General features: G+C 67.0%; 58 protein-coding genes and 2 pseudogenes (2 of these 60 running past the window's edge). 36 read left to right on the plus strand and 24 right to left on the minus strand.

What is annotated here, in order from left to right:
- The 4 genes and pseudogenes from ASE48_RS22015 to ASE48_RS22020 all read right to left on the minus strand — a co-directional run.
- A protein-coding gene (locus ASE48_RS22015) for a toprim domain-containing protein (protein WP_057169258.1) crosses the window boundary here: on the minus strand, window positions 1-43 show its start. The gene continues 1,991 nt to the left of window position 1, outside the view; the window shows 43 of its 2,034 coding nt (coding positions 1-43); the start codon lies at window positions 41-43; its stop codon lies beyond the left edge, outside the window.
- 201 nt (window positions 44-244) lie between these two features.
- Window positions 245-400: a hypothetical protein gene (locus ASE48_RS33180; protein ID WP_200962225.1), complete on the minus strand. Its 156-nt coding sequence runs from the start codon at window positions 398-400 to the stop codon at window positions 245-247.
- 1 nt (window position 401) lies between these two features.
- The gene (locus tag ASE48_RS33185; protein WP_200962226.1) at window positions 402-557 is read right to left on the minus strand and encodes a hypothetical protein; all 156 of its coding nucleotides are present in this window, start codon (window positions 555-557) and stop codon (window positions 402-404) included.
- Between the two features lie 54 nt (window positions 558-611).
- Window positions 612-1,301, minus strand: a pseudogene (locus tag ASE48_RS22020) (GAF and ANTAR domain-containing protein).
- Between the two features lie 164 nt (window positions 1,302-1,465).
- On the opposite strand from ASE48_RS22020, the gene ASE48_RS22025 reads away from it, so the two are divergent.
- Entirely contained in the window at window positions 1,466-2,902 is a 1,437-nt protein-coding gene (locus ASE48_RS22025) for a short-chain fatty acid transporter (protein ID WP_057169259.1), read from the plus strand.
- Here the strand turns inward: ASE48_RS22025 and ASE48_RS22030 are convergent.
- The gene (locus ASE48_RS22030) at window positions 2,892-3,533 is read right to left on the minus strand and encodes a TetR/AcrR family transcriptional regulator (RefSeq protein ID WP_057169260.1); all 642 of its coding nucleotides are present in this window, start codon (window positions 3,531-3,533) and stop codon (window positions 2,892-2,894) included. The genes ASE48_RS22025 and ASE48_RS22030 overlap by 11 nt on opposite strands.
- Before the next feature lie 167 nt (window positions 3,534-3,700).
- Between ASE48_RS22030 and ASE48_RS22035 the strand changes: the two genes are divergently transcribed.
- Window positions 3,701-4,630 carry a helix-turn-helix domain-containing protein gene (locus ASE48_RS22035; protein WP_057169261.1) on the plus strand — a complete coding sequence of 310 codons (930 nt, stop codon included), beginning with the start codon at window positions 3,701-3,703 and terminating at the stop codon, window positions 4,628-4,630.
- 27 nt (window positions 4,631-4,657) lie between these two features.
- On the opposite strand, the gene ASE48_RS22040 is transcribed toward ASE48_RS22035, so the two are convergent.
- Window positions 4,658-5,536: an alpha/beta fold hydrolase gene (locus tag ASE48_RS22040; RefSeq protein ID WP_057169262.1), complete on the minus strand. Its 879-nt coding sequence runs from the start codon at window positions 5,534-5,536 to the stop codon at window positions 4,658-4,660.
- A gap of 142 nt (window positions 5,537-5,678) precedes the next feature.
- Between ASE48_RS22040 and ASE48_RS22045 the strand changes: the two genes are divergently transcribed.
- The 3 genes from ASE48_RS22045 to ASE48_RS22050 all read left to right on the plus strand — a co-directional run bounded on the left by ASE48_RS22045 (window position 5,679) and on the right by ASE48_RS22050 (window position 7,710).
- Entirely contained in the window at window positions 5,679-6,311 is a 633-nt protein-coding gene (locus tag ASE48_RS22045) for a pyridoxamine 5'-phosphate oxidase family protein (protein ID WP_057169263.1), read from the plus strand.
- A 37-nt stretch (window positions 6,312-6,348) separates the two neighbouring features.
- On the plus strand, window positions 6,349-6,498 hold the full coding sequence (locus ASE48_RS32835; RefSeq protein WP_156409323.1) for a hypothetical protein: 150 nt from the start codon (window positions 6,349-6,351) through the stop codon (window positions 6,496-6,498).
- A gap of 108 nt (window positions 6,499-6,606) precedes the next feature.
- The gene (locus ASE48_RS22050) at window positions 6,607-7,710 is read left to right on the plus strand and encodes a glutamate--cysteine ligase 2 (protein ID WP_057169264.1); all 1,104 of its coding nucleotides are present in this window, start codon (window positions 6,607-6,609) and stop codon (window positions 7,708-7,710) included.
- On the opposite strand, the gene ASE48_RS22055 is transcribed toward ASE48_RS22050, so the two are convergent.
- Window positions 7,629-10,070, minus strand: coding sequence for a PEP/pyruvate-binding domain-containing protein (locus ASE48_RS22055; RefSeq protein WP_082614346.1), 2,442 nt, complete (start codon window positions 10,068-10,070; stop codon window positions 7,629-7,631). The genes ASE48_RS22050 and ASE48_RS22055 overlap by 82 nt on opposite strands.
- Before the next feature lie 27 nt (window positions 10,071-10,097).
- Between ASE48_RS22055 and ASE48_RS22060 the strand changes: the two genes are divergently transcribed.
- From ASE48_RS22060 to ASE48_RS22070, 3 genes are all read left to right on the plus strand, one after another.
- On the plus strand, window positions 10,098-10,688 hold the full coding sequence (locus ASE48_RS22060) for a TetR/AcrR family transcriptional regulator (RefSeq protein WP_057169265.1): 591 nt from the start codon (window positions 10,098-10,100) through the stop codon (window positions 10,686-10,688).
- Between the two features lie 10 nt (window positions 10,689-10,698).
- Complete coding sequence (locus tag ASE48_RS22065; protein ID WP_057169266.1) at window positions 10,699-11,127, plus strand: thiol-disulfide oxidoreductase DCC family protein; 429 nt, start codon at window positions 10,699-10,701, stop codon at window positions 11,125-11,127.
- A gap of 89 nt (window positions 11,128-11,216) precedes the next feature.
- Window positions 11,217-11,438: a hypothetical protein gene (locus tag ASE48_RS22070; protein ID WP_057169267.1), complete on the plus strand. Its 222-nt coding sequence runs from the start codon at window positions 11,217-11,219 to the stop codon at window positions 11,436-11,438.
- Window positions 11,439-11,515: 77 nt separating this feature from the next.
- On the opposite strand, the gene ASE48_RS22075 is transcribed toward ASE48_RS22070, so the two are convergent.
- Complete coding sequence (locus ASE48_RS22075) at window positions 11,516-11,785, minus strand: hypothetical protein (RefSeq protein WP_082614347.1); 270 nt, start codon at window positions 11,783-11,785, stop codon at window positions 11,516-11,518.
- 37 nt (window positions 11,786-11,822) lie between these two features.
- The gene (locus tag ASE48_RS22080) at window positions 11,823-12,194 is read right to left on the minus strand and encodes a heme-binding protein (RefSeq protein ID WP_057169268.1); all 372 of its coding nucleotides are present in this window, start codon (window positions 12,192-12,194) and stop codon (window positions 11,823-11,825) included.
- 440 nt (window positions 12,195-12,634) lie between these two features.
- Between ASE48_RS22080 and ASE48_RS22085 the strand changes: the two genes are divergently transcribed.
- Window positions 12,635-15,376, plus strand: a complete 2,742-nt coding sequence (locus ASE48_RS22085) for a hypothetical protein (RefSeq protein ID WP_057169269.1) — start codon at window positions 12,635-12,637, stop codon at window positions 15,374-15,376.
- Between the two features lie 9 nt (window positions 15,377-15,385).
- Here the strand turns inward: ASE48_RS22085 and ASE48_RS22090 are convergent, their stop codons facing one another.
- From ASE48_RS22090 to ASE48_RS22100, 3 genes are read right to left on the minus strand one after another with little or no spacing between them, the layout of a single operon-like run.
- Window positions 15,386-16,411 (minus strand): fused (3R)-hydroxyacyl-ACP dehydratase subunits HadA/HadB, encoded by a 1,026-nt coding sequence (locus ASE48_RS22090; RefSeq protein WP_057169270.1) that lies wholly within the window; start codon window positions 16,409-16,411, stop codon window positions 15,386-15,388.
- 51 nt (window positions 16,412-16,462) lie between these two features.
- Window positions 16,463-16,894 (minus strand): hypothetical protein, encoded by a 432-nt coding sequence (locus ASE48_RS22095; RefSeq protein WP_057169271.1) that lies wholly within the window; start codon window positions 16,892-16,894, stop codon window positions 16,463-16,465.
- 56 nt (window positions 16,895-16,950) lie between these two features.
- Entirely contained in the window at window positions 16,951-17,775 is an 825-nt protein-coding gene (locus ASE48_RS22100; RefSeq protein WP_057169272.1) for an alpha/beta fold hydrolase, read from the minus strand.
- A 75-nt stretch (window positions 17,776-17,850) separates the two neighbouring features.
- On the opposite strand from ASE48_RS22100, the gene ASE48_RS22105 reads away from it, so the two are divergent.
- The 3 genes from ASE48_RS22105 to ASE48_RS22115 all read left to right on the plus strand — a co-directional run bounded on the left by ASE48_RS22105 (window position 17,851) and on the right by ASE48_RS22115 (window position 20,418).
- Entirely contained in the window at window positions 17,851-18,426 is a 576-nt protein-coding gene (locus ASE48_RS22105) for a TetR/AcrR family transcriptional regulator (protein WP_057169398.1), read from the plus strand.
- Window positions 18,427-18,508: 82 nt separating this feature from the next.
- Entirely contained in the window at window positions 18,509-19,777 is a 1,269-nt protein-coding gene (locus tag ASE48_RS22110; RefSeq protein WP_235571422.1) for a sensor histidine kinase, read from the plus strand.
- Complete coding sequence (locus ASE48_RS22115) at window positions 19,774-20,418, plus strand: response regulator transcription factor (RefSeq protein WP_057169274.1); 645 nt, start codon at window positions 19,774-19,776, stop codon at window positions 20,416-20,418. The genes ASE48_RS22110 and ASE48_RS22115 overlap by 4 nt, the downstream gene beginning before the upstream one ends.
- A gap of 6 nt (window positions 20,419-20,424) precedes the next feature.
- Here ASE48_RS22115 and ASE48_RS22120 read toward each other — a convergent pair whose 3' ends face one another.
- A complete protein-coding gene (locus tag ASE48_RS22120) occupies window positions 20,425-21,021 on the minus strand; it encodes a TetR family transcriptional regulator (RefSeq protein WP_057169275.1) in 597 nt (198 codons plus the stop codon).
- A gap of 117 nt (window positions 21,022-21,138) precedes the next feature.
- Between ASE48_RS22120 and ASE48_RS22125 the strand changes: the two genes are divergently transcribed.
- The 3 genes from ASE48_RS22125 (at window position 21,139) to ASE48_RS22135 (ending at window position 23,587) form a co-directional block, all read left to right on the plus strand.
- On the plus strand, window positions 21,139-22,581 hold the full coding sequence (locus ASE48_RS22125) for an MFS transporter (RefSeq protein ID WP_057169276.1): 1,443 nt from the start codon (window positions 21,139-21,141) through the stop codon (window positions 22,579-22,581).
- Window positions 22,572-23,225 carry a lysophospholipid acyltransferase family protein gene (locus tag ASE48_RS22130; protein ID WP_082614349.1) on the plus strand — a complete coding sequence of 218 codons (654 nt, stop codon included), beginning with the start codon at window positions 22,572-22,574 and terminating at the stop codon, window positions 23,223-23,225. Before ASE48_RS22125 ends, ASE48_RS22130 begins: the two co-directional genes overlap by 10 nt.
- A gap of 158 nt (window positions 23,226-23,383) precedes the next feature.
- The gene (locus ASE48_RS22135) at window positions 23,384-23,587 is read left to right on the plus strand and encodes a zinc-ribbon domain-containing protein (RefSeq protein ID WP_057169278.1); all 204 of its coding nucleotides are present in this window, start codon (window positions 23,384-23,386) and stop codon (window positions 23,585-23,587) included.
- Window position 23,588: 1 nt separating this feature from the next.
- Here ASE48_RS22135 and ASE48_RS22140 read toward each other — a convergent pair whose 3' ends face one another.
- Window positions 23,589-25,799, minus strand: coding sequence for a molybdopterin-containing oxidoreductase family protein (locus tag ASE48_RS22140; RefSeq protein WP_235571424.1), 2,211 nt, complete (start codon window positions 25,797-25,799; stop codon window positions 23,589-23,591).
- A gap of 47 nt (window positions 25,800-25,846) precedes the next feature.
- Here ASE48_RS22140 and ASE48_RS22145 point away from each other — a divergent pair, with 47 nt between their 5' ends.
- The 5 genes from ASE48_RS22145 to ASE48_RS22165 are packed head-to-tail and all read left to right on the plus strand — an operon-like array spanning window position 25,847 to window position 30,826.
- Window positions 25,847-26,506: a TetR/AcrR family transcriptional regulator C-terminal domain-containing protein gene (locus ASE48_RS22145; protein ID WP_057169280.1), complete on the plus strand. Its 660-nt coding sequence runs from the start codon at window positions 25,847-25,849 to the stop codon at window positions 26,504-26,506.
- Window positions 26,503-27,630: an LLM class flavin-dependent oxidoreductase gene (locus ASE48_RS22150; RefSeq protein WP_057169281.1), complete on the plus strand. Its 1,128-nt coding sequence runs from the start codon at window positions 26,503-26,505 to the stop codon at window positions 27,628-27,630. Before ASE48_RS22145 ends, ASE48_RS22150 begins: the two co-directional genes overlap by 4 nt.
- The gene (locus tag ASE48_RS22155) at window positions 27,623-28,789 is read left to right on the plus strand and encodes a sulfotransferase family protein (protein ID WP_057169282.1); all 1,167 of its coding nucleotides are present in this window, start codon (window positions 27,623-27,625) and stop codon (window positions 28,787-28,789) included. Before ASE48_RS22150 ends, ASE48_RS22155 begins: the two co-directional genes overlap by 8 nt.
- 2 nt (window positions 28,790-28,791) lie before the next feature.
- Complete coding sequence (locus ASE48_RS22160; protein WP_057169283.1) at window positions 28,792-29,589, plus strand: sugar phosphate isomerase/epimerase family protein; 798 nt, start codon at window positions 28,792-28,794, stop codon at window positions 29,587-29,589.
- A 1-nt stretch (window position 29,590) separates the two neighbouring features.
- Window positions 29,591-30,826, plus strand: a complete 1,236-nt coding sequence (locus ASE48_RS22165; RefSeq protein WP_057169284.1) for a hypothetical protein — start codon at window positions 29,591-29,593, stop codon at window positions 30,824-30,826.
- Here ASE48_RS22165 and ASE48_RS22170 read toward each other — a convergent pair.
- The gene (locus tag ASE48_RS22170) at window positions 30,814-31,893 is read right to left on the minus strand and encodes a cellulase family glycosylhydrolase (protein ID WP_057169285.1); all 1,080 of its coding nucleotides are present in this window, start codon (window positions 31,891-31,893) and stop codon (window positions 30,814-30,816) included. The two genes, ASE48_RS22165 and ASE48_RS22170, sit on opposite strands and share 13 nt — an antisense overlap.
- Before the next feature lie 409 nt (window positions 31,894-32,302).
- Entirely contained in the window at window positions 32,303-33,337 is a 1,035-nt protein-coding gene (locus tag ASE48_RS22175; protein ID WP_057169286.1) for an NAD(P)H-dependent amine dehydrogenase family protein, read from the minus strand.
- Window positions 33,338-33,413: 76 nt separating this feature from the next.
- Here ASE48_RS22175 and ASE48_RS22180 point away from each other — a divergent pair, with 76 nt between their 5' ends.
- Both ASE48_RS22180 and ASE48_RS22185 read left to right on the plus strand, forming a co-directional pair.
- Window positions 33,414-34,067 (plus strand): TetR/AcrR family transcriptional regulator C-terminal domain-containing protein, encoded by a 654-nt coding sequence (locus ASE48_RS22180; protein WP_057169287.1) that lies wholly within the window; start codon window positions 33,414-33,416, stop codon window positions 34,065-34,067.
- Window positions 34,068-34,169: 102 nt separating this feature from the next.
- Window positions 34,170-35,189: a glycoside hydrolase family 6 protein gene (locus ASE48_RS22185; RefSeq protein ID WP_327049663.1), complete on the plus strand. Its 1,020-nt coding sequence runs from the start codon at window positions 34,170-34,172 to the stop codon at window positions 35,187-35,189.
- Here the strand turns inward: ASE48_RS22185 and ASE48_RS22190 are convergent.
- Complete coding sequence (locus tag ASE48_RS22190) at window positions 35,173-35,619, minus strand: acyl-CoA-like ligand-binding transcription factor (RefSeq protein WP_442928747.1); 447 nt, start codon at window positions 35,617-35,619, stop codon at window positions 35,173-35,175. The two genes, ASE48_RS22185 and ASE48_RS22190, sit on opposite strands and share 17 nt — an antisense overlap.
- Before the next feature lie 15 nt (window positions 35,620-35,634).
- A pseudogene (locus tag ASE48_RS33880) lies at window positions 35,635-35,817 on the minus strand (helix-turn-helix domain-containing protein); the annotation flags it as partial.
- A gap of 82 nt (window positions 35,818-35,899) precedes the next feature.
- On the opposite strand from ASE48_RS33880, the gene ASE48_RS22195 reads away from it, so the two are divergent.
- From ASE48_RS22195 to ASE48_RS22210, 4 genes are read left to right on the plus strand one after another with little or no spacing between them, the layout of a single operon-like run.
- The gene (locus ASE48_RS22195; protein ID WP_057169290.1) at window positions 35,900-37,342 is read left to right on the plus strand and encodes a phospholipase D-like domain-containing protein; all 1,443 of its coding nucleotides are present in this window, start codon (window positions 35,900-35,902) and stop codon (window positions 37,340-37,342) included.
- A complete protein-coding gene (locus tag ASE48_RS22200; protein ID WP_057169291.1) occupies window positions 37,339-38,451 on the plus strand; it encodes an RES domain-containing protein in 1,113 nt (370 codons plus the stop codon). The genes ASE48_RS22195 and ASE48_RS22200 overlap by 4 nt, the downstream gene beginning before the upstream one ends.
- The gene (locus tag ASE48_RS22205) at window positions 38,448-39,746 is read left to right on the plus strand and encodes a ClC family H(+)/Cl(-) exchange transporter (RefSeq protein WP_057169292.1); all 1,299 of its coding nucleotides are present in this window, start codon (window positions 38,448-38,450) and stop codon (window positions 39,744-39,746) included. The genes ASE48_RS22200 and ASE48_RS22205 overlap by 4 nt, the downstream gene beginning before the upstream one ends.
- Complete coding sequence (locus ASE48_RS22210) at window positions 39,743-41,389, plus strand: ABC-F family ATP-binding cassette domain-containing protein (protein WP_057169293.1); 1,647 nt, start codon at window positions 39,743-39,745, stop codon at window positions 41,387-41,389. The genes ASE48_RS22205 and ASE48_RS22210 overlap by 4 nt, the downstream gene beginning before the upstream one ends.
- Here ASE48_RS22210 and ASE48_RS32305 read toward each other — a convergent pair.
- From ASE48_RS32305 to ASE48_RS22220, 3 genes are read right to left on the minus strand one after another with little or no spacing between them, the layout of a single operon-like run.
- Window positions 41,307-41,801: a hypothetical protein gene (locus tag ASE48_RS32305; protein ID WP_082614350.1), complete on the minus strand. Its 495-nt coding sequence runs from the start codon at window positions 41,799-41,801 to the stop codon at window positions 41,307-41,309. The two genes, ASE48_RS22210 and ASE48_RS32305, sit on opposite strands and share 83 nt — an antisense overlap.
- A 1-nt stretch (window position 41,802) precedes the next feature.
- Window positions 41,803-44,619, minus strand: coding sequence for an MMPL/RND family transporter (locus ASE48_RS22215; protein WP_057169294.1), 2,817 nt, complete (start codon window positions 44,617-44,619; stop codon window positions 41,803-41,805).
- Window positions 44,598-45,050, minus strand: a complete 453-nt coding sequence (locus tag ASE48_RS22220; protein ID WP_235571426.1) for an MmpS family transport accessory protein — start codon at window positions 45,048-45,050, stop codon at window positions 44,598-44,600. Before ASE48_RS22220 ends, ASE48_RS22215 begins: the two co-directional genes overlap by 22 nt.
- A 224-nt stretch (window positions 45,051-45,274) precedes the next feature.
- On the opposite strand from ASE48_RS22220, the gene ASE48_RS22225 reads away from it, so the two are divergent.
- Window positions 45,275-45,694 carry a MarR family winged helix-turn-helix transcriptional regulator gene (locus ASE48_RS22225; RefSeq protein ID WP_235571427.1) on the plus strand — a complete coding sequence of 140 codons (420 nt, stop codon included), beginning with the start codon at window positions 45,275-45,277 and terminating at the stop codon, window positions 45,692-45,694.
- Here ASE48_RS22225 and ASE48_RS22230 read toward each other — a convergent pair.
- The gene (locus ASE48_RS22230; RefSeq protein ID WP_057169296.1) at window positions 45,682-46,104 is read right to left on the minus strand and encodes a pyridoxamine 5'-phosphate oxidase family protein; all 423 of its coding nucleotides are present in this window, start codon (window positions 46,102-46,104) and stop codon (window positions 45,682-45,684) included. The two genes, ASE48_RS22225 and ASE48_RS22230, sit on opposite strands and share 13 nt — an antisense overlap.
- Window positions 46,092-46,928: an NAD(P)H-binding protein gene (locus tag ASE48_RS22235; RefSeq protein WP_057169400.1), complete on the minus strand. Its 837-nt coding sequence runs from the start codon at window positions 46,926-46,928 to the stop codon at window positions 46,092-46,094. Before ASE48_RS22235 ends, ASE48_RS22230 begins: the two co-directional genes overlap by 13 nt.
- Before the next feature lie 81 nt (window positions 46,929-47,009).
- Between ASE48_RS22235 and ASE48_RS22240 the strand changes: the two genes are divergently transcribed.
- The 9 genes from ASE48_RS22240 (at window position 47,010) to ASE48_RS22280 (ending at window position 53,983) form a co-directional block, all read left to right on the plus strand.
- The gene (locus ASE48_RS22240) at window positions 47,010-47,942 is read left to right on the plus strand and encodes an AraC family transcriptional regulator (RefSeq protein ID WP_057169297.1); all 933 of its coding nucleotides are present in this window, start codon (window positions 47,010-47,012) and stop codon (window positions 47,940-47,942) included.
- 74 nt (window positions 47,943-48,016) lie between these two features.
- Window positions 48,017-48,631: a hypothetical protein gene (locus ASE48_RS22245; protein WP_156409325.1), complete on the plus strand. Its 615-nt coding sequence runs from the start codon at window positions 48,017-48,019 to the stop codon at window positions 48,629-48,631.
- Window positions 48,632-48,682: 51 nt separating this feature from the next.
- Window positions 48,683-49,501 (plus strand): cutinase family protein, encoded by an 819-nt coding sequence (locus ASE48_RS22250; RefSeq protein WP_057169299.1) that lies wholly within the window; start codon window positions 48,683-48,685, stop codon window positions 49,499-49,501.
- 53 nt (window positions 49,502-49,554) lie between these two features.
- On the plus strand, window positions 49,555-50,790 hold the full coding sequence (locus tag ASE48_RS22255) for a DUF7373 family lipoprotein (protein ID WP_057169300.1): 1,236 nt from the start codon (window positions 49,555-49,557) through the stop codon (window positions 50,788-50,790).
- A 123-nt stretch (window positions 50,791-50,913) separates the two neighbouring features.
- Window positions 50,914-51,138: a hypothetical protein gene (locus tag ASE48_RS22260; protein ID WP_057169401.1), complete on the plus strand. Its 225-nt coding sequence runs from the start codon at window positions 50,914-50,916 to the stop codon at window positions 51,136-51,138.
- 307 nt (window positions 51,139-51,445) lie between these two features.
- Window positions 51,446-51,859: a cupin domain-containing protein gene (locus tag ASE48_RS22265; RefSeq protein ID WP_057169301.1), complete on the plus strand. Its 414-nt coding sequence runs from the start codon at window positions 51,446-51,448 to the stop codon at window positions 51,857-51,859.
- Window positions 51,856-52,614, plus strand: a complete 759-nt coding sequence (locus ASE48_RS22270) for an SDR family oxidoreductase (RefSeq protein WP_057169302.1) — start codon at window positions 51,856-51,858, stop codon at window positions 52,612-52,614. The genes ASE48_RS22265 and ASE48_RS22270 overlap by 4 nt, the downstream gene beginning before the upstream one ends.
- Window positions 52,611-53,339 (plus strand): SDR family oxidoreductase, encoded by a 729-nt coding sequence (locus tag ASE48_RS22275; protein ID WP_057169303.1) that lies wholly within the window; start codon window positions 52,611-52,613, stop codon window positions 53,337-53,339. Before ASE48_RS22270 ends, ASE48_RS22275 begins: the two co-directional genes overlap by 4 nt.
- The gene (locus tag ASE48_RS22280) at window positions 53,336-53,983 is read left to right on the plus strand and encodes a nitroreductase (RefSeq protein WP_057169304.1); all 648 of its coding nucleotides are present in this window, start codon (window positions 53,336-53,338) and stop codon (window positions 53,981-53,983) included. The genes ASE48_RS22275 and ASE48_RS22280 overlap by 4 nt, the downstream gene beginning before the upstream one ends.
- Here ASE48_RS22280 and ASE48_RS22285 read toward each other — a convergent pair.
- Window positions 53,973-54,871, minus strand: the end of a protein-coding gene (locus ASE48_RS22285) for a helix-turn-helix transcriptional regulator (RefSeq protein ID WP_082614352.1). The gene runs 1,867 nt beyond the window's last position; 899 of the gene's 2,766 nt are visible here — the last part of the coding sequence; the start codon falls outside the window, past its right edge — the gene reads right to left on this strand; its stop codon occupies window positions 53,973-53,975. The two genes, ASE48_RS22280 and ASE48_RS22285, sit on opposite strands and share 11 nt — an antisense overlap.

Raw genomic sequence — 54,871 nt, forward strand, 5'->3', positions numbered from 1 at the left:
GGACATCGTCGAGCTCGGTGATGTCTGCGGCGTTGTAACTCACTGCTCGTTCTCTCCGTCTGGGCCGGGACCTGAACGCGCAGGTCCTGTCTGCATACCAGTGTGCCCCGGTGCCTGCGATCTGCTCGGCAAGCACGCGTGTGCCGGAGGAATGGTAGTCGGACGGCCCGACAACGCAGCGCACCGTCGCCGCGCTGTGACGGCACGCACAGCGCGGTCGGGACCCGCCGGCGGCCGCCCGGCGTTACGTCTCGTCGGCGATCTGGTGGCGGTCCTGGTGCAGCCCAGGGCCCTCCGGATCGTGGTGCTGGTCGTCGAGTTGCTCCTGCATCTCGGCCTGTTCCGCGGTGACCTCGGTGGCATCCTCGGGCGTGGGTGAGGGACTGCGGTGCTTCGCCATGTCAGTGCTCCGACTCTGCTCGATGCTTCTCCACCACGTCCGGGGCGACCTCGCGGGTGGCCATCCCTCCGGTGCGGCCCTGGTCGGTGGGGCCGGGAGGCTTTGGTGCCTCGTCGCTCTGCTCGTGCGGTACGGAAGCTGCTGCGTTCTCATTCATCGGCTAGGGATGCCCCGCCGCGCTGGTTTCCACGCCTGGCCTCCGCGCGCTCGCCTACTCGGCCGGCCCGCGCGTGTTGACGACCTGGTCCGCGATGTCGACGAGCCGGGTGTTGCTGTCCTGGGAAAGCCGGCGCAGCAGCGCGAACGCCTGCACGGCGTCGACATTGAAGCGCTCCATGACGATGCCCTTGGCCTGACCGATGCGATCACGCGTGGACAGTGCGGAGTGCAGCTCTTCGGTCTGGCGGCTGGCCAGAATCGCGGCAGCGGCGTGCGCGGCCAGCGCCGAGCCGACGGTCTCGGCGTCGGAGCTCCAGACATTGGGGTGAAAGCTGAACAGGTTGAGCGCCCCCGCGGTGCGATCGGCGGTGTAGAGCTTGAAGGACAGACCGCTGAGCACACCGAGCTCCAGGGCTGCCGGCGACTATTGCGGCCAGCGCGGCTCGTTCCGGAAGTCGTCGGTGCGCACGACCACGTCCTGCAGCGCGGCCTGCCGACACGGCCCCTCGTCGTACTCCATCTGGAGCTCGTCCAGTTTGTGCGGCAGATCGCTGGTGGCGGCCAACGACTCGAAACTCGAGTTCTTGCTGACCAGGAGAATGCCTGCGGTATCGGCTTCGGGGATCAACTCGAGCGCCGCGGATGTCACATCGGCCAGAACGCCGTCGACGCTCTGCAACGCGACGTTGCGCGCGAGTTCGGCCATGCGCAGGATCAGCTCATGGCTCTGCGAATCGGTCATGAGACCACCCTACGAAGCCCGCTCCGCATATGTGAAGGGTCGCAGACCGCACACCCCGCCCAGTGTGAGGTCGGCGCCGGACTGAGCCGAGTTCGCGCCGTTCTGCATTGTCGATCTCCCGGGTGGGTCGATACTGGCCGGGCGAGGAGAGGGGAAACGGCCAAATGACAACTGCCACCGCAGGATCTCGTTCCGAAAAAGGGCTGGCCCGGGTCGCCCAGTCGTTGGCGGGCTGGACCGAGAAGTGGTTCCCGGACGCCTACGTCGTCGCACTGGCCGGTGTCGTTGTCGTCACCGTCGCCGCGTTGGCCAACGGATCCTCACCGCAAACGGTGGTCGACGCTTTCGGCAACGGCTTCTGGGACCTCACCGCCTTCACCCTGCAGATGGCCATGGTGGTGTTGACCGGATACGTCGTGGCCACCAGCCCGCCGGTGGCCAGGCTGATCGACCGGCTCGCCACAGTGCCCCAATCAGCAAGGAGCGCAGTCAGTTTCGTTGCGTTCCTGTCCATGTCGGTCTCCTTCCTGAACTGGGGCCTCAGCCTGGTGTTCGGCGGTCTGCTGGCCCGCGCGATCGCGCGGCGGACCGATCTGCGGGTGGATTACCGTGCGCTCGGCGCCGCGGCGTTCATGGGCCTGGGCGCGGTGTGGGCACTGGGGATGTCTTCGTCGGCCGCGCAGCTGCAGGCGACCGCCGCATCGCTGCCCGATGAGCTTCTGAAGATCACCGGGGTGCTCGACTTCGGCACCACGATCTTCACCTGGCAGTCGCTCGCGACGTGCGCCATTCTCATCGCGCTGACGGTGGCCATCGCGCACTTCTCCGCGCCCAGAGGGGCGGCGATCAAGACCGCCGAGGACCTGGCGGTGGACCTCGACGACCAGACCGAGGAGGTGCCGCCACGCTCCCGCCCGGGTGAGTGGCTCGAATACAGCCGGGTACTGCCCATCCTGGCGGGTGTGATGACGCTGGGATGGCTGATCTCCCAGCTGTTCACCAAGCCGGTCCTATCGGTCGTCAGCAGCCTCAACGGGTACCTGCTGGTGTTCCTCATCCTGGGACTGGTGCTGCACGGCACACCCCGAAAATTTCTGCAGGCCGTCGCCAGGGCGGTGCCCGCGACGGGCGGCATCCTCGTCCAGTTCCCGCTGTACGCCGCCATGGCCGCGATCCTCACCAAGGCCGAGGGGCGCGGCGGACACACCGTCTCCGATCAGCTCGCGCAGTTGTTCACCAGCGTCGGTGGCGGGGCGTTCGCCGTCGTCATTGCCCTCTATACCGTCGTACTCGGAATCTTCATCCCCTCCGGCGGTGGCAAGTGGCTGGTCGAGGCGCCGTATGTCATGCAATCGGCCACCGATGTGCAGATGAACCTGGGCTGGACGGTGCAGATCTACAACGTCGCCGAGGCGTTACCGAACCTGATCAACCCGTTCTTCATGCTGCCGCTGCTGGCGGTGCTCGGCCTGCGGGCGCGGGATCTGGTCGGATTCACGTTCCTGCAGTTCATCTTTCACCTACCGGTGGTCCTGGCGCTGGTGTGGCTGTTCGGCATGACGTTCGACTTCGTTCCGCCGGTCATACCTGCTACCCCGTAGGGGCGGCCAGTTCGAACAGTGAGTGTGCGAACTGGGCGCTGAGAAAGGCGTGGGCGCGCTCCTCGGTCCAGCCCAAAACGCTGACGGTGAAGTGGAAGCCGTTCTGCGGGCCGTAGTGGTAGAGGGTGATATCGGCGAAGTCCTCGTCGGTGAACGAGCCCGTCAACCCACCCAACTGCCGGAACCTGCGCGCGATCTCGTGCAGTGCGGTCCGGTGGCGAATGATGGCCTGGGTCAACGCCTCTGTCGCTTCGGCGTCGTGCGCGGCGGTCGCGGCCACCAGTTGGACGATATCGTCGAACTGCCGCCAGAATTCCAGATAGGAGTCCGCGAGGACGGCCAGGGCCTCGTCCAGAGTGCCGGCGGCGTTGACGGCGTCGAGTGTCTCCTGGACCAGGGGTGCGGTGGTCCATGAGTCCATCAGCGTGCGGAGCAGCCCCTGTTTGCCGCCGCATTGCTGATACACGGTTCCGGCCGACACCCGGGCGGCCGCGGCGATATCGCTGACCGTGGTGGCGAAGTAGCCGCGTTGAGCGAACAGGGCGCGGGCGGCATCGACGACGTCGCGCCGGGTCTGTTCGGCGTATTCGTCGCGGCGGGAGCGCCGCGGGCCGGTCTCTTTCGATGTCATCGGAGAGTGGCCTGGCAAGTCATAGCGGTGGGAGATTATCAGAGGCCTGAACAACCACTCAAGCGATTTCACTCACTAATCACTTGTTGAACACGCCGTCATTGACTACAGTCACGCTACAGCGAGTGCCGGTCAGATCCGAGGAGACTTGATGGAGCGTGCCGGCCATGTCCGCCGCTAGTGCCATCGAATACCAGGTCACGTCGGCCGACCTAATCACCGAACTGGCCGCCCAGGCGAAAACCGAAGGTGTCAACGCCGGTGCGTGGCCGGGAGTGACGTTCTACCGCTTCACCCAGCCGACGGAACCACAGTGGGATGACACCAGGACCATCTCGATCGGCATCGTGGCGCAGACCTGCAACGACACCTTCGACTGCGTGGTGATCGGCAAGTGGCCCCACGGTGGGTGCCAGGCCTTCGACGCTTCTCCCGAGCGACCGTGCCTGTGCGTTCGATTGGATGTGGATCCACAGCTCGTCAGGCAGGTGGCCGCCGGCATGGCGCTGTGCGACAGCACGTTCGAGGCCGACGATCACGGTGAGGACTGCGTGGTGTCCGGGATCGACGGCGTGTTGATGAGCAGCGTCGTACGCTTTCTGCGCTCGTTGTCAGTGGACTCCGACCGTCGGGTGCTGGCCCCGCTCTACCTGCAGGAGTTGGTATATCGCGTGCTGCAGCGCGATCAGACGGCGAGCCTGATGCGCATCGCCGCCCGCCAGAGCGCCATGAACTGCGTCGCCGCGGCGACCGACTACATCGCCGCCCACCTCGCGGAGCCGTTGACGGTCAGTGAACTCGCCAAACAGGTGAGTCTGAGCCCGTCCGCGTTCTCCCGCCTGTTCCGTGAGATGACCGGCCGCTCGCCCTACCAGTTCGTCAAGGAACAGCGGTTGATGCGTGCCCGAGACCTCCTCGGGCAGGGACGACTCGGCGTGACCGATGTGGCCCGAAGCGTCGGATACCCGAGTCTGTCGCACTTCATCAAGGAGTTCCGTGCCCGCTTCGGTTCTAGCCCAGGCGAATTCGTTGAGGCGCGCGGGCTGAGCCGGCGCGTGAGAACACCACGGACAGGAACGTCGACCCCCGTGGCGTAGCGGTGACCGATCCCGCCCATCGCCGAATCAGCCGTGGCCATCGAGTCGGAGCAGGAAATCGCGGATGTATCCGCTGATTTCATCGCCGTGCGTCTCCAGTGCGAAATGCCCCGTGTCGAGAAGGTGATATTCCCCGTTGGGGAGGTCCCGGCGGAATGCCTCCGCGCCGGCGGCGCCGAAGATCTCGTCATTCTTGCCCCACGTCACGAGCAGGGGCGGCTGATGTGTGCGGAAGTACTCCTGGAAGCCCGGGTACCCGTCGAGGTTGAACTGGTAGTCCCAGAACAGCTGCAGCTGGATCTCGTTGTTACCGTCGCGGTCCAGACCGGCCTGGTCGAGGACCCAGGCCTCCGGGGCGATGCGGTCGAGTCGGTCGGCGGGTACCCCGTGCGTGTACTGCCAGTGCGTGGTTGCGGCGGTGAAGTATTCGCGGACGCCCGCCTCATTGGCGGCACGGTCCTTGGCGTGCGCGAACAGGATGTCCCAGAACGGGGTGAAGCCTTCCAGATAGGCGTTGCCGCTCTGGGAGATGATCGCGGACACCCGCTCAGGAGTTCGGCTGGCGATGCGCAGCCCGATGGGAGCGCCGTAGTCGTGGATATAGAGGGCGAATCGCTGCAGTCCCAACTGAGAGATCAACCCTTCGGTGATCTCGGTCAGACGGTCGAAGCTATAGGTGAACTCGTCCACCGATGGTGTTGCGGAGCGCCCAAACCCGATGTGGTCGGGAGCCACCAGGTGGAACCGGTCGCTCAGCGAACTGATCAGGTTCCGGAACATGTGTGAGCTGGAGGGGAATCCGTGCAACAGGAGAATCGTCGGGTTGGCGGGATCACCGGCCTCGCGGTAGAAGACGTCCAGGCCGTCGACGGTGGCAGTGTGATAGCGCGTGGCGAAAGCGTTCATCGATTCCTCGTATCGTGGGGAGTTCCGACTCTATGAGGTTGATGCACAACCGAAATAGCGTATTCGTGCCCGGTGGGTGTCCATTCCGCCCCAACACCACACGCGGGGGCCGGCGTCCGGGCAGGCGTGCTTACATGGGGCGGTGAGCAAGCACTACGGAGCGATCGCGTTCACCGACGCGGTCCGTGAGGTCCAGCACCGGTACGGCAGCGACGGCTTCTACGACCGTAAACGTGTTCAGGGAACCGCCGCGCCCGGTGCGGACGTCCTGACCGAGGACGAGAAGGACTATCTCGCCGAGCGGGACAGCTTCTATCTGGCCTCGGTCGGCGAGACGGGGTGGCCCTACGTCCAGTTCCGCGGTGGCCCCGCCGGTTTCCTGCGCGCCGTCGACGACAGCACCATCGGGTGGGCGGACTTCCGCGGCAATCTGCAGTACATCAGCACCGGCAATGTCACCGGCAACGACCGGGTGGCGCTGATCGCCGTGGACTACGTGCACCGGCGCCGGCTCAAGATTTTCGGCCGCGCACGGGTGGTCACCGTCGAGGACGATCCCGCCCTGATCGAGACCTTCGCCGATCCGGGGTACGACGCCGTGGTCGAACGTGCCGTACTCGTCACCGTCGAGGCCTACGACTGGAACTGCCCCCAGCACATCACGGTGCGGTTCAGTGCCGCGGACCTCGAACCCCACCTCGCCCCTCTGCACGAAGAACTCGAGGCGTTGCGACGCGAGAATGCCGAGCTCAGGGAAAAGCTCGGCCACGGATGAGGTGGTAAGACGCGCTCATCTGGGTATGCAGAGCCACGTGAGCACACCAGAGCATGTGGAGAACACCGGTGACAACCTTCGTGCTGCGGCGGAAGTGCAGCAGCGGGAGCGTGACGGCGAGACGGGCTCCGAGCGCTCGATCGACCAACCCGCCGTCGACGTGCCGTTGCCCGATTTCAACAGTTAGGTCCGCCCGCCCCAAGCTAACTCGGTGTTTGAGTGTGCGGCGAAATGGGCATCCTGGCTAGCGCGCAGGGTCCCCTGAGCCGCCACCGGTCAACCGTTCGGGGAGATCATGTCCAGCTATCCCACCATCGGCGTGGAAGAAGAATTCCTACTCGTCGACCCGGAGTCGGGTGAACCGGTCCCGCTCAACACCCGGGTTGCCGAACGTGCGAAGGCCGCCGGCGTGGATTTGCAACTGGAATTGACCAGCTGTCAGGTCGAGACCGCCACCGAGGTCTCCGACACCGTCGCCGATGTGCGGACCCAGCTACAACGGTTGCGGCGGGTCGCCGGCGAGGCCGCCGACAGCGCCGGGGCACGGTTGCTGGCCGTCGGCCTGCCGCCCACGCTTCCGCAGCATTTCCCGATCACCGATTCCGACCGTTACGGGCGAATCGCGGACCGGTTCGGCATGATCGCGCACGAGCAGGGGATCTGCGGATGTCATGTGCACGTGGCGGTACCGGACCGCGAAGCCGCGATCCGGGTGAGCAACCGGCTGCGGCCGTGGCTGCCGCTGCTGCTGGCCTTGACCGCCAATTCCGCCATCTACCGCAATGCGGACAGCGGTTACGCCAGCTGGCGCCAGGTGCTGTGGGCGCGGTGGCCCAGCGCGGGCCCGCCGCCGTATTTCGATTCGGCAGCCGACTACGACGACGCCGTGCAGCGGATGCAGGACATCGGCGCGATGCTCGATGACGGCATGGTCTATTGGGACGTCCGCCCGTCCGAGAAGTTCCCGACCGTGGAGGTGCGGGTCGCGGACGTACCGGCCACCGTCGCCGAGACGGTGCTGCACGCCGCGCTCACTCGCGCCGCGGTCATGACGGCCCTCGACGACGAGCGCAACGAAGTGCCTGTCCCGGACATCCGCGCGCACGAATTGGCGGCGGCTTACTGGAATTCCGCACGCTACGGACTCGACGGCCGCGCGGTCGACCCCTTCGGCAGCGGCCCGGGGACCGCACCGGCCATCGACGTCGTGCGCGCCCTCGTCGACCGGGTCAGCCCGGCGCTGCGCGCGGTCGGCGACTTCGACTTCGTCACCGGCGAGCTGGCCCGTATCCACGAGCAGGGCAACGGGGCCGTGCGTCAGCGGGCCGCCTGGGAACGCCGTGGTGAGGTGTCCGATGTGATCGAGTCGTCCGCGGCGGCCACCGGCGAGGGCTGCTGATCCAGCAGCACGACCAGCCCGCGATCGCCGTCGACGCGTACCCGGTCTCCGGTGCGCAGCACCCGGCTGGCCACCAATGTATTGACCACGCAGGGTAATCCGTACTCCCTCGCCACGACCGCACCGTGTGAGACCGAGCTGCCGATATCGGTGACCAACGCGGAGATGACGGCGAAATACGGCGTCCACCCGACATCGGTCACCGGGGCCACCAGGATTTCCCCGGGCTGCAGGTGCCGCGCCTCATCGACTGAATGTGCCACGCGAACAACACCTTCAACTGACCCGCGACCGGCCGGGCGGCCCACGATCTCCCCATCGGATGAGGCCGCCGCGATCCGGACCACCGGTGTCGGCCGTCCGACCGAGACGTCATCGAACTCCAGCGCAGCCTGAAACGCCAGCGCCTCGCGACGGCCCATCGCGCGGGCCACCAGTTCCGCCGGATCGCCACCTCTCACCAGACCGGGCAGCTCGAGGCGATCGAAGAAGAACACCAGATCGGCATCCGGAAGACGGCCGGCCTCGCGCAGCACCTCGCCGAGATGCCGGTAGCCGCGTTTGAGCAGGTGGGCCACCAATGCCATTCGGGACTTGGTCTCTTCGCGGCCGCGCGCGCCGCCCTGGGCCAGGCGAGCGAGCGTACGTAGTGAACGCGACTGTGGCGCGGTCTGTTCGGCCGCGGCGGTGACGTCCTGCCCCGGCGCGCGCAGCATCACCTGCATCATCGCACCGAGTCCCGCGGGATCGTCGGCCCAGGACGGATCGCGCATGCACAGTTCGCGATAGCCGCGGTGACCGTGGGCGTCCAGGAACTGCCGCAGCGCGACGCCGCCGGGGTTGCTTGCCTTCCGCAACCCTGCGACAGCCTCGGCGGGCGAGGAGGCCAGGAACTGTTCGGCAGCGGTCCGGTCGTGGCGCAGTGTGCGCACCACCGAGTTGAGTTGTTCGACCATGAGCGCGCTCTCGACGCCGGCGCCGGTCATCAGCCGGATCGCTTCGGCACTGCCCTCGGTCTCGGTGTCACCGCGCTTGACGGCCTGCCGAATGAGGTGGCTTTCCAGCACATTCGCTGCGACCGCGGAGCGTGAGGAGGATCGGACGTGGGTGAGGGTGACGTCGCGGTAGATCTCGACGCCGGTCTCCAGCTGAGCCAGGACGACCTGCGGATCGCGGCTGGTGAACTCCGGGAACCGCGCGATCGTGGCGGGCATGCGTTTGATGGCCGGCCCCGCGCTCAGCGCGAAAGCACTCAGCCGGATGGTGTTGATCAACCTGCGCGCGAACGGTTTTGGCGCACCGGCTTCCAGTTCGTCGATCACGCGCCCGCAGATCGACATGGAGAATTGCTCGCGGGAGTTGCCGAGGATGCCCGAGCTCAGCGCGGTGCCCTCGGTCATGTTGAGGAACATGTGGCCGTAGAAGTAGCCGACCTGCGGCCAGCGGTCCTCGTAGTGTTCCTGCACGCCGCCGGCGACCTGGACCATCTGCATGGCGTAATCGATGGCGTGCCCACTGACCGATGCGGTGAGCGGGCAGAAGGCCCCGGGCATCATTTCGCCGATGTTGCAGCGGGTGTAGACATGCGTGGGGCCGGTGACGGGTGTGTCCATCTCGTTCAAGTCGCCGGGCAGCGTGGTGATGGGCCGGGCCTGCAGCCACCACAATTCGCCGGACTGGTCGATGGCCCACTCGAGATCCAGCGGATGGCCCCAGCGCCCGGCCGCCAGCAGCGCTCCTTGGCGGATCCGGGCGATCTCGTCATCGGACAGCGCAGGTCGCGCCCCGACCTCATCGGCCACCGAGATCCCGGCGTGGGTCAGTACGTGATGGTCCGAGGACGTCGAACCGTCGACGAGGGCCTCGCCGAGCCCGTGTACCGCGTCGATCACCACCAGATCGCGCCGCCCCGAGGTCGGGTCGGCGGTGAACACCACCCCTGCTGCGCGGGCGTCGACCATCTGCTGGACCACCAGATGCATATGGGCTCGTGAATCGGAGTATGACGACGCGCGTTCCGAGGAGACCGACCCGATGCACCGGGTGACCGCCACGGCGAGGCTCTCGACGGAGTCGACGCCCAGCACGGTGTCGTACTGGCCCGCATAGGACTGCTCGGCACCGTCCTCGCCGGCGGCCGAAGAGCGCACCGCCACCGGCGTCGAACCCGCGGCCTGCATGCGTGAGAATCGCGCTATGACCGCCTCAGTCAGGCCCGAGGTCGACGGGTGTGGGATCACGAAGCCGGTGGGCACGGGCACGCCGAGCCGGATCAGCTCAGCGAGGCCGAGCGCTTTCCCGCCGAAGCTGTCGTCCACCACATCGCCGAGGTCGACGACGGCAGGTATTGCATCAGGCACCGCAGTAACGTTACATGTGTCACGTATATGACGGCAGAGAACGGACGACCACGAGACGCGCGCATCGATGTCGCGGTCCTCGATGCCGCCGCGGCACTGCTTCCGGAGGTCGGCTATGCGGACCTGACGGTCGCGGCGATCGCTGACCGCGCGGGCACGTCGCGGCCTGCGGTGTACCGGCGCTGGCCGAGTAAGGCCCATCTCGTGCACGAGGCGGTCTTCCGCGACGCGGACACCTCCATCGTTGCGTCCACAGGGCGCCTGGACGAGGATCTGCGCAATATCGTGGCGCGGACCGCGGCGCTGCTGACCTCGCCGCTGGCCCGGGTCGCCGTGCCCGGCCTCATCGGCGAGGCCGCCTCCGACCCGTCACTGAACCAGCGCCTGCTGGATCGGTTCGCGGGACGCGGGTGGAGCGGATTGGACGCCTATCTGTCCGAAGCGACCGCGCGAGGACACCTGAAGCCCGGGTTCGACGCCGGCGTGCTGCTGGAACTGGTCATCGGCTCGGCACTGGCCGCCATCCTGGTCCGCGGTCCGGACGGTCTGACCGCGGCATGGGTGGACAACACCGCGGCGATCCTTCTCGACGGTGTGCGGATGCCGACAGGCGGGTAATACTCGTGGCATGGACGCAACCCCGCCGGTATTGCTGTACGACGGTGTGTGCGGAGTATGCAACGGCGCCGTACGCACCATCCTTCGCTTCGATCGCCACGGCACGCTCCACTTCGCGGCGCTGGACAGCGATTTCGCGCGTGACGTCATCGCCCGCCACCCGCGGCTGGCGGGCCTGGATTCGGTGGTCTTCGTCCGCGACCCCGGCGGGCCGGCGGAGACGGTCAGTACCGAGTCCGCCGCGCTGCTGCAGGTGGCCGACTACCTCGGCGGCTACTGGAAGCTGGCGACGGCGGCACGGGTGATACCCGCATTCGTCCGGGACCGGCTGTACGCGGCGTTCGCGGCTGTCCGGTATCACGTCGGCGGCAAGTACGACACCTGCCCCATCCCCTCGCCTGAGGTGCGCGGCCGCTTCCTCGATGCCACGTACGGCTGACGGAATCAAACCCCGTCTGCACCCGTTACACCGTATGTCGCCGGGCGATTGCCCCCGACAGAAGCGGATAAAGGTAAGAGGCGAGAACGATGAAGAACTTCGGATTGGCAGGACTGGTCGCAGGAGCGTTCTCGGCGGCCGTGATCGGCTTCGCCGGACCGGCCCAGGCCGACGCACACGCGTTCGATTTCCCGGTGCTCGGCTATGGCAACGGCGACGGCGTCTACGACAATGACAGCAACTACCCCTGGCGCGATCAGCTCGTCCCCCGGGTATACGTGCCGCACGTGGACACATCCGTGCGTAACTGATCCACCGAAACGACATGAGGGCGCCCACTTTCGTGGGCGCCCTTTGTCGTGTCAGCGGCTCGGAACCGGACAGTCGGCTACAGGATGCCGATGCCGCCGTAGCCGCCGTAGCCCCAGGGCCACATGCCGAACTGGCTCTCGCCGAGCTGGCCCGGAGAGCTGGTGATCTGGGCATTGCCCGGACTCTGGCACACGGTGCTGCTGCCGGACACGATGCTTCCGGCGTTCGTGCAGTTGGTGGGTTCGGCCGACGCCAGCGGCGCTGCGACGATAGCGCCGGCGGCGCCCGCGGCAGCGAGCAGTGTGGCGGCGGTCCAACGTGACTTGATCACAAGGGTCCCTTTCATGGGGTGGGTGAAGCGAAGAGGTTGATGGGCGCGGCTGTCAGAGGATGTCGACGTCGCCGTCACCGTCGGTGTCACCGCACCGGATCCGGATGTCCTGCAGCGGCTTCCGGATGCCCTTGAGCTCGGCGCCGATCTGCGGGTTGGCCTCGAAGTACTCGTTCACCTTGGCTTCGATCTCGTTGTGCGGAAGACCGTGCAGGCCGGTGAAGAAGGTGTTCACCTCGGGGTGGGTGAACAGGTAGGCCGAGGTGGAAGCGGACACACCGGATGACACACCGGCCAAGTCGGCCGCGGTGCAGTTGGCCGGCGGTTCGGCGAAAGCGGTGGGAATGGCGGCGAACAGCGTCGCACCGGTGAACGCGCCGGCCCCTAGGATTCCGGCGACCGTGCGACGGACGTTGAGCGACATTGATCGGCTCCTTTGTGATCGATGGTCGGGGAGGCGCCCGACACTTGGCAGGACGCCGGGGTGGTGGTCCTGACCTGCAAAGCTAACCAGATTCCAACAGGAGATTCTCGGCTTGTGCACAGACTGCTGAGCTGGATCCGCTGAGAGCGGTGTGTCGCATGAGGCGTCGGCAGGCCTGCGTACAGTGCAGGCAACAAACATTTTTGACGCCAATGTCTATTTGCTGTAGCGGTTTAAAATCGCGTTCAAGTGCGAACAAGGCCGCATATGTGCATAGCTATGACATTGCGTTTTCAACAAAGAAGGCCAATATCGCTACGCCGGGATCGTAATTCCCTTTACAGTCTCGGTGGCGACAGCGGGAAACCACTGCGGACGGAGGGGAGCCTGTCCACGCCGAACAGATCCGGGGGCACGGACAGAACGATGGAGAGAACTCTATGTGTGCAGCCCCCGCCCGTCATCGCGTCGCGCGCAGCGGAGCTCCCCGGGACGGCCGGCAGTGGTGGCTGGCCAAAGACCTTCTCGCCGAGTCCGAGTCCACCGCCGCGGTGCGCCACGCACGCAAGAACCCGGCGAACCACGCACTGAACGTCGGACGCGTCGGTGCACTGGCGGTCTCGCTGGGCGTCGGGTTCGCGATCGCCAGTACCGCGCAGCCGGCCTACGCCGACACCGAGACCGGCAGCAGCGCGAGCAGCGAGTCGTCGTCATCCTCGGACGCAGCCGATTCCGATAAGCCGTCCGCGTCCGCGGATGACTCATCGGACTCGCGTCCGACCATCACTCGCAAGCGCGCCCCCAAGACGGCGACGAAGCCGAGCGCCACGGCGATCACCGAAGAGCCGGCCGAGGATCCCGAGCTCAGCGAACCCATCGAAGAGCCGGCCAGCGCGCCGACACGCAAAGCGCGGGCCCACATCCCGCTCGACAGGCCGCTGGAAGTCCAGAAGGCCGTCACCGCAGTGCTACAGGCCTCGCCGGACCCCGAGACCGAGACCGTGACGCCCGTGGCGGCCGACACCGCGCAGGCAGCGTCGGAGGCCCCGGTGATCGAGGTGCCGCAGGCCCCGGCAATCGAGGACACCAAGCCGACCGTCGGCGCCGTGACACCGAAGATGACCGCGGCCAGCGCCACCCTGGGCACCCAGTCGGCGACCACACCGAATCCGCTCGATCTGCTGGTGAACACCATGATGGCCTGGGTCGCCCGCCAGATCAGCCACACCTTCGTCAACAGGACTCCCGTCGCCGGTCCGATCGTCTACGAGCAGAACGCGCTCGGACAGGTCTACATCGACCTGAACGCCACCGATCCCAACGGCGACGTCCTCAGCTACGAGATCATCCAGCCCGAAAAGGGCTGGGTATACCGGGATCTCATCAGCGGGAAGTTCGTCTACACCCCGTGGGCACTCGTCACCGGCCAGCCGCTGGTGGACAGCTTCAAGATCGTCGTGCACGACGACAGCGAGCACCTGCCCGGCGTCCTCGGCCAGATTCAGACCCTGGTCGAGAACGTCACCCGCTTCCTGGGAATCGCCCAGGCCGACAATCTGACGGTCACCATCCCGGTCACCGTCGACCCGGTCTACCAGAACCCGCCGCTGGTCACCCCGATCATCGGCGGTGGCTACACGATCGGCAAGGAACCGGCCCACATCGTGTCCACGGTCGACATCGTCGACGGCGACTCGATCGGGCTCAAGCGGGTGGTCATCAAGGTCGCGACGCTGGCTCAGGTCGGTGATGTGCTGACCTACAACGCTCCGGTCGACAGCCCCATCGTCGGATCCTGGGATCCCGCTACCCTGACCCTGACGCTGTCGGGCTCGGGAACGCTTGCGCAGTATGAGGAAGCCATCAAGGCGGTGACCTTCTCGGCGACCCAGGGCGCGCTGCTGGTGCGCGGAATCAGCATCTCGGCCACCGACGAGGAGGACGTGGACAACATCGCGCCCGGCTTCGTCACGGTGAGTGTCTGGCCCGCCACGAAACTTCCGCCGCTGGTCACCCCGATCGCCGGTGGCGGGTTCACCCTCGGCGGCAACCCGGCGAAGGTCGTGTCCGCGGTCGACATCGTCGACGGTGATTCGGGCAAGCTCTCCAAGCTGACCGTCAAGATCGCGACGCTGGCCCAGTCCGGCGACATCCTGAACTACGTTGCGCCGTCCGGCAATCCGGTCGTCGGCACCTGGAACGCGGCCGAACGCACCTTGACGTTGTCCGGCGACGCAACGATCGCGCAGTACGAGGAAGCGCTCAAGGCGGTCACGTTCTCGGCGACCGGCGGTGCGCTGCTGGTGCGCGGGTTGTCCATTTCGGCCACCGACGAGGACGGTGTGGACAACATCGCTCCCGGGTTCGTCACCGTCGGTGTGGGCGCCGCGCCGACCCTGCCCCCGCTGGTCACCCCGATCGCCGGAGGTGGGTTCACCCTCGGTGGCAACCCGGCGAAGGTCGTGTCCGCGGTCGATATCGTCGACGGCGATTCGGGCAAGCTCTCCAAGTTGACCGTCAAGATCGTGACGTTCGCCCAAAGCGGTGACGTGCTGAATTACGTTGCGCCGTCCGGTAACCCGGTGACCGCGACCTGGAACCCGGCAGATTTCACCCTGACGCTCACCGGCGCAGGCACGCTGGCCCAGTACGAGGAAGCGCTCAAGGCCGTGACGTTCACGGCGACCCAGGGCGCGGCGCTGGTGCGCGGACTCTCGATCTCGGCGACCGACGAACACAGCATCGCGAATATCGCGCCCGGCTTTGTGACACTGGGTGTTTCGTCGCCGACGCGCTACGTGCCGCTGGTGACGCCGATCGGCGGACGGTCCTACACCATCGGTGACTCCCCGATGAAGCCGGTCGCATCCGTCAGCATCGTCGACGCCGATTCCAGCCATCTGCAGAAGGTCACGGTGAGTGTCACGACCTTCGGCAAGTCCGGGGACACACTGATCTTTGCCGGCTTGTCCGGCAACCCGGTCACGGCGGTCTACGACGCCGGGACCCGGACGCTCACGCTGACGGGCATCGCGACCAAGCAGCAGTACGAGGACGCACTGAAGGCGGTCACGTTCACTGCCACCCAGGGCGGCTGGACCACCCGGACCATCCTGATCGTCGCCACCGATACCGACGGTGTGAGCAGCGCACCCGGGTCACTGACCCTGTCGGTGTGGTGACCGTGCGGGTCAGCTGAAGCGGATGTTCAAAGTCGCAAGGCCGAAGATCTTTCGGCCTTGCGATTTTGCGCCGACGATGACGACGCCGGAGCGGGTCTCGGCGTCCAGCGACTTGATGCGGCCGCTGTACTCGATATCCGCTCCGCCGTCGGCAGGCACGGTCGCAGGCTGCGACAACCGCACCGCGTAGCGGGTGACCGAACCCGGATCACCGGTCCAGGAGGTGCCGAAGCTGGCGCCCAGCCCCATGGTGAGCATGCCGTGGGCCAGCACATCGGGCTGGCCGGCGAGCTTGGCGACGTTGTCGTCCCAGTGCAGCGGGTTGGCGTCACCGGCCACGCCGGCGTAGTTCACCAGGTCGCCCCGGGAGAGCCGGGTGTGATGCACCGGCAACTCGTCGCCGACGCTCAGTCCGTCGAACGACGGCGAGGTCGGCGTATGACCGGATTCGGCAATCCGCTGGGTGCCTTCGGGCCGTTCGGTCTTGCGGTAGCCCTCGCCGTTGCTGTCGGTGCCGAGCATGTTGATGCCGTGCATCATCACGTTCGCCACGGCCGGCCGGATGGCCGGGTCGACATCGTCGCTGCCGATGCCCACGACGGTGGTGTGCAGGGTGTGCACCACCTCCCCGGCGGTATCGGTGAAGGTGTTGGTGACCGTGATCAGGTCGCGGCCGGCGATCCTGCGCACCGCCGTCAACTCGACGTCGATGGTGAGCTCGTCACCCTCGACGATCGGGCGGTGCTGCTCGAAGACCTCCTCGGTCTGCAGGTACATGTCGTAGCCGACCACGACCTCCTCGAACATCCGCTGGTTGCACGCCATTGCGGGGCCCGAGGTGAAGGTCAGCGGCGCCACCAGGCCCGGGTAGCCGAGCTTCTGGGCTTCGGCGACCTTCCAGTGGGCGGGGTGGTTGTCCTGAACGGCGCGAGCGAACTCACGGATCTTCTCGCGTCCGACGAGGTAGGTGTCGTCCATCTGATACCAGTGGCCGACCCGGTCTTCGAGTAGGGACGTTTCTGCTGCTGCGGTCATGACTGTGCTCAACTCTTCTATCTGCTCGTTGGCTGAGGCCGATACAGCAGATTAACGCGCTGGGCTGTACAGCAAAAACGGCGGCGAACCTACGGTGCCGGAATGCGCGGGTCGACGGTGTAGCGGCCGCCCGGATCCTGGCAGAAGAACAGTCCGCAGTTGAAGGGCGGACGCGTCAGGTTCTCCAACGGAATCTGTGCGGGCGGCAGGGCGGCCTTCCCAGACAGCGTCGGCCACGTTGCCGCCCGGCTCGCCGTACACCCACCAGTAGGTGTGGCAGACGTTCCAGTCCCAATTGGGGCGGCCCGAGCCGCCCGCGAAGCCTTGATACTGGCCGGGACACCAGGTGATCGGCCCGGTGGCCCGTCCGGGGTCGGCGTGGGCGGTGGCCGGGGTCAGGACCAGGCCGGCGAGTGCGCCGGCGCCGGCCAGGAGTGCGGCAGCGGCGGTGCGCTTGATGCGGGACTGCGATGTGTTCGTCATGACGCAAGTCCACAACCACCCACCCGCTACCGATCCCAATAACGGGTGGTGCGGAACTACCCCACGAAGTGCCGCAGCGCCTCCACCATGATCACCGGCTGATCCTCGGGGATCAGCGTCCAGGAGTCCTCGACGATCTCCTTGCTGGCGTTGGGATACAGCTCGACCAACCGGTCCGCGTGCGCCAGCGGCATCATCGGGTCCTCCCGCGCCCAGAGCACCAGGACCGGCCGGGTGAAGGTCCGCATCTGCTCCGACAGGTCGAGCAGCCTGCGCCGTGAGGGTGCGCCGGTGGCGAACTTGACCAGGTCGCGACGCACCGCCGGGTTCTCGACGACGGGCGCGAACCAGTCGTCGAACAGTTCATCGGGCAGCCCTCGCTTGGTCAGCGCGCCATAGGCGCGGTTGCTGTGCCGAAAGAAGGTGGTGCCCAGCAATTTGGAGATCACCCACCCGCCACCGGGCAGGCCGCACAGCAGCGCGGCCGGGCGCGCCGGTTTGGGCGGGTAGTTGTCGAACGCCGTGCACGATGCCAGTACCAGCCGGCCCAGCCGCTTGTCCCGACCGTCGGAGATCATGAACTGTCCGCCGCCCCAGTCGTTGAGGACCAGCGTCACGTCCTCCAGATCGAGGGCGTCGAGGAAGTCGGCGAGAATGCCCGCCACACCCTGTTCGGTCAGGTCGGCGTCCGGGTGCATCGGCTCCTTCTGCGCCCCCATGGGCAGCGTCGGTGTGATGCACCGGTATTCGGGCAGGTGCGGAATGACCTTGCGCCACTGTCTTCCATCCATCAGCAGGCCGTGGCCGAACACCAGAACGGGCCCGTCACCCCCGCTGTCCTCGTAGGCGATGCGGCCCGAAGGTACGTCGACGATGGGCATCCGACCTCCTAGATAGATCATTCTATTTGGGGCCACGTTATGCTGCAGCCACACACTGCGCAAGGAGGAATGGCGATGGCGGACCCCGGCACCCGCGAGCGCATCCTGGAGGCGACGGCGGAGCTCTACCGGCGTCAGGGGATGGCGGCCACCGGCCTCAAGCAGATCTCCGGGGCTGCGCGGGCGCCCTTCGGGTCGATCTACCACCACTTCCCCGGGGGCAAGGAAGCGATCACCGCCGCGGTCATCCGCTGCGAGGGCATCCGGTACGGCGAGTTCGTCGGTGCGCAGCTCGCGCACACCGATCCCGCGACCGGCATCCCGGCGATGTTCGAGAACGCCGGCAGGCTGATGGAGTCACAGGACTACGGCGAGGCGTGCTCCATCGAGACCATCGCGCTGGAAGTGGCCAGCACGAACGAGCTGCTCCGCCAGGAGTCGGCGACGGTGTTCGAAGGATGGCTGTCCGGGATCGCCGAGTGGTTCGGGCAGCTCGACATCACCGAGGAGCAGAGTCGGCGGTTGGCGCTGATCACCCTGACCGCCCTGGAGGGCGCCTTCGTCCTGTGCCGCACCCTGCGTTCGGTCGAGCCGATCACAGCCGCCGGGCAGGGCGTACAGGCCGCTGTGACGGCGACGCTCGCGCTGTGAGGGGTGGGTGGGGACAGCCCTACCCTGAACACGCAGGCGCGCGGGATGGGGGTGGATGCGTCGGATGTCTACCGTCGAACGCGTGACCACCACGGAGCGCCCCGGCATGTTGCGCCAACTCGGCGTCGATACCGGCTATGTCCTGTTCGGATTCCCGCTTGCCGTGGTGAGTTTCAGCGTCATCATCACCGGGCTGTCGGCGGGCATCGGCCTGCTCGTCGTCCTTCTGGGGGTGCCGGTCCTCGTCGGTTCGGTCTTCATCGCGCGGGCGTTCGCCGATATCGAACGGTTCCGCTATCCCGCGGTGCTGAGACAACCCCGCACGCGACCGGCGTACCGCAAGGCCGCACCGGATGCCCGCTGGTGGAGGCGCCTGATCACCCCGCTCGGTGACGGGCAGTCCTGGCTGGATCTCACCCACGCGCTCGCCAGATTCCCGATCGCGGTGGCGACCTTCGTCATCGTCATCACCTGGTGGGCGGTCGCGGTCGCGGGCACCCTGACCATTGCCTGGGACTGGGCGGTCCCGCGGGGGCCGGACAACACGTCGCTGGCCCAGTTGGTCGGCCTCGGTGACAGCACGGTGGCGCGCATCGGATTTCAGACCGCCGTCGGGTTGCTCTGCCTGATCACCCTTCCGCTGATCGTGCGTGCCTGCGCGTTGCTGGAAGCCGGGTTCGCGCGCATCCTGCTGACCGGGGTGGCGGAGCTGCGCCAGACGATCACCGTACTGACGGAGCAGAAGTCCGCCGCCGCCTCTGCCGAGGCCCATGCCCTGCGCCGGCTGGAACGCGATATCCACGACGGCCCCCAGCAGCGCCTCATCCGACTGGCGATGGATCTGGGCCGGGCCCGGCAGAGCAGCGAACCGGGCCCGGTGCGCGACACCCTCGACGAGGCGATCGCCCAGACCCAGGAGACCCTCGACGAGCTGCGCGCGCTCTCCCGCGGTATCGCGCCGCCCGTGCTCACCGATCGCGGTTTGCCGAGTGCGCTTGCTGCACTGGCCATCCGGTGCACGGTTCCGGTCGAGCTGGCCGTCGACCCCGAGCTCGGCACTCCGGTGGGGCGCCTCGATCCCGCCGTGGAGACCGCCGTCTACTTCGCGGTGGCCGAGGCGCTGACCAATGTCGCCAAGCACAGCGGTGCCATGCACTGCTGGGTCACCGTTGCGACCGGCCCCCTTCTGGTCGGCGTGGAGATCGTGGACGATGGCAACGGTGGCGCGCATGTCGCCAAGGGTCATGGGTTGTCCGGGCTGGCCGACCGCATCCGTGCCGGCGGCGGCACCCTCACGGTGACCAGCCCCAACGGTGGACCGACGACGATCAGGGTGGAGCTCCCGGTATGAAGGTCATCGTGGCCGACGATTCGGTCCTGTTGCGCGAAGGCCTCATTCGGCTGCTCACCGAGAACGGCCATGAGGTGCTCGCCGCTGTCGGTGACGGGCCGTCGCTGGTACAGGCCGTGGCCGCGCACCGCCCGGATGTCTCGGTGGTCGACGTCCGGATGCCGCCCTCGCATACCGACGAGGGGCTGCGTGCCGCGGTCGAAGCCCGTCACCTGGTGCCGCGGTCGCCGATCCTGGTGCTGTCCCAGTACGTCGAGGTGTCCTACGCCGACGATCTGCTGGCCGACGGTGCCGGGGCGATCGGCTACCTACTCAAGGACCGGGTCGCCGCGGTCGCCGACTTCCTCGACGCCGTGCAACGCGTCGCGTCGGGCGGCACGGTGCTCGACCCGGACGTGGTGGCCCAACTGCTGGTACGCCGCCGCCGCGATGATCCCTTGCGGCAGCTCACATTACGCGAGCAGGAGGTACTGGCATTGATGGCGGAGGGGCGTTCCAACACGAACATCGCGCGCGCACTCGTGGTGTCCGACGGTGCGGTGGAAAAGCACATCAGCAACATCTTCACCAAACTCGGGCTGCCGCCCGACGGCGCTCAGCATCGGCGGGTGCTCGCGGTGCTGACCTATCTGCGGATGTAGCGGAAATCAAAGATCCCGAACGGCAATGGAGTTCGCGGACAACAGCTGTGCGAAGACATGGTCCAGCGATGCCGAGATGGTCGCCGCATCGCCGGCGGCCCAGCGTCGCCAGGCGAGGTCCAACGCCGCGAACGCCGTGACAGCGATGGTGCGGGCAGCGTCGGGGCTGCCGATCCGCGCGGCAAGGACCGGGGTGAGGGCGTCTTCATGAGCGAAACGGCGTTGCGCCATCCGGGTGCGCAGCGAGACGGTCGCGTTGATCATCCGGACCCGGGAGCGTTCCAGCTCGGAGTGTTCGTCCCGCTGGGACAGGGCGTGCGTGAAGGCGCGGTGCAGCAGTTGCCACGGATTCTCGCCATCGACGGCGGGCAGCGTCTCGAGGTGTGCGGCGTAATCGATGGACGACGCTTCGATCGCGGCCAGGACCGCGTCCTCCTTGGAGCCGAAATAGCGGAAGAACGTCGCGCGGGAGATACCGACCTCGCTCGCCGCCTCCTCGACGGTCACCTCGTCGAAGCCCCGTTCGGCGAACACGATGCTGATCGCCTGGGCGATCTCGGTGCGTAATGCGAGTCGTGCACGCTCGCGCACTCCTGCGGTCATCGGCCCAGGGTAGCCGAAATTGACTCTGGATGTCAGAAACGATACTTCGACTTCAACTTGATACCCAGTCTCACGGACCGGTACGGTGGTCCCGGTAGTCAGACGAAAGGTGGGTTGATGACAGTCGACACCCCGACCGCGGTCGACCCGCAACCGGGCGCCCCCGCGCGCCCCGTTCGCACCGGCGCAGTGGTGTCGGTCCTGGCCTTCGCCGGCATGTGTGCGGCGTTCACCCAGACCATCCTCATCCCCATCCAGGGCGAGCTGCCGATGCTGTTGAACGCATCGAGCAGCGACACGGCGTGGGTCATCACGATCACCTTGCTGGTCGCGGCGATCTGCACGCCGATCTCCGGAAAATTGGGCGACATGTACGGCAAGCGCCGGGTCGCCCTGACCCTGCTCGGTGTCCTGATGCTCGGATCGGTGGTCGCGGCGCTGTCGCCCACGGTGGCCCCGCTGATCGTCGGACGCGGCCTGCAGGGAATGGGCATGGGTGTCATCCCGCTGGGTATCGCGATCCTGCGCGACACTCTTCCGGCCGATCGGCTCGGCTCGGCCATCGCGCTGGTCAGCGCGACGCTGGGGGTCGGCGGTGCGCTCGGCCTGCCGATCAGCGCCTTCGTCACCGAACACTTCGACTGGCATGCCCTGTTCTGGGTCGCCGCGTGCCTGGGCGGCACCGCTTTCGTGCTGATGGCCATGTTCGTGCCGGAGAGCAGGTTGCGCGTCGGGGGCCGGGTGGACGTCATCGGCATCATCGGCCTCGCGATCGGTCTGTCAGGTGTGCTGCTGGCCGTCTCCCGCGGCAACGACTGGGGCTGGACGTCGTCGCGAACAGTGGGATTCCTGGTCGGCGGCGTGGTCGTGCTGTTGGTGTGGGGATGGCTGGAACTGCGCATCCATGAGCCGCTGGTCGACCTGAGGGTGAGCGCCCGCGGTCCGGTGCTGCTCACCAACCTGGCCTCGATCGCCATGGGGTTCGCGCTGTTCTCCTCGCAGATCGCCTTCCCGCAGCTCCTCGAACTTCCCAAAGCAGCAGGCGGATTGGGCATGCCGCTCCTGCAGGCCAGCCTGTTCCTGATGCCCGCCGGGCTGGCGATGCTGGTCATGTCGCCGATTGCCGGACGTCTCGGACGGCTCTGGGGACCCAAACCGCTGCTGGTCGCCGGGGCGGCCATCATGGGCACGGGTTACCTCGTGGCGCTGTTCTCCGAGCTGCACGCCGGTCACATCCTGATCATCAATATCTTGATCGGCATCGGTATCGGGCTCGGCTACGCGGCCATGCCGACGCTGATCATGCGTGCCGTGCCCGCGTCGGAAACCGGTGCCGCCAACGGACTCAACACCCTGATGCGGTCACTCGGAACCGCCACGGCCGCAGCCGTCATCGCCGCGGTGCTGGCCCGCTACACCGTGGACGTCGGCGGCACACCCGTGCCCAGCACGGACGGATTCCAGTCGGCGTTCATGTTCGGGCTCGGTGCCGCCGTGCTGTGTACCGTCATCGCGATCTTCATCCCGCAGCCGGATGCGACGATGGAGCAATGCGACTGAGACGTCCACGCTCACGAGGACTCGGTAAGCGCGCGTGGTTGCTGACCTGGACCATTCGGCTGCTGCTCTGGACGCTGGGTTTCACCCGCATCATCAGAACCGAGATCGTGAACGCCGACGTCGTGCCCGACAAGGGTGCGGTGATCCTGGCCGCCAATCACACCTCGATGGTCGACGTCTTCTTCATCCTCGGGGCGCTGCGCCGGGAGGCGATCGCCATGGCGATGGCGGAACTGTGGAAATCACCCCTCACCCGATGGCTGGTCGAGGTGCTGGGGCAGATACCGGTGGTCCGGGGCGACTCGGAATCCGGTAAGCAGGCCATGGAAAGTGCCACGAACGCCTTGGAAGACGGGGCCCTGGTCGGGATCTTCCCCGAACAGAAGTGCGTGAAGCCGGGCGAGACCGCGCCGTACCGACCGGGTGTCGCAGTGCTGTCCAAGCGGACCGGTGTGCCGATCATCCCGGTCCGTCTCGTCAACGCGAACAAGGTGCTGCCGTTGGATCGCCGGTTCCCGGTCCTGGGGCACACCGTGCACGTGCTGTTCGGCGATCCCATTCACCCCGACGAGTTCCCGTCGATCCCTGAACTTCTCGACGAGGTCCAGCGACGCATCACGATGCTCACCGCACCTGCTACCTGAGGCCGCGGATGTACGTGGTTTCAGTGTCACGAGGTACCAGGGCCGAGAACTGAAACTGTGCACGGAAAAGCGTCGTCCCACGTACGTGGCTTCCGTCTCGCAGGGGTGAGCGCCGGAAGGCTGAAGCCGGGTACGTCGCACTTCTCTACGCTGGTGCCATGTTCTTCCTGTTCGGCTTCGGCACCAAGCAGAAGCCTCTCGGTCCCGGCGAGACGCGGACCTGCCCGCGCTGTCACAACACCACCCAATGGATGCGCCTTCGGCAGTTCAACCAGTTCACATTGTTCTTCGTCCCGATCGCGCGGTGGAAGCGCCGGCAGTTCGAGGCGTGCGGCATCTGCGGTGCCTCGGTCGCGGCCTGAGTCAGCCGACGCTTGCGGTCACCCGCACCGGGATGTTCCCCTGCCGCGGAAGCCCGGTGATGGGGTCGTACTCGGTATCGGTCGGCACCAGACGGCCGACATTGCTTCCGCGCGAACGGACTTCGCCATCTTCGCTCGGTAATCCACCGAATGCGTGATGCATGGCGATCACGTCGCGGCGCAGGCTGTCATCGGCCTCGACCACGCTGGGGATGCTGTCGTGCGGGGAGGTCACGGTGACCAGATCACCGGATCGCAGGCCCAGCGCGGCGATGGCCTCGGAATGCATGTAGGCCGGGTTGTAGGGCTTGCCGCGGTTCAGCGCGGCCAGGTTGGTGCCCGAGGAGTTCATGAAACTCCCGTGCCGGCGCGGGATCAGCCGCAACGGATACTCGGCGGTGTCCTGCGTGGCGGCGAAATCCTCGGTCATGACGTCGGCGAGCTCGCCGAGCAGGACGGCGTTGCCGACATCCAGGCGCGCTTCGCAGTCGGCGTCGCGTTCGGCGACCACCTCGTCGACGTCGAAGATCTTGCCGTGCGGATGGCCGGCGACCTCGTCGAAGGGGATGCGCGAGGTCGAGCACATCTGAGCGAACAGTTCCTCGGTGGTCAGCGAGGTTTCGGCATTCATGTTGATCACGACGGGCGGTGATTCCATGAAGCGTCCGCCACCACCGCCGAAGAAGTTCACGAACCACAGGTCGAGCTGCATGCGCGTGGTGAGGCCGAGGAAAAACTGCCACTCCTCGGTCAGATCCGATCCCTGGGGTGGCTCGACGATCCGTGGCACGTACTGTCCGTACGCCGCCGGGATCCCGGTGCCGCTGGTGTAGTACTTGATGAGCTCGCTGCCCATCGTCATGGCGGGCGTTTCCATCTGCATCATGGGCGCGATGACGTAGTCGGCCAGCCGCGACGTGAGCGACATCTCGGTGTCGAGAGTGACCAGCAAATCCAGGTTTTCCAGTGCGCGCAGCGTCTTTCGCTGATCCGGCCAGGCCGCCATCGGATTGCCCCCGATGCAGATCAGCGCCTTCACCTGACCTTCGCCCTCCAGCAGGATCTCGTCGGCCAGTGCCGCGGTCGGCATTCCGGCCACCGTGTCGGTCAGCCCCCGGACCCGCAGCCGCTCGCCGTATCCCCAGCCCTCGTACGGCGGGTGCGGCTGGGCTTTGGCGGTGAACGCGGGCATCAAGGTGTTGGGCCGGGTCACCCGTTCGCCGGCCCGCTGCCACCGCCCGCAGATCGTGGTGAGACACAGGCAGAGGTATTCGAGCAGGCTGCCGTGTGCGGCGAAGTTCGCACCGGTACCGGCGTTGACCATGCCACGCCGTGCGCCGTGGCTCGCGAACGTGGTTGCGGCGGCGATGAATCGCTCCACCGGGATGTCGGCACGCTGGGCCACGTACTCCGGTGTGAAACCCGATACCGCCGCAGCCAGGTCCTCGAACCCGGTGGCGTTCTCGGTCAGGAACGCGGTGTCGCAGAGCCCCTCGGAGATGACGTAGTTGATGATGCCCGCGACGATGGTCACGTCCTCGCCGGGACGCGGCTGCAGGTGGATGGCCGCGCGCGCCGCGGTCTGGGAACGGCGCGGGTCGATGACAATCAGCTGCATGCCACGGGCCAGCGCGCTGCGCAGCCCCTGCCCGGGGTTCTGGCCGGGGATGCCGATGGCTTTGGAGACCAGCGGGTTGGTGCCGATGAGCAACCAGCTGTCGGCCTCGTGGAAATCGACGTCGCCGCCGAGCCAGTGGCCGTGCGCGGCGAGTGCGATCTGCTTGCCGGGCTGGTCGATGGTGTTGGCGGTGAAGAACATCGGGGACTCGATACCGCGGATGAAGGCGTTGGCCATCAATGCCGACGCCGGGTAGGGCAGACCGTTGGTGCCCAGGTACAGCGCCACCGAACGCGGCCCGTGCGCGTCGATCAGCTGCTGCAACCGCGCGGCGATCTCGTCCATCGCGAGTTCGGCATCGATCGGCCGATGGCTGCCATCGGGCTGCCGCTTTTGGCTGTGCAGGAGCCGGCTCGGGTTGTTGTGGATCTCGGGCAGTGCGCGTCCCTTGGCACACGTATAGCCCTTGAACATGGGGTTGTCCGGGTCGCCGGTCACCTTCGTCAGCCTGCCGTCGGTGACCGTGGCCAGCACCCCGCAATGCGCTGAGCAGATCCGGCAGATGCCGGGCTGCGTCGTTGTCTGCGTGGACACGGAAATATTCATACTCCCGAACGGGAAAAAATACTAGACTGGGACACATGACGGGATCAGTGAGTCGGCGGCGCGGCCGGCCCAGGCAGATCAGCCGGGAGCGGATCGTCTCCGCGGCACGCGATCTGCCGCCCGAGGAGCTGACCATGCAGGCGGTGGCCGGCGTCCTCGGAGTGGACCCGAAGGCGTTGAACTACCACGTGGGCGACCGTGAAGGTCTGCGTGAACTCGTCGCACTGGACGTGTTCGAATCGGAACTTCGGCGGGTCGAGTTACCCGCCGACGGCGACTGGCGGGTGGTGGCCCGTTCCTTCGCGGGGGCGATCCGCGACGCCTATCTCAAGGTCGGCGTGCTGGCGGCCTCATTTCACCTGCCCGCCGCAACCGGCCTGACGGCCCTGGCGCCCGTCGAGACCCTGCTGCAGGCGCTCGTCGACGCCGGCTTCGACGCCGTGCAGGCCGGCCGGGCCCTCACCCAGATCAGCGAGACGGCGTACGCCGCCGGGCGGGCCGCGGTGCTGGCGGCCCAGAACCGCGTGCACCCGAATGTGCCCGAGATCGCCGATGCGCTGGAACACGCTGCCGCAAAGGACTTCTCGATACTTCGCCGGGTCATCGAGTCCACCGGCGCCGATCAGGACGGCACCGACCAGTTCGAGTTCAGCCTGGCCGTCGTCATCGCCGGACTGGAACAGATGCTCGCATGAACGTCCAGCCCGCCGCCTTTCTGCGCACCACGCTGCCGCTCGGGCTGGACATGCTCGAGGTGTATGACTCGGGCCGCTACCACTCGATCTGGCTCCCCGATCACATGGTGAGCTTCTGGCCCGAGTCGATCTGGACACCGGAGTTCACCGACCTCGCGACCGCCTCACCGTCACCGCACCGCCACCTCGACGGCATGGCGGTGGCGGCCGCCGCGGCGGTACTGACCCGCAACACCCCCATCGTCACCACGGTGGTCGACACCGTGCGCAGGCACCCGGCGATGCTGGCCCAGTCGGCGCTCACCCTCGATCACCTCTCCCGGGGACGGTTCGTGCTGGGACTGGGCTCCGGCGAACTGGAGAACACGGTGCCGTACGGCTTCGACTTCGAGAAACCGGTGGCCCGGTTCGAAGAAGCCATCAAGGTCATCAAAATGCTCTGGGAGAGTGATGGACCCATCGATTTCGACGGGCAGTTCCACCACCTGGAGCACGCCCGGCTGGACACCGAGCCCTACGACGGGAAGCATCCGCCGATTTGGATCGGTGCCGCCGGGCCCCGGATGCTGCGGATCACCGGACGCCACGCCGACGGATGGTGGCCCAACGGCGCCTACACGCCCGAGGACTACCACCAGAAACTCAGCGTCGTGCGCGAGGCCGCCGAGCGCGCCGGCCGCGACCCGGCGGCCATCACGCCCGCGGTCACCCAGATCTGCCTGATCGGCGACGACGACGAGATCGCCGAGATGCTGAAAGCGCCACTGGTGAAGGCGATCGTCCTGCTGATCACCGCCGAAGATCTCCGCCGCTTCGGTTATGAGCATCCGATGGGGCCGCGGTGGCGCGGTGTGCAGGACTTCGATCCCGTCCAACTCTCCCGGGACAAGATCATCAGGTTCTGCGAGCAGGTCGACACCCGGGCCATCACCGACATCTTCCCGTGCGGAACACCGCAACAGGTGGCGCACAGAGTGAAAGGGTTCTGCGATGCCGGCATGCGGGTGTTCAAACTGATGGAATACGGCAGCATGGCCGGGTTGCGGTTCAGTGCCCGGTCCGCCGACAAGGTGCGCGAGACCGAAGAGGAGATACTGCGACTGGTGGGTGCACAGCATGGCTGACCTGAACGCCGAGGGCCTGCTGGCCGACGCGCAAGCCCGCACCGGGCTCACCGATTGGGGCGATGACACGCTGCCCGGGCGGTTCGCGACCGCGGTGGCCCATCTTGCCGCGGCCGGTATGGACGCCGAGGGGCAGCGCGCAGCGGCGGCGGTGTGCAGCGGCCTGCTCACCTCGCGGCTCGAATTCTTCGAAGACCGGCAGCGCCACCCGATAGCCGACGAGGCGATCGTCGCGCCGCTGTTCGTGACCGGTGAACCGCGCACCGGCACCACCCTGATGCACGCGCTGATGGCCGTCGACCCGCACGCGCGTGCTTTGCGGTTCTGGGAGGTCATGTACCCGTCGGGCCCGCCAGGGCTTGCCGCAGTGGATGATCCGCGCCGCGAGCGCGCCGATGCCGACTGGCGCGAGATCAACACCCAGCTACCGAAGTGGCTGCATTCGCACCCCTACAACGACATGCTCGGTGACGGTCTGCCCGAGGACGAACGCACCTGGGCCTTCGATTTCCGGGTGATGACGCCGACGGCGTGGTGGCGGGTGCCGGTGCCGACCGTGGTGCAGGGCCTGCCCACCGATGCGGCCGCGCAGTACCGGATCCACCGGATGATGTTGCAGCAGTGCCAGTTCGCCAGACCGAAGAAATACTGGGTGCTCAAGGGATTTCACGGCTTCCGGCTGCGCGAGTTCTTCGACGCCTATCCCGACGCCACCCTCGTGTGGCTGCATCGTGACCCGGTACAGGTGGCGGCGTCACGCACCATGATGATGGCCGACATCATGGAGGGCATCACCGGTCCGGTCGACCTCAAGGCCACCGCCGCCCTGCACCTGGACCTGACGCGAGCGAGCATCGCCAACACGATGTCCAATCCGCTGACCGACGATCCGCGCATCCTGCACGTCCGCTACCTGGACTTCGTCGCCGACCCGATCGGTACGATCCGGGGTTATTACCGCTTCAGCGGCCGGACGCTGACATCCTCTGCGGAGGACGCAATGCGAAAGTATCTGGCGCACAACAAAGGTGACCGACACGGGAAGTTCCGCTACTCGACCACCCTGTTGACCGACATCGGGGAGAACCTCGACGCCCTGCACGAGGAGTTCGGGCCGTTCCGTGAGCGCTTCGGCGTCGCGGTGGAGAATCGGGGCTGAGCGTGCATCCCCGGGTCGGCCTGCATCAGGTGGCATTCCTGAACGAGAGCACCACGGCCTTTCTCGGGCACTGCCGCGATATCGGTGTGCAGCAGGCCACGCTGGTCACCCCCGTCCTGATGCGGCAGGGTGGCATCGACGAGGCTGCGCAGTCCGGGGTGCGCATCGCCAGCATCAATCATCCCTTTGCGGTGCAACCGGATCTGGAATCCGACGACGGGCGGGCCGTCCAGGCCCTCAACGATGTCATCGACGTAGCCGTGAACCTCGGCAACCCCGACATCTATCTGCTGACCGGTGCGCGCGGAACGCTGAGCTGGGAGCAGGCCGCCGAGCGCTTCTGCGAACTCATCGCACCCTGCACGGCGCGAGCAGACACCGCGGGTGTGCGACTGCTGGTGGAGAACGCATCGGCGTTCAACGCCGATATTCACATCGCGCATACCCTGGCAGACACGATCACCCTCGCCTCGGCCGCCGGCGTCGGGGTGTGTGTCGATGTGCATGCCTGCTGGGCCGAGGCCGGGCTGAGCGAACTGATCCGGCGGGCGATGCCTCTCACCGGCTTGATCCAGGTCAGCGACTACGTGCTCGGTGACCGCTGCGCGCCGTGCCGGGCCGTACCGGGTGACGGCGCGATACCGTTGAAGCGCATCATCGGTGACGCTCTGGACGCCGGCTACGCGGGGGTCTTCGACATCGAACTCGTCGGACCCCGGATCGACGAGGAAGGCCCGCGGGGGGCCACCGCGCGGGCCGCCCGCCGGGTGTCGGCCATCCTCACCGAACTGGGAGTGTGACATGGGCTTTGGTGCCGGGCCGGCCGACGATTCGCTGCGTGACGCGTGGGGGCACTTCTGTGACCGGCTCAAGTACGCCGGGGAACTGGTGTTCAAGGACGCCAACCCCGGCACACCGCTGCACCGGGCCGACGCCATGCGATTCCTGACCCAGAACCTCGGGCAGGCATTCGACCTCGCGCTGGAAACCCGGAACACTGCCTTCCCGCAGGTCCACCAGTTGTGCTCGCCGACCAGGAAATTGGGCGGTGACGTCGCCGATTTCACCTACCGTCAGGCCTGGATCGACGGGAGACACCAATACAAGATCACCGGTAGACGGGGCACGGCGCGGTGGCTCAACATCACCGTGCAGGGTCCCCGCCCGGACACCATTCCGGGAACCGACTGGCCCTCGCTGCACGAACCCTTCGGCGACATACCGGAGGCGAACATCTTCGGTCATCAGTTGAGCACCGACGGGGCGGGCAATTTCGAGCTGTTCATCGGTGGGCCCGAACGCGCCGAGAACTGGCTGCCCACCACGACGGGCAGTCGAAAGCTGTTCATTCGGGAGGCTTTCGACGCCTGGTTCGAAACGCCGACGGCGCTGACCATCGAGCGGATCGGTATGCAGGTGCCTCGGCCGCAGCCGGACCCGGAATCGATGATCGAGGCGATGGGCTGGGCGGGGGACTTCCTGGCCGGCGCGATGCGCGACTGGCCGGAGCACTCGTGGAAGTACTCCGGGGGAGTGTGCGATCCGGCCTACCCGAATCGGTTCCCCCCGGAAAAGGTCGCCGACACCGACGCAGATGTCAAGCGGGGCCGGATGGCCGCGCACATGGTGTGGCATCTGCAACCCGACGAGGCGCTCATCGTCGAGATGGACAGTCACGACGGTTTCTGGATCTTCGGCATGGGCGGGGTGTTCGGGGGAAGCCTGGATTTCCTGTACCGCCCGGTGAGCTACACCCCGGCCCGCACGGTGGTCGATGCCGATGATGTCGTGCGGTTCGTCATCGCCCACGCCGATCCCGGAGTTCACAACTGGCTGGATACCCAGGGCTTCTCGGATGGCAACCTCACCTACCGGAACTTGCTGAGCCGAAACACCGCAACCTTTCGCACCCAGCAGGTCAAACAGTCGGAGATCCGCGGCATCCTGCCCCCCGACACGGTCGACGTGGATGCCACCGAACGCGCGCAGCAGCTGCTGGACCGTTATCGCAGCGTCAAACTGCGCTACGGAATATGACTCTGTTGGGCCGCGATCCAGGACCGGATGGCCTCGACGCCGGGCTTGGCCACCCAGTTGCGGTCGAACACACCCCACGGTGTTTCGTTGGGGCGGTCGACAAGCGAGTAGATGAACATCGGCCCCACACCGTCCAGCCCCGACCAGGTGGTGGCGAAGTCGGTGATCCAGGCGGCCTGGGTGGCGCCGCTGACAGCCGAGGTCGGCACGCCGTATTCCGTTGTCCAGATCTTCTTCTCGGCGTCGCCGGCCGAATCCATCAGGGACCGCAACGACATCAACTGCCGGTAGGGCGTATTGGCGTACGGCGCTCCCGCCGAGAAGCTACTGGAGAAGTTGTAGGGGTGAAAGGACAGTGCGTCGAAGTAGCCCTGGGCGCCTGCGGCGTACATCTGGGTCAGATAGTTGACCGGGTTGATGGTCCAGGTGCCGAAGGACAGGCCGGCGCCCAGCACACCACCCACCACCGTGGCGGTGGGTTCGACGGATTTGATGGCGGTGTAGGCCAGCTTGAGGAGTTGGGTGTACCCGGCGACATTCGGTTGCGGTGACCAGCCGATGTTGGCATTGGGCTCGTTCCAGATCTCGTACGCCGCGATGCGTGGCTGCGCACTGCCGGCGCCGTAGCGTTGGGCCAGCTGGACCATGAACTGGGCGTAGGTGTTCGGATCGTCCGGCGCCGCATTGGGCAACCAGAATCCGTTGCGAGAGGCCCAGGTCGGTGTGCTGGTCACTGCGCCGACGACGGCGATGCCCCTGGCAGCGGCGGCATCCAGGATGCGGTCGGCGATCACCCAGTTGTAGGTCCCCTTGGAGGGCTCCATGGCCCGCCAGGGCAGGAAGGTCCGAATCTGCTTCACGCCCATCTCGTCGAAGGCCTGCATCGCGGTGGCCAGTTCATCAACGGTCAGGAAGTACAGGTTGGATTCGGCGATGCCGAGCGCGGTCGGCGAGGTGTTGATCGGCGCCGCTGCGGCGCCGACCGCCGGCGCGGTCATCGGGGAGGCGATTAGCCCGGCCAGTATGCACAGGGTCACGGCGAGCGCGCGAAACAGGTGGACGGGCATGACGGCAATGTAGGCCTGTCAACCATGTTGCCGCACGACATGATTCGGCACAGAACGGCGCCGAAAGGTGGTTGCTGGGCGGTGTCCGGCAGCCGACCTCGCAGCGGCGAACGCGCGGAATCAGCTCATCGCAGCAAAGACCGTCGGGGTCGCCATGGTTTCCCGCTAAGGCCGCCCGGGTGCACTGAGCGGCCGTTTGCCACGGCAAACCTTGCTCAGGGAAGTAATTTGCTGAGTGGTAAAAATGCGCACGGTCAGATGCGGGTAAAGGTACGGTTCAGCAGCCTGAGGCTGCCGCGAATGGTTCGCGCGTACCAGAAAGCCGCTAAACCGGCGATGCACCCGGCGCGGAAACGACATCCAAACGTGACGTCCCCGAACGCATTCCGATATCGCAGCGGGGCAGCCGTCAGCGGTCGAGCCACACCTTGGCGGGCGCACAGGTGAGTCCGACATCCTTGAGGGTGAGGATGCCGGCGGGCGCCGCGACGATGTCGAGCACGGCGTTGACCGCAGGCATCGCGGTCATGGTGTCCCACTCGTGGTTGCCCCACGTCTCGGGCGGCACGAACCGGATCCGGGTGCGCACTTCGGGTTCGCCGTGGATGACGATGTTGTAGTGGTCCTCGTCCAGGTCCCAGTCCGCGTTCAGCTTCTTGGTCAGGTGCCAGACGACGGCGGTGCGCAGGATGGTCTTGCCGCCCAGCGTCGCACTCCACCCTCCGCGCAGCGCGGCGATGGTGTCCTTCTCGATGCGCATCCAGCCGAGGTCGACGGTCTCGGATGCGGTGGCGAACTCGATATCGAAATCGATGCTGTCGAACTCGTCGTAACCCAGTGCCACGCCCATCCGTTCGACCGAATCGCGGAAGCTGATCATTCCCAGCTTGGCGATCTCGACGACATCGGGGGAGGCCTCGCGTTTGGAGATGCCCAGCATTTCCCAGGTCTCCACCGACTCGTACACCGAGACATCGGCTGCCTCGACGATGGTGATGGACTGCACGTCGCGGCACACCGCGGTCAATGCGGTGGTGACCGAGTTGGCCCAGCCCGGATGAATCCCGGTGATGTACAGCGAGCTGTCGCCGCTTTCGCACGCCGCGGCAAGGGCGGCGCGGGTCTCGCCCTGGACGCCGCCCACATTGAGGAAGAGGTTGGTGCTCAGGACGTTGAGTCCGCTTTCCAGCAGTCGCACGACATGGTCGACGTCGGCCATGAACGGCGTGTAGAGCACGGCATCGGCCTGCAGCGCGATCAGCGCGTCGATATCGGTCGTCGCCGTCACCCCGGTGTCCGGGCGGCCGCACAGTTGCCCGGCATCGGCGCCGGCCTTCTCGTCGGAGTAGGCGTACACGCCGGCGAGTTCGAGGCGGGGGTCATCGAGAATCCCACGCAGGCTGAGCTTTCCGACTTTTCCGGTGGTCCACTGGATGACGCGCATGCCCGGAGCTCCTCTTTCGAGATCATTTTTCACGGTCGTGGAAAAATAACACGGTGCCAGCCGCTATGTTCGTGAAATGACGACAGGCGCCCGCCGCGGCCGGCCACCGCGCATCGACCGGGCCCGCATCGTCGAAGCGGCGCGCGCCATCGCGCCGGAGGACCTGACCATGCAGGCCGTCGCCGACGCCCTCGGCGTGGACCGCAGCTCGCTGAACTACTACGTCGGTGATCGAGGCGGGCTGCTCGAGCTCATCGTCACCGACCTTTTCGACGCCGAACTGCGGGACTTCGTGCTGCCCGACGCCGACTGGACCGACGTCCTGCGCGCCTACGGCAAGGCCCTGCACCGCGGCGTCGTTCACCTGCAGGCCACCGCCACCCACGTCCAGTTGCGCGGCGCGCACAGCCTCACCCTCGCCGAACGCGTGCTGGAGGCGCTGACCGCCGCGGGCTTCACCGTGGCCGAGGGCGGACACATCCTCTCGCTGGTGTCCGGTGTCGCCTATACCGCGGCGCGCGACCTCCTCGGCGGCGACCAGTCCCGGAGCCACCACACCTCCGAGGTCACCCGGGTGCTCGACGAGGCGCCGGCCGGCGAGTTCGCGTTGCTCGGGGAGATCATCGCCAGCCGGTCGGTCGCCGGCACCGCCGACGATTTCGAGTTCAGTCTCGACGTGGTGATCGACGGACTGCAATTGCGCCTGGCTCGACAGGGCCGCAAAGGTTGAGGTGTTGCTGGCCGCCGACGAGTCGGTGACGGGCTGGCCGAACGGCGTTTGCCCAGCACATTTCGGGGCGCTGACCTGCCGTTAGGCGATTGGCGCTGATCAATCAGCCGCACTAACTTTCCTAGGGTGAAGTCTTCCGCTGCTGGCACCGCCGTGCGGTGGCTGGCCCCGTTCCTTGCCGTCGCGGCCGTCGTCGCCACCGCGCTGTCCCCGGTCCAGGCCCCGCAGATCCAGCTGGCCAGCGAGGCCAATCCGCTGGTCGGAAAGCCGTTCTACGTCGACCCGATCTCCAAGGCGATGCGGGCCGCGCAGAGCGCGCCGAGCCCACAACTCGACTACGTCGCGAACACGCCGCAGGCCTACTGGCTGGATCAGGCCTTCCCGGCGTCCACCGTCGGCGGCACCGTGAGCAAGTTCGTCGGCGCTGCCCAGGGTGCCGGCGCCACACCCGTGCTGTCCATCTATGCGCTCCCGCATCGCGACTGCTACAGCTACGCGGCCGGTGGCTTCGGATCGGCCGACGGGTACCGGGCCTGGATCGACGCCATCTCGGCCGGCCTCGGTGGGGCTCCGGCGGCGATCATCCTTGAACCCGATGCGCTCGCGATGGCCGACTGTCTGACGGCGGACCAGCGTGCCGAACGCTTCGACCTGATCCGCTACGCCGTCGACACCCTGACCCGTGACCCGGCTGCCGCGGTGTACATCGACGCCGGGCACTCGCGGTGGGTGAGCGCGGACAAGATGGCTGCCATGCTCAACGATGTGGGCGTCGCCCGGGCGCAGGGTTTCAGCCTGAACACCACGAACTACTACACCACCGAAGAGCAGATGGGCTACGGCGACGCCATCTCCGGCATGACGGGCGGCTCGCACTATGTCATCGACACCTCGCGCAACGGCAACGGCCCCGAGAGCGACAGCGACACGGCCTGGTGCAACCCGAAGGGCCGCGCATTGGGAGTGCCGCCGACGACGGCCACCGGCAACCCGAACGTCGATGCCTTCCTGTGGGTGAAGCGCGTCGGTGAATCCGACGGGTCCTGCGGACGTGGGGAGCCCGGGGCGGGCACGTTCGTCAATCAGTACGCGATCGATCTGGCGCTCAACGCGGGGAAGTAGGCCCGCCGAACCGTCCGTTGGTCGCGTCCCGGACCGCCCGGTCGATCAGCGCGAGGGCTTCCTGCTGGCTGACCTTCTCCTTGTCGACGATCACCCGCCGGCCCACGTCCTCGTCGATGACGCGGAAGGCGCCGACCACCGCGGCCGCGCAGAGCCGGGCGGTGAGATCGCCGTCGGGTAGGCCCAGCCGCTGGGCGACGACGGGTACGAAGCCGCGTTCCATCTCGTCGTGCACCATCAGATAGGCCGTCCGCAGTGCCGGGTCCTCCGCGGACATGGTCGCGATACGCAGCGCGCTGATCTCGTCGGCAAGTTCCTGTTCGCTGAGCGGATGTTCGGCCATATCGGCCTCCATGTGCTCGGCAAGCGAGAGTTCGGCCGGCCACCGGTGCGCCTGGGCGATGAAGCGTTGCGCCGACAGGAACAGCACCGGTTCGACGCAGCTTTCCTTGCTCCGGAAGTACCGCCAGATGGTGCGGGTGGAAAGCCCTGCAGCGGCGGCGATATCGTCACCGCTGGTGGCGGCGACCCCACGCTCCCAGAAAAGCGCGCACGCGTGGCGGGAGACGGCGAGACGAGCCTCGGCCTGCTTCGGATTGCGCGCGCCGCGGATATCCTGGGTGGCGATGGTGAAGACCTCCTGACACTTAGTGACAGCTCCACTGTGTCACTTAGTGACAGTACGCGCAAGCTTCGGGGGCGGGGGTGGCATGGCGACATCGGATCAACCGATACTCGTGGCAGGTCAGACCTGCTGGCGGCTGGCCACGGCGGACCGGTTCGCCTACATCGTCGACGGCGCGGATTACCTGCGGCACACCAAGGCCGCGATGCTGCGCGCCCAAAAACGTATCCTGCTCGTCGGCTGGGATTTTGACGCCGGAACCACCTTCGAGCCGGGCAAGCCCACCATGCCCGGCCCGAACCAGTTGGGGGCATTCCTCTACTGGCTGCTGTGGAAGCGCGCCGGGCTCCAGATCCACGTCCTGAAATCGAACCTGCGACTACTGTCGGTGTTCGACGACGTCTGGTACGGCATCACCCCCGTCTCCCTCCTGAATCGCGTCAGCGGCAAGCGAATTCGCTTCGCGGTGGACGGAGCGCACCCGACCGGGGCCGTCCATCACCAGAAGATCATCATCGTCGATGACGACGTCGCGTTCTGCGGCGGTATCGATCTCACCATCGGGCGCTGGGACACCTCGGAGCACCGCGACGACGAGCCGCTCCGCCCCAACTACGGTCCCCGGCACGAGGTCGCCGTCGCGGTGGACGGCGCCGCCGCCCGCGCGCTTTCGGAAGTGGCCCGGGACCGATGGCACGGTGCGACCGGCCAAACCCTGGAGGAACTCGACGTCGCGCACACCAGCTGGCCGCGCGGCCTGGCACCGGCCCTGCGCGATATCGAGGTGGCCATTGCGCGCACCATCCCGGCGCTGCCCGAGAACGACGAAGCGCGTGAGGTCGAGGCGCTGAACCTCGCCGCGATCGATGCCGCCAGGCACACCATCTATCTGGAGAACCAGTACCTCGCGGCCCGGCCGCTGGTCGAGGCACTGATCCGGCGTCTGCAGGAGCCCGACGGCCCGGAGGTCGTCATCATCCTGCCGCGCCGCTCGGAGAGCCGGCTGGAACAGCAGTCGATGGACAGTGCCCGCAGCCTGCTGATCGACGAGCTCTATGCCGCCGACGACCACGGTCGGCTGGGCATCTACTGGCCGGTGACCGAGAACGGGACATCGATCTATGTGCATTCGAAGGTCATCGTGATCGATGACCGGCTGCTGCGCATCGGGTCGTCCAACCTGAACAATCGGTCGATGGGCTTCGACAGCGAATGCGATGTCGCCGTCGAGGCGAGCACCGACAGCGTCCGGGAGCTGATCGCGAACGTCCGCAGGCAGCTGATCAGCGAGCACCTCGACGTCCTCGTCGCAGATTTCGACGCCGCGGTCCGTGACAACGGCTCCTTCCTGAAGGCCGTGGAGGCGTTGCGCGGACACGGCAGAACAGTCGAGCCGATGACCCCGGATGTCGTCGCCGACGAAGCGGGCCCGCTGGCCGAGAATGAACTGATGGACCCCGATCACGTACCGAGTTCGTTGAGCGGCAGCGTGCGCCGGTTGATCAACGAACTGGCCGGCTGGCAGTGACACCGGCCGTCTGCCCGCTGCACGTCGAGGACATCGTCCTGCAGCAGCGCATCAAGGCACACGCCACCGAACCGGCGTGCAGTTACTGCGCCGCGAACGGTCCGGCTCCGATCGCCGTCAGCTGGGCCGCCTTCATGGAGGCGTTCCTGGTGGGGGTCGGCGCGCATTACCAGCGGGTGTCCGCCGGCGTGGACGCCGCGGTCCCCGCCGGCCGGGTCGCGCGCGAAATCCTCGGCCTGGCCGGGGTTTCGCATCCAAAGCTGGTCGATGACATCAGCGAGGCGCTCGGCGGCGCACCGGGCTGGGTAGCGCGAGACCGCAGGAACAGCAACGGTATCGACCAATTGTCCTACGGCTGGGACGCTTTCAAGCACATCGTCAAACACGAGATGCGCTACTTCTTCGCGAGCCGGTCCACGGTGTCCGGTGACATGACCGCGCTGCAGGTACTCCAGGCGGTATCCGATCTCGGCGAGAACCATCCCGCGGTATGGCCCGCGCCCTGCCCGGCACCACTGTTCCGGGCACGGATGGCGACCACGGAGAGCGAGGCGTCGCACTGGCGGCACGCCGGCGACCTGGGACCGCCGCCGCCGGAATGCGCCGCGGCGAACCGGATGAGCCCGGCGGGCATCAGCATCTTCTACGGTGCGACCGACCGTGCCACCGCGATCGCCGAGGCCGGCGCCCACGCCGCCCACCGGTTCGTCGTCACCGGCGAGTTCACCCCCACCCGGGAACTCCATCTGATCGATCTCACGAATCTTCCTGAGCCGCCCAGCATTTTCGACGAGAGCTCCCACACGGAGTACTTCGTCGTCAGATTCCTCCAGCGGTTCATCCACGACATCACGCTGCCGGTGGAACTCGACGGGCACGAACACATCGACTACGTCCCCACCCAGGTGTTCACCGAGTACTTCCGGTACGCGTTCCCCGATCGCGTCGACGGGCTCATGTTCCCCAGTGCCCAGGGGCCGGGCGTCAATGTCGTGGTCTTCGTCGGAGCGGACCGGTGCGCCGACAAGGGAAGCGAGACCGAGGACACCACGCTCAGTTTCGACACCGCCACGCTGCGCACCAGCCGGGTCATGACTGTGGCCCGTTGAGGCGCCCCCGCGCGACATCGGGTCTGGTCTGGATCTGCACGGTCGCGGTGCTGGCCGGGGTGGTGATCGGTTTCGTCGGCGGCGCGTTCCGGTGGTGCCTGCAGCTCGCCGACCACTGGCGGGTCGACCTGGTCACCTGGGCCCACGACCTGCCGGGGCCGGGATGGCTGGTGCCGATCGCCGCGACCGCCATCGGGGCGACGCTGGCGGCCGGCGTGGTCCGCTGGGTGCCGTTGGCGGCCGGTAGCGGTATCCAGCATGTCGAGGCGGTCTACCGCGGCGCGGCCCGGCCGCCCAGCCTGGTGCTGGTGCCGGCCAAGTTCATCGGCGGGGTACTCGCCATCGGCTCGGGTCTGGTGCTCGGCCGGGAAGGCCCGACGGTCCACATGGGCGCGGCGATCGGCGCCCATGCCGCCCGCCGCGGCGGTCTGGACGACCGCGATGTCCGGATGATGCAGACAGCGCTGGGTGGTGCCGGCCTCGCGGTGGCGTTCAATGCGCCTATCGGCGGTGCGCTGTTCACCCTGGAGGAGGCGACCAAGTCGGTGCACCTGCGCACGGTGCTCGCCACCCTGTTCTCGGCCGCCGCCGCCGTGGCCTGCGCCCGGTTGATCCTCGGTGATCAGCCCGACTTCCAGGTGGATCCGGTCGCGGCACCGTCGAGCGTCTTGATCCCGGTGTTCGTCGTGTTCGGTCTGGTCACGGGCTGTCTCGGCGCGCTCTACAGCCGGCTCGTGCTGCGGTTCCTCGACGGTGTGTCCGCGGTGCCACGGATCCCGGCGATCGCGAAGGCAGCCGTCATCGGTGCCGTCATCGGGTTGGTCGCGTTCGTGGATCCGCGCGCCGTCGGGGGCGGAGATGAGCTGACCCAGCTGATCGTCGGAGGCGGGGCCCTGGCGTTGCCGCCGGCTCTGGGATACCTACTGGTCCGGGTGGTGGCCGGACCGTTGTCCTATGCGGCCGCGGTGCCCGGCGGCCTTTTCGCGCCGCTGCTGGCCGTCGGGGCGCTGTGGGGTGTGTTGTTCGCCGGCGGCCTGAACACCCTGTTGCCCCATGAGAATCCGTCGCTGGTGGTGGCGATGGCGATCGTCGGTATGGCGGCGTTCTTCGGTGCCGTCGTGCGAGCGCCCGTGACGGCCATCGTGCTGGTGATCGAGATGACGGCCACGATGTCGCTGGTGGTGCCGATGCTGGCGGCGACCGCCGCGGCCGTACTCGCCGCCGAGCTGTTGAGATCCCCGCCGATCTACGACAGCCTGCGTGAACGGATGCCCGTGCAACGATTGGACCCATGACCGCAACGCTTGTCGCGAAAGATGTGGCCGGCGGATACGCCCATCGCACACTGTTCGAGAACGTCGACCTGACCGTGGCGCCCGGCGATGTCGTCGGCGTCGTCGGGGCCAACGGGGCGGGCAAGAGCACGCTGCTGCGCATTCTGGCCGGTGACCTCGACCCGCTCGGTGGCACGGTCAGCGTCGCCCCGGCCGACGCCTTCGTCGGGTGGCTCCCGCAGGAACACGAACGGATCCCGGGAGAAACCGTCTCCGGCTACATCGCCCGACGCACCGGGTGCGCCGCGGCAACAGCGGCGATGGAAACCGCGGCCGAGGCCCTGTCCGATTCCGGGGCCACAGCGGACGCCTACTCGGTGGCGCTGGATCACTGGCTGGCCACCGGTGCGGCGGACCTGGAGGAGCGCTTGCCCGCCGTGCTCGCCGACCTGGGGCTGGATGCCGGGGCTGTGCGGCCGGATACGACGCCGATGACCGCGCTGTCGGGCGGACAGGCGGCGCGGGTCGGCCTGGCCGCACTCTTGTTGTCCCGCTTCGACATCGTGCTGCTCGACGAACCGACCAACGATCTCGATCTGGACGGTCTGGCCCGCCTGGAGCGCTTCGTCGGCGAGCTGCGTGGTGGTGTGGTGTTGGTGAGCCACGACCGGGAATTCCTCGCGCGCAGCGTGACCCGCGTCCTGGAACTGGATCTGGCGCAGAACACCACCACCGTCTTCGGCGGCGGCTACGAAAGCTATCTGGAGGAGCGCGCCGTCAACCGCCGGCACAAACGCGAACAGTATGAGGAGTTCGCCGACAAGAAGGCCGACCTGGTCTCACGCGCACGCACCCAACGCGAATGGTCCAGCCAAGGTGTGCGCAACGCCATGCGCAAAGCCCCCGACAACGACAAGAACCGGCGCCGCGCGCAGACCGAGTCCAGCGAGAAGCAGGCGCAGAAGGTGCGTCAGATGGAGAGCCGCATCGCCCGCCTGGACGAGGTCGAGGAGCCCCGCAAGGAATGGACGCTGCAGTTCACCATCGGGTCGGCCCCGCGGTCGAGTTCGGTGGTGGCCACGGTCGACAACGCCGTTGTCCGCCAAGGCGATTTCGTGCTGGGTCCGGTGTCACTTCAGGTCGACGCGGGCGAGCGGATCGGCATCACCGGCCCCAACGGCGCGGGCAAGTCGACGCTGCTGGGGCTGCTGCTGGGCCGCACGCAACCCGACGAGGGCCGGGCAGGTCTGGGTGCCAACGTGGCCGTCGGCGAGATCGACCAGGCCCGTGCGGAATTCGACGGGCCGGGCCGGTTGATCGATCGCTTCGAACAGCACGTGCCGGACTGGCCTACCGCCGAGGTGCGGACCCTGTTGGCCAAGTTCGGGCTCGGCGCCGACCATGTGGAGCGTGCCGCGCAGGAGCTGTCACCCGGTGAACGCACCCGGGCCGGCCTGGCGCTGCTGCAGGCCCGCGGCGTCAACGTGCTCGTTCTCGACGAACCGACCAACCATCTGGACCTGCCCGCCATCGAGCAGCTCGAGCAGGCTTTGGAGAGCTATGACGGTGCGCTGCTGCTGGTCACGCACGATCGCCGGATGCTGCAGAACGTGCGGCTGGACCGGACGTGGCGCGTCGAGAACGGGAGTGTCTCGCAGGTGTGACCCGCCGCTTGAGGCGGGCACTCCGCAGAACCTGGATGGCCATGTTGGTGGAGGTGATCATCGGGATGACGCCGAGAAAGGTCCGCTCCGAGGCGGTGTGGCCGTGCAATTGCTCAAGGCTGCCGAATACGTAGAAGCAACCGAGGCAGAACAGCGTGGCCGGCACCGCCAATGCCTTCATACTGCCGCGGTCGGCGAGTACTTCGCGGGCAAGGTCTAGTTCGTCGCTGCTCAACGGGTCCCGATCGTGCACCTTGCGCAGCGCGGCCGGGAGGGCGCCGATGCTCAGTTCGGGCCGGACATGCCTGCGCCCCATCATCTGCCGGGTGAATACGAGGGCGATCGCGCCGAACACCCAGATGAGTGCGAAGGACACGATCGCGAGTATCCCGAAGAGGCTCGACATCGTCATGTCAGGCCGTCTTCCGCTGACGCAGCGGGCGTTGACGGATGAAGGTCGGCCACCAGAACCACGGCCCGAGCAGACGCATCATGCACGGCACGATGAACGACCGGACGACCAAGGTGTCCAGCAGCAGTCCGATGCAGACGGTGGAACCGAGCTGACCGATGGTCCGGAGATCACCCACAAGCATCGCCAGCATCGTGAACGCGAACACCAGTCCCGCGGACGTGACCACGCCGCCGGTGCTGCCCAGCGCGCGGATGAGCCCGGTGTTCAAGCCGGCACCCGTTTCCTCCTTGACCCGGGAGATCAGCAGCAGGTTGTAGTCCGAACCCACCGCCACCAGGATGATGAACGTCAGCGGCAGGACCAGCCAGTGCAACGACAGGCCGACCAGATGCTGCCAGAACAGCACCGAGAGACCGAACGCCCCCGCGTAGGAGAACGCCACCGTTCCGGGAATCACCAACGCCGCGATGAGACTCCGGGTCAGGTACAGCATGATCAGGAAGATCAACACGAACGCTGCGATCGCCACGATGAGCAGATCGGAGGTGGCGTACTGCTTGATGTCCTTGTTGTTCGAGCCCGCCCCGCCGATATAGATCTTCGCTCCGGCGAGGGACGTCTCCTTGAGCGCGGCTTTCACCGCTTCGGGGAACGCCTCGACGTGCTCGATGCCCTCCGGGCCCATGGCGTTGCCTTCGTGGGTGATGATGAACCGGGCGGCCTGCCCGTCCGGCGACATCATCAACTGCATACCGGTTTTGACGTCTTCGTTGTCGAACGCCTCCCGAGGAATGTAAAAGAAGTCATCGCTTCGGGATCGGTCGAAATCGTTGCCGACATTGATCAGGTCGCCGAAGGTCTGATCGGTCTGGGTGGACTGTAGATGCGCCGGGCCGTAGGAGTTGGTGATGACGACCTGCAGGGCCCGGGTGTCCTCCATCATCCGCTCCAGTTGTGCGATCAACTGCGGCAGCAGTTTGTCCACGGCCTCCAGTGAGGCAACGGCATTGGTGATCTCGGTCTCGAGGCTGTCGATACCGTCGAGCGCGTCGAACAGTGATCGCATCGCCCAGCACGCCGGAATGTCGAAACAGTGCGGCTCCCAGTAGAAGTAGTTGCGCAGTGGCCGAAGGAAATCGTCGAGGTTCGCAATGCCCTGGTTCATGTCCGCGGTGACCTGTTCCACGTTCTCCAGCGTGAGCACGGTCGAATGCAGTTCGTCGGACATCTTCTGGGTGAGGTCCAGCACCTGTGCCAGTACCTCGATCGACCGGGTCTGGATCGCGGCCTGTTTGTCGGTGTTCTCGTTCTGCTGTTCGTTGAACGGCAACTGCTGGCCGCTGCCGCTGCCCTGGGTGGTGAACAGGTAAGGGATCGTGGCGTGCTCGAGCGGCCTGCCCAGCGGCCGGGTGATGCTCTGCACCATGGCGACTCCGGGCAGCCGGATGAGGCTCTTGGCGACCCGGTCCAAGGAGATGAAGTCGGCTGAGTTCCGCATGTCATGGTCGGACTCGATCATCAGCATCTCGCTGAACAGCTTGCTTTCCGAGAAATGCCGGTTCGAGGCGGCGAAGCCGAGATTGGCTGAAGCAGTGGACGGTTGATACGCGCGGTCGTCATAGCTGACCCGGTAGGTCGGCACAAAGATCGCCCCCACCATGACGACGGCGCAACTGGCCACGAAGATGGGTTTGGGCCAGCGCACCACACTCGTTCCGATCCGCCGGTACAGCCGGGATCTGGCCGCCCGCCTGGGATCGAACAGGCCGAAAAGACTGCCCAACGTGAGTATCGCCGGTGCCAGCGTGAGAGCCGACGCGATGGTGAACAGCATGCTGATCGCCACCGCCGGACCCATGGTGTGGAAATAGTCCAGTCGCGCGAGGCTCAGGCAGTAGCAGGCACCGGCGATGGTCAATCCGGAACCGATGATGACGGGGGCAACGCTGCGATACGCGGTGTAGTAGGCCTGCTCCCGGCTTTCGCCGGCCTGCCTGGCTTCCTGGTAGCGGCCCAAAAGGAAGATGCCGTAGTCGGTCCCGGCACCGAGGGTCAGCGCCACCACGATGTTCACCGCGAACGAGGACAGCGGGATGAACCCGATGTGCCCGAGTGTGGCGATGATGCCCTTGGCCACCAGCATCTGGATCAGCACGCTGATCAAGGGCACCAGCAGGGTTGCCGGGGAGCGGTACACGACCAGCAGCATCACCACGATGAGCGCGATCGTCAGGATGGTGATGTTGTTCAGGCTGGAGTTGGCGATGGACAGGGTGTCGGCGGCGAGCGGCGCCGCACCGCTGACGTAGACGGTGAGCCCGGGTGGCGGCGCGTCGTGCGCGATGACATCCCGCACCGCCTGCACGGATTCGTTCGCCTGGATCTGTCCGGTGTTGCCTGCGAGCCGCAGCAGCACGAAAGTGGCCTTGCCGTCCACGCTTTGGGCTCCGGCAGCGGTGATCGGTTTGCCCCAGAGATCCATGACGTACTGCACGTGATCGGGGTCTTGCTTGAGCCTGCCCACCAGATCGTCGTAGTAGCGGTGGTCGCCGTCGTCCAACGGACGATCGGCTTCGAGCACGAGCATGGCCAGGCTGGTAGAGGTGGATTCCTGGAACTTCGCGCCGATGCGCATCATCGCGACCTGCGAAGGCGCATAGCCGGGGATCATCGAACCGGCGAGTTGTTCGGCGACCCTCTCGACCTGGGGGATGAAGGTGTTGGTGCTGACTGCGAGCAGGCCCCAGAAGATGATGATCGGCACGGCCAGCACACGCACGGTGCGTGCGACGCTCACGCGGACTTCACCCGGCAGGTGACATCAGCATCGTCATGGGTCGATGATTGTTCGTCGCGCACAACGTCGTTGACCAGCATTCGACATCCCACCTGACCACCGTCGACCTGTGCGGAGATGCTGCCGGACACCACCGTGAGGGTGGTGGTCTCGGTATGCGACCACGGCAGCGCAGTGAGGTCGACCCGATGTGGTTGCCCGTTGATGTCGACGTAGCTCAGGATCCCGCCGTCGCCGATGGATCCGAACAGCTCATAGGTCAGCCGCTTCGGGGTGAACTGCTCGGGTGCCTGTGCGGCCAGGACTGCGGGAACAGCTCCGGGTTCGGACATCTCGTGGACCTTCCAGACGCCCAACGAACCCGCGCCCAGTGCCACCACGGTGACAAGGGGCAGCCAGCCCTTCGCCAGAAGGCCGCGGCGCCTGCCCTGCGATGGCTGCTCGGTCACGAACAGAATTTATATCGTATCTACGATCTAAATGACAAGCGTGCCCGCGGGTTATATGTCCGCCTAGTGGGCCAAATATTAGTGAAACTCTGTGAAAAAGTCGCCAATGGAATCAAATGGTCGGCGAGAGGCGTTTCAGGCCGAGCCCGGATGGACCCTCGATGCATCCTATAAATGATATAAAGTCACGTATGAGTTCAACGCCGGTGGACGCCATATCCGCAATGATCACTTCGAGTGCAGATCTGTTGTGGCGGCATCTCGCCGAACGTGACGATCTCGGCGCCAGCGCCACACTGGTGCTCAATCGGCTGGATCGGGAAGGCCCGATGCGGGTGACAGCGCTCGCCGAGGCGGAAGGCTCCAGCCAGTCGGGTATGACACAGCTCGTGCAACGGATGGAACGCCAAGGGCTGCTGGAGCGCAGGAACGACCCCGACGATGGCCGGGCCTGCCTGGTGATGATCGGGAGGGCGGGCCGCCACCTGTGGAATGAGCGCGCCGATGTGCGCAAGCAACGCATCGCCGGTCTCCTCGACGGTCTGGCCGAGGAGGACCGGCAGGCGCTGTGGCTGGCGGCCCAGGTGGCATCCCGGCTGCTGGAAAAGATGCGCGATATTGCCGATGCGCCTCAGGGCGTGTAGCGCGCCACCTTGTCCGGGCGGATGACCACCCGCAGCAGGTCGGCGTCCAGCATCTCCTGCAGCTCGGCTGTCCGTGCCCCGTCATCGAGGTCCCAGTACCGGGCGGCCAGCCGGGCGGCGAGTTCCTGCGCCCCATGGTCTTCCAGACTCGTCGGTCCGGCAACCGCGACCCAGCGCTCACGTTCACCCACCGGGGCGGCCACCACCAGTGACGCGCGTGGGTCGGCGCGCAGGCGCCGCACCTTGGCCGCGTCGGCAAGGGTGAACAGCTCGACGGTCCCGTCGCCGGTGGCTTCGAACCACACCGGCCGGGGTTGCGGCGGGTCGGCGCCGGCGGCCACGGTGAAGAATCCGTAGAGCGGGCGGCGCAGGAACTCCAGGTCCTCGGGCGTCAGCTTCACCGGGACCACACTCCGGCCGCCGCGGTCCGCAGCACATAGTCCTCGAAGGTCCGCGCCGGCCGGCCCAGTACGGACGCCACCCCGTCGGTGGTCGTGGCCAGCGGACCGCCGTCCATCAGCACGAACATTTCGGAGACGTGCTCGGCATCCTTTTCACCGACGCCCTGTTCGACCAGGAGGGCGGTGTACTCGGCGGGGGAGATCTGCTTGTAGGTGATGGGTCGCCCCGACGCCCGGGAGATCATGTCGGCAGCTTCGGCGAAGGTGAGCGCGTCGGGGCCGGTCAATTCGTAGATCCGTTGGGCGTGCCGGCCGGGCTCGGCCAGCACCGTGGCCGCGACGTCGGCGACATCCTCGATGTCGATGAAAGGCTCGGGCGTCTCACCGGCCGGCAACGCGAGCTCCCCGGCGACCAACGGCGCGTGAAACAGGTCCTCGTCGAAGTTCTGAGCGAAGTTGTTGGGACGCAGAACGGTCCACTCCAACGCCGAACCGCGCACCGCCTCTTCGGCGGAACGCATGTCCAACCCGAAGCGTGAATCACCCCAGGTGTCGGCCCCGCGTCCGGACAACAGCACCAGGCGTTGCACGCCGGCGGCTTCCGCCCTGGCGACGAACTCCGGTGCGGGACCCACCACGGCGGGCGCCACCATGTACACGGCGGTGACGCCGTCGAGTGCCGCATCCCAGCCGGCAGGATCGGACCAGTCGAAGGGGGTCTTGCTGGATCGGGAGGCGAGCCGGGCGGCGATGCCGCGCAATCGCAGGCGGGCGGCGACGCGACGACCGGTCTTTCCGCTGGCGGCCAGAACGAGGATGTTGTCTTTGCTCATGACCCCATTCAAGGCGGGTTGCGCGGACGATTCCATGGGCATGAAGCCGGTATGCATGTGTATTCGTCTAACCTCGAGGGCATGGACGTGTTCGGTGATCTCTGCCGGGGAGTGCGTGCGCACGGCTCGCTGTTCGGCAGCTCGCAGCTGACCGCACCGTGGTCCCTGCACTTCGTGGACGGTGCGCCGTTGACCTTGTGCACCGCGCTGGACGGGCAGGGCTGGCTGGTCCCCGAGCACGGCCCGCCCGTGCGGATGCGCGACCGCGACACCGTGGTGGTGAAGGGGCCGGACACCTTCACCTTCGTCGACGACCTCGACACCGCCGCCGAGCCGATCGCCTGCGGGGAGATGTGCGCGAAGCCCGAGTACGGCGGCACCCGGCACCGGATCGGCTGGAATGACGAATGCGGGAGCGGCGCCGGGGCCACCACACTGGTGGTCGGCGCCTATCCGGTGCGGGGCGAGATCAGCCGCCGACTGCTGGACGCGCTGCCCGCGGTCCTGCACCTGGACAGCGGCGGGAACGGTGACGCGGTGCTGGACCACCTGGCTGCCGAGGCGGCGCTCGACATCCCCGGTCAACAGGTGGTGTTGGACCGACTGCTGGACTGGATGCTGGTCTGCACGTTGCGTACCTGGTTCGACAGCCCCGAAGGTCATCCGCCGACCTGGTGGACCGCCCAGCGCGACCCGGTGGTCGGTGACGCGCTACGACTGCTGCACGCCGATCCCGCTGCCCCGTGGACGGTTTCGTCGCTGGCCGCCGCAGCCGGTGTGTCCCGGTCGACACTGGCCAAACGCTTCAACGATCTGGTCGGCGAACCACCGCTGACCTACCTCACCGGGTGGCGGATGACCTTGGCGATGGACCTGCTGATCGAGCAGGAGACGGCGACGGTCAGAGAGGTCGCCCGCGCGGTCGGCTACACCGACCCGTTCACCTTCAGCGCCGCCTTCAAGCGGGTGCGCGGCGTGAACCCCAGCGAGTTCCGCCGCATCAACATCGCGTAAAGACCGGCCCCGCAGGCGTCAGGACTGCGTTCGGACAGCGGCGACGCCGGACAGCCCGACGTACACCTGGATGCATGACTCTTGCGATGGCCGCGCACAACCTGCCCGCCGCGGCGCTGACCGACCCCGCACTGGCCGATTGGGCTCGCGCGCACAGTGTCTCGGTGACCGCGCACGATGACCGCGGCCTCGACCTGGTGCGGCGCCACCGCATCCGGCCGTTCCAGGTCGTGTACCGGTGCGGGCCCGACAGCGCCGTCACCCGCCGTGCCGTGCGCCTGGGGGTACGCCGGTTCATCGTCGGCACCGCGCACCAGATGGCCCGCCTCGATGAATGCGCGGACGGGACGAAATACCTGTACCTCGACGATCACGCCCCGCTGATGCTGGGGGACCGTCGCCTGAAGGTCATCGGATTGCACGCCGACGTCGGCGACGCCACGGTGACCGACCAATGGGCCACCGCGGCGGTGGGGCTGGTGCAGCGCGCGGCGGTCCTGCAAGCATGCGGGGCAGGCGTCAAGCGCCTGGCCCTGTGCGGCGGATCAACCGGGCTGTGGCTGGACGATCACCGGCGAGCAGCGACCATCGTGGACATCGTCGATCAGGCGGTATGCCAGGAGTGCGACCGCAGCCACCTGCCGCGGCCGGTGATCACGTTCACCCCGCTGACCGCGGGGCCGGGGTGATGGAGCTCACCCGGCGTAACGGTGGGCGGTCCCTCCCGCGATGTACCCAGCATGTTCATTCGTTTGGGTATGGCGGTCGCGGTAGCTGCGACGACCCTGGTCGGATTGGCCGGCGGCACCGCCGCGGCCGCACCGCAGTGCGCCGACTTCCACTGGATCGGTGCCGCCGGTTCGGGCCAGCGTGACGGCGCCAACCTGACCGCCAACGGCGGTATGGGCGATGTGGTTTACCAGTCCTACCAGCAGTTGAGCTCCGAACTGGCCGCCAGCGGCCGGACCATCACGGCCGAGGCCGTGCAGTACCCGGCGGCCCCGGTTCCGCTCGGTGGCGGGGTCGGCGGCTGGATGGACTTCATGGACAGCGTCGAAGACGGCACCGATGCCGCCGCCGACCAGCTCGAGGCGTTCACCGCCAGGTGCCCCCAGACCAAGGTCGTGCTCGCCGGCTACTCCCAGGGCGCGATGGTGATCCACCGCAATCTGCACGACCTGGCCGACGCTCCGAACGTGGCGGCCGCGCTCCTGGTCGCCGACGGCGACCGGTTGCCCGCCGACACCACCATCAACCTGGGATCGACAGCGGTGCTGCCCGGCGCGGGCAAGGGCGTCGCGCAGGAGCACTCCTTCCTGGCCTCGACCGACACCTCGCCGCTGCCGCCGGCCATCGGTGCGCGCACCGTCAGCGTCTGCGACATCGGCGATCCGGTGTGTGACTACGACGCGGAGGCCGAAGAGCTGCCCGCCTCGGCCATCGTCATCCACACCTCCTACGCCCCCGCTGCGAGCGGACCTCACGCCTGGGGTGGGCCGTTGTACAACCTGGTGATGAGTTCCAGCCCGGTGCCGGTGGTTGCCGACGCCACGGCGTGAACTTCGGCGAACCCGTCGCCGGCATGCGGTCCCCCCGATAGGGTCGGACCAGCATGAACACTTCAGATACGTTGCGCCGCTTCAGTAAAGCCGGTGCCCTCGCCGTCAGTGTGCTGGTGTTTGCTGCGTGTGCAGCGCCCGACGATTCCGCGACCACGGAGTCACCCGGTGCGCCGGCGGCCAATGTGCCCACGACCACCGTGGCGCCCATCGTGAGCCCCACCCTGCTCGACGCCGGCACCTACCCGACGGCGCCCAGACCGCCGCTGGGCAATGCCGGTGACCCGCGCATCGGCGCTGTCACCGACGCCCAGAATCTCGCCGACCTCGTGATCGGTCCGTGGGAGGCCGACGAGGCCCTGGTCACCCCCTACCTGGCCACCTACTACCTTCTGGACTCAGCGGGGTCGCTGATGCAGTTCGCGCCGGAGACCGTCGCGCAGCAGGCCGAACGCCACGGGTTCGTCAATGGGTTCGCCTCGGCCCGGCAGGTCACCGACAAGACGGTGATGATGAATGCGGTGTTCCGGTTTCCCGACCCCGCGGCCGCCACCGCGGCCGCGAAGGACATGAACTCCGGTGCCGCCGCCCAGTCTGTCCGCGGCGCCACCCCGACGCCGGCGGTGATTCCCGGTCATCCCGAAGCCGCCGCCTCGACATACCCCTTCACCCCACACGAATCGGACAAGGAGTGGACGGTGGTCCGGTCGTTCTCCCCGCACGGCCCCTATGTGTTCATGCAACTCGTCCAGTCCGTCGACGGTTTCGATCCAGCCGCGGCGTTGGTGCGCAAGGCCATCGAGGTGCAGGGCCCACGGATCGACGAGTTCCAGCCGGCACCGGCCGATGCGCTGGCCGACGTTCCGCTGGACCCGACCGGTCTGCTGGCCAAGACACTGCCCCTGGCAGGCAGTGCCGCGCCCACGAAGAACGCCGTCTACACCCGGCGTGGCGCAGTGCACTTCCAGAGCAATCCCATCGCTTCCAAGACGCTGTTCACCGATACCGGCGTGACCGCCGTGGCCATGGCACTGACCAACGTCTACGAGGCAAAGAGTCCCGGTTTGGCATCGATGGTCGTCGGCTCCTTCAGCAAGGAGGTCACCGCGCAGGGCGCGGCGCCCGCCGACCCGGTGCCCGCCTTGCCCGACAGCCACTGCTCGGCGCGCGGAAAGGCGTTCTACTGCGTCGCCGCCGCGGGACGGTACGCCGTGGAGGTCAACGCCGAGTCGCTGCCGGCAGCGCATCAACAGATGGCGGCGCAGTACATCTTGCTGACCGCGGGCTGATCCTTCCCCCGATCGGGGGACATCGGGTTCACCCGGTGCGAGGGCCAGTTGGCCGACAGACGGGGCCTGCTGCCGGCGGCATTCTTGAGTCATCAGAACAGCAGCAACACAAAGGATTACGACATGAACGCCGTCACCCGCCGCATCGCCACCGGATTCGCCGTCGCCGCCGCACCGGCCATCATCGCGGTGGGCGCCGCCACCACATGCCACGCGCAGGCCACCGCGGTGAACACCTACGGACCCACCACCAGCCAGGCCGCCGCGACCCACCAGAGCCACGCACCGCAGACCGGGGTGAGCAGCCTGAGCCGTCGTCATCACCACGGCTACTACCACCGCCGCTGATTACTCCCGCGCCTGCCCGGGTACAGGGTTCCGGACAAGGTGACCACCAACCGTGAGGACAGCGCAATGACATCTCAGGACCCGAAGCCGACCGAAGTCCAGGCCGACGAAGAGGTGCTCGCACCGGCCACACCGGGGGCCGAAGCCCTGCCGACCGAGGAACCCGACGAGTCCGAGTAGCACCCGGCCCACCCGAAAACCCGTAGTCCCTCCGCGAAGGGACTACGGGTTTTCCGTGATTCTGTAACCCCGCAGCCGGTGCGAATGTCGTAGCAGCAGGAACGAACGCCGCTACGAAAGGAACACCATGTCGGACGTACTGGAGAAGCTCACCAAGGCGATGAAGGTCATCCAGGGGGTGCAACCACCGTTCATTCCCGAGGGTGCCCACGCGATGACCGCGATCATCGAGTGGGGACCGGGTGACCCCGGCGCCCCACCGCACCGCCACCCCGGCGGCCCTTGCTTCGGTTACGTCCTCGAAGGCGAGATGCTCTTCGAACTCGAAGGTGAGGCTCCGCGCGTCATCAAGGCCGGCGAAGCATTCTGGGAGCCGGGCGGCGATGTCATCCACTACTCCGACGGCAACAACCGCGACGATGTGCCGCTGCGCTTCCTGGTCACCATGCTGTGCTCACCCGAGCAGCAGATGTTCGTCATCGTGGACGACGCCGAACTCGAAGCCCGCCGGGACCGTCGCGTGCCGGGAGATGCGAAATGAAAATCGTCATCGCCGGCGCGACCGGCAACGTCGGAAAGCATGTCGTGAACGAGGGTCGTCGACGCGGCCATGATGTCATCGCGCTGTCCCGCGCATCCGGCCAGGATGTGACGACCGGCAAGGGCCTGGTGGAGGCGATGGCCGGCGCCGACGCCGTCATCGACGTGTCCAGCCAGATGATCATGAACACCGCCAAGGCGGTCGCCTTCTTCACCGACGCGACCCGCAACCTGCTGGCCGCCGAACGCACCGCCGGCGTCGGTCACCATGTGGCGCTCTCCATCGTCGGCATCGACGGTCTCGACACCGGTTACAACGCAGGCAAACTCGCCCAGGAGCGGCTGGTGTCAGAATCCGAGGTCCCGTGGACCCTGCAGCGCGCCACCCAGTTCCACGAGTTTGCCGGGCAGGCCTTGGCGCAGGGCACGATCGGACCCGTCGCTCTGGTGCCGAAGATGCTGCTCCGACCGGTGGCCGCCCGCGAGGTCGCCGAGCGTCTGCTCGACCTCGCCGAAGCAGGGCCGGCCGGTCGGGTGCGGGACCTCGTCGGGCCACGCGATGAGACGCTGATCGGCATGGTGCGAAAGACGTTCGCCCACGACGGCATCAAGCGCCGGCCCATCAGCGCCGTGCTGCCCGGAAAGTACTGGCGCGCCGCTCGCGCCGGAGCTCTGCGCGGCACCGATGACAGTGTCACGGGCCGGCTCACCTTCGACCATTGGCTGCAGAGCCCGGATAAGGAAATGTCGAAATGAAGATCACCATCGTCGGCGCCACCGGTCAGATCGGCAGCCAGCTCGTGCCCTTGCTGACGGCGGCCGGCCATCACGTCACCGCCGCCTCTCGTGACTCAGGGGTGGACGCGGCCATCGGATCGGGTCTGGATGCGGCGCTGGGCGACGCCGATGCCGTCATCGACGTACTCAACTCCCCGACCACGGAAGACGATGCGGCGCTCGCCTTCTTCACCGCGACATCGTCCAATCTGACCATGGCCGCGAAGAAGGCAGGGGTGCGGCACTACGTGTTGTTGTCCATCGTCGGTGTCGACGCCCTACAGGGTGGCGGATACCTGCGCGGCAAGGTCGTGCAGGAGAAAACCGTTGCGGACTCCGGACTTCCGTACACCATCGTGCGGGCGACTCAATTCCATGAGCTCACCGAGCTGATCGCCGGCTCGCTGGTCACCGACGGACAGGTGCACGCGCCCGATGCGCTGATCCAGCCGATCGCCTCGGCCGAGGTCGCCGCCGTGCTCGCCCGGATCGCCACCGAACCCCCCGCTGACGGCGTGCATGACGTGGGCGGGCCCGACACGTTGACCTTCGCGGAGATGGCGTCCCTGGTGCTGGGCCTGCCCGCCGTCGTCGACCCGGACGCCACCTATTTCGGCACGCCGGTGACCGAGCGCAGCCTGGTCACCGGCGACGACGCCGAGCGGGGGACGACCCGGCTCTCCGATTGGCTCGGTGCGCGATGAGTACGCTGAGCGAGGTCGTGAACGGCCGGCATTCGTCCCGAAAGTTTCTGCCGGACAGGCCGGTTCCGGTGCATCTGCTCGACGAGGCGCTGGCATTGGCGGCGCGGGCCCCGTCGAATTCCAATGTGCAGCCGTGGCGGCTGTTCCTGGCCACCGGAGACCGGCGCGACAAGCTGGCGGCCGCGTTGTCGGCGCAGGCCCACATCAGCCCGCCCGCAGATCTGGGACTTCCCGAGACGTTCGCCCCGCTGCGGCGTGAACTGGGTGCGCTCATCTACGGCGCAATGGGCGTCGCACGTGACGACGCCGAAGGCCGTTGGGCGGCCCAGCTGCGCAACTTCGAGTTCTTCGGCGCGCCGGTGGCCGGAATCATGTGCATGCACCGCGACCTGGGTCTGCCCGATGCACTCGGGGTCGGGATGTATCTGCAGACCCTGCTGCTGGCGCTGACCGAGCGCGGGATCGACAGCTGCGTGCAGGTGTCCACGGCGCTGTATCCCGACATCGCCCGCGAACAACTCGGGATTCCCGATGAGCTGACCGTCCTGTGTGGGCTGTGTATCGGTTACGCCGACCCGGATTTCGCTGCCAACAATCTGAGCATTCCGCGAAACAGCTTGGGTGACAACGTCATCATCCTGTGAACAACGCACGCAGCTCGCGCCGTGAGCGGATATTCAACTTGGCGAACACTTTCCGCAGGTGGTACTCGACGGTGTGCGCGCTGATGAACAGCTGGCCGGCGATCTCCTGATTGGTCAGACCCCGGCCGGCGAGCTGCGCGATCTGATGTTCCTGCGCGGTCAGCGCGTCACCGGTGGCCGTGGGTTGTTTGCGGGTCTTGGCTCCAGCCGCCTGAAGTTCGCGTCTGGCACGCTCGGCGAACCCCGTAGCGCCCATCTGCTGCAGCGAAACATGCGCCGCGCGAAGCTGATCACGGGCCTGCTTGGCGGCACGGTGTCTGCGCAGCCATTCCCCGTACAGAAGCTGGGTGCGTGCGAGGTGGATGGCCTGGCGGGTGCGGCCGAACTGATTCAGCGCTTCCTGAAAGAACTGTTCGGCTTCTTCCTCTCCGGCGAGCAGCGCCCGGGATCTCGCCAACGAGCCGAGCGCTCGCGGACTTCCGCAGGCGAGTGTGCGCCCTTCCAGCTGTTGCAGGGCGTCCGTGGCGCTGTCGGGGTCGTCGGCACGCACAGCGGCCTCGATGAGTTCGAGCAGTAGCTCGCTGAAAAATCCGAGGTCCTCGTATTCGAAGGCGCGCAGCGCGCCTTCCAGAGCCTCGGGGTAGCGGCTCTTGCCGTTGTTGAGGATCGCGGTGCCCAGGTACGCCAGGCCCGCGATGCGGCCCTCACCGCGGGCCGCGCTGTCCTTGAGTGCGGAGTTGATCAGACGCGTCGCCTCCGCGTCGTCCCCGCGCCACGCGGACAGCACCAGCCGGTGGTACTTGAGCGGTGTGTAACCGGTGGCTATCGCGGTCTCGTTGGCTTCCGCGACCGACGCCTGCGCCGATTCCAGCTCGCCGGCCTCCATAT

Origin of the sequence: Mycobacterium sp. Root265 (genome assembly GCF_001428895.1) — a bacterium.
In the GTDB taxonomy this organism is placed as follows: domain Bacteria; phylum Actinomycetota; class Actinomycetes; order Mycobacteriales; family Mycobacteriaceae; genus Mycobacterium.

What these genes read in the sequence shown, in the direction of transcription:
- ASE48_RS33180 (WP_200962225.1), bottom strand. Translation starts at nt 400, where the DNA reads ATGGCGAAGCACCGCAGTCCCTCACCCACGCCCGAGGATGCCACCGAG.
- ASE48_RS33185 (WP_200962226.1), bottom strand. Translation starts at nt 557, where the DNA reads ATGAATGAGAACGCAGCAGCTTCCGTACCGCACGAGCAGAGCGACGAG.
- ASE48_RS22025 (WP_057169259.1), top strand. Translation starts at nt 1,466, where the DNA reads ATGACAACTGCCACCGCAGGATCTCGTTCCGAAAAAGGGCTGGCCCGG.
- ASE48_RS22030 (WP_057169260.1), bottom strand. Translation starts at nt 3,533, where the DNA reads ATGACATCGAAAGAGACCGGCCCGCGGCGCTCCCGCCGCGACGAATAC.
- ASE48_RS22035 (WP_057169261.1), top strand. Translation starts at nt 3,701, where the DNA reads ATGTCCGCCGCTAGTGCCATCGAATACCAGGTCACGTCGGCCGACCTA.
- ASE48_RS22040 (WP_057169262.1), bottom strand. Translation starts at nt 5,536, where the DNA reads ATGAACGCTTTCGCCACGCGCTATCACACTGCCACCGTCGACGGCCTG.
- ASE48_RS22050 (WP_057169264.1), top strand. Translation starts at nt 6,607, where the DNA reads ATGTCCAGCTATCCCACCATCGGCGTGGAAGAAGAATTCCTACTCGTC.
- ASE48_RS22060 (WP_057169265.1), top strand. Translation starts at nt 10,098, where the DNA reads ATGACGGCAGAGAACGGACGACCACGAGACGCGCGCATCGATGTCGCG.
- ASE48_RS22065 (WP_057169266.1), top strand. Translation starts at nt 10,699, where the DNA reads ATGGACGCAACCCCGCCGGTATTGCTGTACGACGGTGTGTGCGGAGTA.
- ASE48_RS22070 (WP_057169267.1), top strand. Translation starts at nt 11,217, where the DNA reads ATGAAGAACTTCGGATTGGCAGGACTGGTCGCAGGAGCGTTCTCGGCG.
- ASE48_RS22075 (WP_082614347.1), bottom strand. Translation starts at nt 11,785, where the DNA reads ATGAAAGGGACCCTTGTGATCAAGTCACGTTGGACCGCCGCCACACTG.
- ASE48_RS22080 (WP_057169268.1), bottom strand. Translation starts at nt 12,194, where the DNA reads ATGTCGCTCAACGTCCGTCGCACGGTCGCCGGAATCCTAGGGGCCGGC.
- ASE48_RS22085 (WP_057169269.1), top strand. Translation starts at nt 12,635, where the DNA reads ATGTGTGCAGCCCCCGCCCGTCATCGCGTCGCGCGCAGCGGAGCTCCC.
- ASE48_RS22090 (WP_057169270.1), bottom strand. Translation starts at nt 16,411, where the DNA reads ATGACCGCAGCAGCAGAAACGTCCCTACTCGAAGACCGGGTCGGCCAC.
- ASE48_RS22095 (WP_057169271.1), bottom strand. Translation starts at nt 16,894, where the DNA reads ATGACGAACACATCGCAGTCCCGCATCAAGCGCACCGCCGCTGCCGCA.
- ASE48_RS22100 (WP_057169272.1), bottom strand. Translation starts at nt 17,775, where the DNA reads ATGCCCATCGTCGACGTACCTTCGGGCCGCATCGCCTACGAGGACAGC.
- ASE48_RS22105 (WP_057169398.1), top strand. Translation starts at nt 17,851, where the DNA reads ATGGCGGACCCCGGCACCCGCGAGCGCATCCTGGAGGCGACGGCGGAG.
- ASE48_RS22115 (WP_057169274.1), top strand. Translation starts at nt 19,774, where the DNA reads ATGAAGGTCATCGTGGCCGACGATTCGGTCCTGTTGCGCGAAGGCCTC.
- ASE48_RS22120 (WP_057169275.1), bottom strand. Translation starts at nt 21,021, where the DNA reads ATGACCGCAGGAGTGCGCGAGCGTGCACGACTCGCATTACGCACCGAG.
- ASE48_RS22125 (WP_057169276.1), top strand. Translation starts at nt 21,139, where the DNA reads ATGACAGTCGACACCCCGACCGCGGTCGACCCGCAACCGGGCGCCCCC.
- ASE48_RS22130 (WP_082614349.1), top strand. Translation starts at nt 22,572, where the DNA reads ATGCGACTGAGACGTCCACGCTCACGAGGACTCGGTAAGCGCGCGTGG.
- ASE48_RS22135 (WP_057169278.1), top strand. Translation starts at nt 23,384, where the DNA reads ATGTTCTTCCTGTTCGGCTTCGGCACCAAGCAGAAGCCTCTCGGTCCC.
- ASE48_RS22145 (WP_057169280.1), top strand. Translation starts at nt 25,847, where the DNA reads ATGACGGGATCAGTGAGTCGGCGGCGCGGCCGGCCCAGGCAGATCAGC.
- ASE48_RS22150 (WP_057169281.1), top strand. Translation starts at nt 26,503, where the DNA reads ATGAACGTCCAGCCCGCCGCCTTTCTGCGCACCACGCTGCCGCTCGGG.
- ASE48_RS22155 (WP_057169282.1), top strand. Translation starts at nt 27,623, where the DNA reads ATGGCTGACCTGAACGCCGAGGGCCTGCTGGCCGACGCGCAAGCCCGC.
- ASE48_RS22165 (WP_057169284.1), top strand. Translation starts at nt 29,591, where the DNA reads ATGGGCTTTGGTGCCGGGCCGGCCGACGATTCGCTGCGTGACGCGTGG.
- ASE48_RS22170 (WP_057169285.1), bottom strand. Translation starts at nt 31,893, where the DNA reads ATGCCCGTCCACCTGTTTCGCGCGCTCGCCGTGACCCTGTGCATACTG.
- ASE48_RS22175 (WP_057169286.1), bottom strand. Translation starts at nt 33,337, where the DNA reads ATGCGCGTCATCCAGTGGACCACCGGAAAAGTCGGAAAGCTCAGCCTG.
- ASE48_RS22180 (WP_057169287.1), top strand. Translation starts at nt 33,414, where the DNA reads ATGACGACAGGCGCCCGCCGCGGCCGGCCACCGCGCATCGACCGGGCC.
- ASE48_RS22195 (WP_057169290.1), top strand. Translation starts at nt 35,900, where the DNA reads ATGGCGACATCGGATCAACCGATACTCGTGGCAGGTCAGACCTGCTGG.
- ASE48_RS22210 (WP_057169293.1), top strand. Translation starts at nt 39,743, where the DNA reads ATGACCGCAACGCTTGTCGCGAAAGATGTGGCCGGCGGATACGCCCAT.
- ASE48_RS32305 (WP_082614350.1), bottom strand. Translation starts at nt 41,801, where the DNA reads ATGACGATGTCGAGCCTCTTCGGGATACTCGCGATCGTGTCCTTCGCA.
- ASE48_RS22225 (WP_235571427.1), top strand. Translation starts at nt 45,275, where the DNA reads ATGATCACTTCGAGTGCAGATCTGTTGTGGCGGCATCTCGCCGAACGT.
- ASE48_RS22235 (WP_057169400.1), bottom strand. Translation starts at nt 46,928, where the DNA reads ATGAGCAAAGACAACATCCTCGTTCTGGCCGCCAGCGGAAAGACCGGT.
- ASE48_RS22240 (WP_057169297.1), top strand. Translation starts at nt 47,010, where the DNA reads ATGGACGTGTTCGGTGATCTCTGCCGGGGAGTGCGTGCGCACGGCTCG.
- ASE48_RS22245 (WP_156409325.1), top strand. Translation starts at nt 48,017, where the DNA reads ATGACTCTTGCGATGGCCGCGCACAACCTGCCCGCCGCGGCGCTGACC.
- ASE48_RS22250 (WP_057169299.1), top strand. Translation starts at nt 48,683, where the DNA reads ATGTTCATTCGTTTGGGTATGGCGGTCGCGGTAGCTGCGACGACCCTG.
- ASE48_RS22255 (WP_057169300.1), top strand. Translation starts at nt 49,555, where the DNA reads ATGAACACTTCAGATACGTTGCGCCGCTTCAGTAAAGCCGGTGCCCTC.
- ASE48_RS22260 (WP_057169401.1), top strand. Translation starts at nt 50,914, where the DNA reads ATGAACGCCGTCACCCGCCGCATCGCCACCGGATTCGCCGTCGCCGCC.
- ASE48_RS22265 (WP_057169301.1), top strand. Translation starts at nt 51,446, where the DNA reads ATGTCGGACGTACTGGAGAAGCTCACCAAGGCGATGAAGGTCATCCAG.
- ASE48_RS22270 (WP_057169302.1), top strand. Translation starts at nt 51,856, where the DNA reads ATGAAAATCGTCATCGCCGGCGCGACCGGCAACGTCGGAAAGCATGTC.
- ASE48_RS22275 (WP_057169303.1), top strand. Translation starts at nt 52,611, where the DNA reads ATGAAGATCACCATCGTCGGCGCCACCGGTCAGATCGGCAGCCAGCTC.
- ASE48_RS22280 (WP_057169304.1), top strand. Translation starts at nt 53,336, where the DNA reads ATGAGTACGCTGAGCGAGGTCGTGAACGGCCGGCATTCGTCCCGAAAG.